Origin of the sequence: Microcystis protocystis FBCC-A270, assembly GCF_050500235.1 — a bacterium.
Classification (GTDB): domain Bacteria; phylum Cyanobacteriota; class Cyanobacteriia; order Cyanobacteriales; family Microcystaceae; genus Microcystis; species Microcystis ichthyoblabe_A.
On sequence record NZ_CP191407.1, the window covers coordinates 4,844,154 to 4,901,824 of the forward strand.

General features: G+C 42.7%; 49 protein-coding genes, 1 tRNA gene, 1 other RNA gene and 1 pseudogene (2 of these 52 cut by a window edge). 28 read left to right on the top strand and 24 right to left on the bottom strand.

Going from position 1 to position 57,671, the window contains the following annotated elements; translation table 11 throughout:
• Positions 1–500, bottom strand: partial view of an ACT domain-containing protein gene (locus ACQY1X_RS23645; protein ID WP_430015220.1) — the 5' portion only. Its footprint begins 340 nt before the window's first position; 500 of the gene's 840 nt are visible here — the first part of the coding sequence; the start codon lies at positions 498–500; its stop codon lies beyond the left edge, outside the window.
• Between the two features lie 221 nt (positions 501–721).
• On the opposite strand from ACQY1X_RS23645, the gene ACQY1X_RS23650 reads away from it, so the two are divergent.
• The 5 genes from ACQY1X_RS23650 to ACQY1X_RS23670 all read left to right on the top strand — a co-directional run bounded on the left by ACQY1X_RS23650 (position 722) and on the right by ACQY1X_RS23670 (position 4,048).
• Positions 722–886 carry an Asr1405/Asl0597 family protein gene (locus tag ACQY1X_RS23650; RefSeq protein ID WP_002738845.1) on the top strand — a complete coding sequence of 55 codons (165 nt, stop codon included), beginning with the start codon at positions 722–724 and terminating at the stop codon, positions 884–886.
• A 122-nt stretch (positions 887–1,008) separates the two neighbouring features.
• Positions 1,009–1,584, top strand: coding sequence for a (2Fe-2S) ferredoxin domain-containing protein (locus tag ACQY1X_RS23655; RefSeq protein WP_002738718.1), 576 nt, complete (start codon positions 1,009–1,011; stop codon positions 1,582–1,584).
• Positions 1,585–1,705: 121 nt separating this feature from the next.
• Positions 1,706–2,560, top strand: coding sequence for a formyltetrahydrofolate deformylase (gene purU, locus ACQY1X_RS23660; RefSeq protein ID WP_002739233.1), 855 nt, complete (start codon positions 1,706–1,708; stop codon positions 2,558–2,560).
• Positions 2,561–2,697: 137 nt separating this feature from the next.
• The gene (locus tag ACQY1X_RS23665; RefSeq protein WP_002739097.1) at positions 2,698–3,327 is read left to right on the top strand and encodes a DUF3782 domain-containing protein; all 630 of its coding nucleotides are present in this window, start codon (positions 2,698–2,700) and stop codon (positions 3,325–3,327) included.
• A gap of 112 nt (positions 3,328–3,439) precedes the next feature.
• Positions 3,440–4,048 (top strand): DUF3782 domain-containing protein, encoded by a 609-nt coding sequence (locus ACQY1X_RS23670; RefSeq protein WP_002738637.1) that lies wholly within the window; start codon positions 3,440–3,442, stop codon positions 4,046–4,048.
• Between the two features lie 36 nt (positions 4,049–4,084).
• Here the strand turns inward: ACQY1X_RS23670 and ACQY1X_RS23675 are convergent, their stop codons facing one another.
• The 6 genes from ACQY1X_RS23675 to zds all read right to left on the bottom strand — a co-directional run bounded on the left by ACQY1X_RS23675 (position 4,085) and on the right by zds (position 10,597).
• Positions 4,085–5,356 carry an MFS transporter gene (locus ACQY1X_RS23675; RefSeq protein ID WP_430013677.1) on the bottom strand — a complete coding sequence of 424 codons (1,272 nt, stop codon included), beginning with the start codon at positions 5,354–5,356 and terminating at the stop codon, positions 4,085–4,087.
• Positions 5,357–5,365: 9 nt separating this feature from the next.
• Positions 5,366–5,462, bottom strand: an RNA gene (gene ffs / locus ACQY1X_RS23680) — signal recognition particle sRNA small type.
• An 86-nt stretch (positions 5,463–5,548) separates the two neighbouring features.
• Positions 5,549–6,685, bottom strand: coding sequence for a DUF58 domain-containing protein (locus ACQY1X_RS23685; protein ID WP_430015221.1), 1,137 nt, complete (start codon positions 6,683–6,685; stop codon positions 5,549–5,551).
• Between the two features lie 359 nt (positions 6,686–7,044).
• A complete protein-coding gene (locus ACQY1X_RS23690; RefSeq protein WP_002739243.1) occupies positions 7,045–8,064 on the bottom strand; it encodes a long-chain acyl-[acyl-carrier-protein] reductase in 1,020 nt (339 codons plus the stop codon).
• A gap of 147 nt (positions 8,065–8,211) precedes the next feature.
• Positions 8,212–8,907, bottom strand: a complete 696-nt coding sequence (locus tag ACQY1X_RS23695; RefSeq protein ID WP_430013679.1) for an aldehyde oxygenase (deformylating) — start codon at positions 8,905–8,907, stop codon at positions 8,212–8,214.
• A 229-nt stretch (positions 8,908–9,136) separates the two neighbouring features.
• Complete coding sequence (gene zds, locus ACQY1X_RS23700) at positions 9,137–10,597, bottom strand: 9,9'-di-cis-zeta-carotene desaturase (protein WP_002755392.1); 1,461 nt, start codon at positions 10,595–10,597, stop codon at positions 9,137–9,139.
• A 137-nt stretch (positions 10,598–10,734) separates the two neighbouring features.
• On the opposite strand from zds, the gene ACQY1X_RS23705 reads away from it, so the two are divergent.
• Positions 10,735–13,173, top strand: coding sequence for a glycosyltransferase family 39 protein (locus tag ACQY1X_RS23705; RefSeq protein ID WP_430015222.1), 2,439 nt, complete (start codon positions 10,735–10,737; stop codon positions 13,171–13,173).
• Between the two features lie 704 nt (positions 13,174–13,877).
• On the opposite strand, the gene leuC is transcribed toward ACQY1X_RS23705, so the two are convergent.
• Together leuC and ACQY1X_RS23715 are read right to left on the bottom strand one after the other, a co-directional pair.
• Positions 13,878–15,278: a 3-isopropylmalate dehydratase large subunit gene (gene leuC, locus ACQY1X_RS23710; RefSeq protein ID WP_149107452.1), complete on the bottom strand. Its 1,401-nt coding sequence runs from the start codon at positions 15,276–15,278 to the stop codon at positions 13,878–13,880.
• A gap of 277 nt (positions 15,279–15,555) precedes the next feature.
• Positions 15,556–15,690, bottom strand: a pseudogene (locus tag ACQY1X_RS23715) (MraY family glycosyltransferase); the annotation flags it as partial.
• A 378-nt stretch (positions 15,691–16,068) separates the two neighbouring features.
• Here ACQY1X_RS23715 and ACQY1X_RS23720 point away from each other — a divergent pair.
• From ACQY1X_RS23720 to ACQY1X_RS23730, 3 genes are all read left to right on the top strand, one after another.
• Positions 16,069–16,776: a PIG-L deacetylase family protein gene (locus ACQY1X_RS23720; RefSeq protein ID WP_430015223.1), complete on the top strand. Its 708-nt coding sequence runs from the start codon at positions 16,069–16,071 to the stop codon at positions 16,774–16,776.
• A gap of 90 nt (positions 16,777–16,866) precedes the next feature.
• The gene (locus ACQY1X_RS23725; RefSeq protein WP_430015224.1) at positions 16,867–17,433 is read left to right on the top strand and encodes a sugar transferase; all 567 of its coding nucleotides are present in this window, start codon (positions 16,867–16,869) and stop codon (positions 17,431–17,433) included.
• 11 nt (positions 17,434–17,444) lie between these two features.
• On the top strand, positions 17,445–18,287 hold the full coding sequence (locus tag ACQY1X_RS23730) for a formyltransferase family protein (RefSeq protein WP_272015397.1): 843 nt from the start codon (positions 17,445–17,447) through the stop codon (positions 18,285–18,287).
• 61 nt (positions 18,288–18,348) lie between these two features.
• On the opposite strand, the gene ACQY1X_RS23735 is transcribed toward ACQY1X_RS23730, so the two are convergent.
• Positions 18,349–18,483 (bottom strand): hypothetical protein, encoded by a 135-nt coding sequence (locus ACQY1X_RS23735; RefSeq protein WP_255527470.1) that lies wholly within the window; start codon positions 18,481–18,483, stop codon positions 18,349–18,351.
• A 63-nt stretch (positions 18,484–18,546) separates the two neighbouring features.
• Positions 18,547–20,844 carry a RelA/SpoT family protein gene (locus ACQY1X_RS23740; protein ID WP_430013681.1) on the bottom strand — a complete coding sequence of 766 codons (2,298 nt, stop codon included), beginning with the start codon at positions 20,842–20,844 and terminating at the stop codon, positions 18,547–18,549.
• Between the two features lie 221 nt (positions 20,845–21,065).
• Here ACQY1X_RS23740 and patD point away from each other — a divergent pair, with 221 nt between their 5' ends.
• From patD to ACQY1X_RS23770, 6 genes are all read left to right on the top strand, one after another.
• The gene (gene patD / locus ACQY1X_RS23745; protein ID WP_002778268.1) at positions 21,066–21,425 is read left to right on the top strand and encodes a heterocyst frequency control protein PatD; all 360 of its coding nucleotides are present in this window, start codon (positions 21,066–21,068) and stop codon (positions 21,423–21,425) included.
• 354 nt (positions 21,426–21,779) lie between these two features.
• On the top strand, positions 21,780–23,405 hold the full coding sequence (locus ACQY1X_RS23750; protein WP_430015225.1) for a dipeptide ABC transporter ATP-binding protein: 1,626 nt from the start codon (positions 21,780–21,782) through the stop codon (positions 23,403–23,405).
• Positions 23,406–23,462: 57 nt separating this feature from the next.
• Positions 23,463–23,708 carry a hypothetical protein gene (locus ACQY1X_RS23755; RefSeq protein ID WP_002738900.1) on the top strand — a complete coding sequence of 82 codons (246 nt, stop codon included), beginning with the start codon at positions 23,463–23,465 and terminating at the stop codon, positions 23,706–23,708.
• A complete protein-coding gene (locus ACQY1X_RS23760; RefSeq protein WP_430015226.1) occupies positions 23,702–25,837 on the top strand; it encodes a glycosyltransferase in 2,136 nt (711 codons plus the stop codon). The genes ACQY1X_RS23755 and ACQY1X_RS23760 overlap by 7 nt, the downstream gene beginning before the upstream one ends.
• A 231-nt stretch (positions 25,838–26,068) precedes the next feature.
• Complete coding sequence (locus ACQY1X_RS23765; protein WP_272104627.1) at positions 26,069–27,034, top strand: M48 family metallopeptidase; 966 nt, start codon at positions 26,069–26,071, stop codon at positions 27,032–27,034.
• Between the two features lie 319 nt (positions 27,035–27,353).
• Positions 27,354–27,620 (top strand): DUF6761 family protein, encoded by a 267-nt coding sequence (locus ACQY1X_RS23770; RefSeq protein ID WP_002739044.1) that lies wholly within the window; start codon positions 27,354–27,356, stop codon positions 27,618–27,620.
• Between the two features lie 81 nt (positions 27,621–27,701).
• Here ACQY1X_RS23770 and dacB read toward each other — a convergent pair whose 3' ends face one another.
• Positions 27,702–28,592 carry a D-alanyl-D-alanine carboxypeptidase/D-alanyl-D-alanine endopeptidase gene (gene dacB, locus ACQY1X_RS23775; protein WP_430013684.1) on the bottom strand — a complete coding sequence of 297 codons (891 nt, stop codon included), beginning with the start codon at positions 28,590–28,592 and terminating at the stop codon, positions 27,702–27,704.
• Between the two features lie 263 nt (positions 28,593–28,855).
• Here dacB and ACQY1X_RS23780 point away from each other — a divergent pair, with 263 nt between their 5' ends.
• Positions 28,856–29,806, top strand: coding sequence for an ABC transporter ATP-binding protein (locus tag ACQY1X_RS23780; protein WP_430015227.1), 951 nt, complete (start codon positions 28,856–28,858; stop codon positions 29,804–29,806).
• Between the two features lie 48 nt (positions 29,807–29,854).
• On the opposite strand, the gene ACQY1X_RS23785 is transcribed toward ACQY1X_RS23780, so the two are convergent.
• Positions 29,855–30,487, bottom strand: a complete 633-nt coding sequence (locus ACQY1X_RS23785) for a Uma2 family endonuclease (RefSeq protein WP_430015228.1) — start codon at positions 30,485–30,487, stop codon at positions 29,855–29,857.
• A gap of 220 nt (positions 30,488–30,707) precedes the next feature.
• Here ACQY1X_RS23785 and ACQY1X_RS23790 point away from each other — a divergent pair, with 220 nt between their 5' ends.
• From ACQY1X_RS23790 to ACQY1X_RS23805, 4 genes are all read left to right on the top strand, one after another.
• Positions 30,708–31,901: a hypothetical protein gene (locus ACQY1X_RS23790; RefSeq protein ID WP_002738991.1), complete on the top strand. Its 1,194-nt coding sequence runs from the start codon at positions 30,708–30,710 to the stop codon at positions 31,899–31,901.
• A 73-nt stretch (positions 31,902–31,974) separates the two neighbouring features.
• On the top strand, positions 31,975–32,745 hold the full coding sequence (locus tag ACQY1X_RS23795) for an HAD family hydrolase (RefSeq protein ID WP_287637720.1): 771 nt from the start codon (positions 31,975–31,977) through the stop codon (positions 32,743–32,745).
• A 134-nt stretch (positions 32,746–32,879) separates the two neighbouring features.
• Positions 32,880–33,467 (top strand): Panacea domain-containing protein, encoded by a 588-nt coding sequence (locus tag ACQY1X_RS23800; protein WP_042791022.1) that lies wholly within the window; start codon positions 32,880–32,882, stop codon positions 33,465–33,467.
• Positions 33,439–33,777 carry a hypothetical protein gene (locus ACQY1X_RS23805; protein WP_004267992.1) on the top strand — a complete coding sequence of 113 codons (339 nt, stop codon included), beginning with the start codon at positions 33,439–33,441 and terminating at the stop codon, positions 33,775–33,777. The genes ACQY1X_RS23800 and ACQY1X_RS23805 overlap by 29 nt, the downstream gene beginning before the upstream one ends.
• Before the next feature lie 10 nt (positions 33,778–33,787).
• On the opposite strand, the gene ACQY1X_RS23810 is transcribed toward ACQY1X_RS23805, so the two are convergent.
• The gene (locus ACQY1X_RS23810) at positions 33,788–34,975 is read right to left on the bottom strand and encodes an RNA-guided endonuclease InsQ/TnpB family protein (protein WP_430015229.1); all 1,188 of its coding nucleotides are present in this window, start codon (positions 34,973–34,975) and stop codon (positions 33,788–33,790) included.
• Positions 34,976–35,006: 31 nt separating this feature from the next.
• On the opposite strand from ACQY1X_RS23810, the gene ACQY1X_RS23815 reads away from it, so the two are divergent.
• The 3 genes from ACQY1X_RS23815 to ACQY1X_RS23825 all read left to right on the top strand — a co-directional run bounded on the left by ACQY1X_RS23815 (position 35,007) and on the right by ACQY1X_RS23825 (position 37,563).
• On the top strand, positions 35,007–35,138 hold the full coding sequence (locus ACQY1X_RS23815) for a hypothetical protein (RefSeq protein ID WP_430013691.1): 132 nt from the start codon (positions 35,007–35,009) through the stop codon (positions 35,136–35,138).
• Between the two features lie 135 nt (positions 35,139–35,273).
• Positions 35,274–36,632 (top strand): thioredoxin-disulfide reductase, encoded by a 1,359-nt coding sequence (gene trxB, locus ACQY1X_RS23820; protein WP_316578446.1) that lies wholly within the window; start codon positions 35,274–35,276, stop codon positions 36,630–36,632.
• A gap of 100 nt (positions 36,633–36,732) precedes the next feature.
• Positions 36,733–37,563: a metal ABC transporter permease gene (locus ACQY1X_RS23825; protein WP_430013693.1), complete on the top strand. Its 831-nt coding sequence runs from the start codon at positions 36,733–36,735 to the stop codon at positions 37,561–37,563.
• Between the two features lie 246 nt (positions 37,564–37,809).
• Here ACQY1X_RS23825 and ACQY1X_RS23830 read toward each other — a convergent pair whose 3' ends face one another.
• On the bottom strand, positions 37,810–38,391 hold the full coding sequence (locus ACQY1X_RS23830; RefSeq protein ID WP_287637722.1) for a DUF3727 domain-containing protein: 582 nt from the start codon (positions 38,389–38,391) through the stop codon (positions 37,810–37,812).
• 47 nt (positions 38,392–38,438) lie between these two features.
• Entirely contained in the window at positions 38,439–39,251 is an 813-nt protein-coding gene (gene surE / locus ACQY1X_RS23835; protein ID WP_002755425.1) for a 5'/3'-nucleotidase SurE, read from the bottom strand.
• A 57-nt stretch (positions 39,252–39,308) separates the two neighbouring features.
• On the opposite strand from surE, the gene ACQY1X_RS23840 reads away from it, so the two are divergent.
• Positions 39,309–39,381: transfer RNA gene (locus ACQY1X_RS23840), tRNA-Arg, on the top strand.
• A 435-nt stretch (positions 39,382–39,816) separates the two neighbouring features.
• Here the strand turns inward: ACQY1X_RS23840 and ACQY1X_RS23845 are convergent.
• From ACQY1X_RS23845 to pdxA, 4 genes are all read right to left on the bottom strand, one after another.
• Positions 39,817–43,236: an Eco57I restriction-modification methylase domain-containing protein gene (locus tag ACQY1X_RS23845; RefSeq protein ID WP_430015230.1), complete on the bottom strand. Its 3,420-nt coding sequence runs from the start codon at positions 43,234–43,236 to the stop codon at positions 39,817–39,819.
• Between the two features lie 665 nt (positions 43,237–43,901).
• On the bottom strand, positions 43,902–47,231 hold the full coding sequence (locus ACQY1X_RS23850) for a helicase-related protein (RefSeq protein ID WP_430015231.1): 3,330 nt from the start codon (positions 47,229–47,231) through the stop codon (positions 43,902–43,904).
• 66 nt (positions 47,232–47,297) lie between these two features.
• The gene (locus tag ACQY1X_RS23855; protein WP_430013696.1) at positions 47,298–48,662 is read right to left on the bottom strand and encodes an NAD-dependent succinate-semialdehyde dehydrogenase; all 1,365 of its coding nucleotides are present in this window, start codon (positions 48,660–48,662) and stop codon (positions 47,298–47,300) included.
• Between the two features lie 23 nt (positions 48,663–48,685).
• Positions 48,686–49,714 carry a 4-hydroxythreonine-4-phosphate dehydrogenase PdxA gene (pdxA, locus tag ACQY1X_RS23860; protein WP_430013697.1) on the bottom strand — a complete coding sequence of 343 codons (1,029 nt, stop codon included), beginning with the start codon at positions 49,712–49,714 and terminating at the stop codon, positions 48,686–48,688.
• A gap of 257 nt (positions 49,715–49,971) precedes the next feature.
• On the opposite strand from pdxA, the gene ACQY1X_RS23865 reads away from it, so the two are divergent.
• Together ACQY1X_RS23865 and corA are read left to right on the top strand one after the other, a co-directional pair.
• Complete coding sequence (locus ACQY1X_RS23865) at positions 49,972–51,258, top strand: RNA-guided endonuclease InsQ/TnpB family protein (RefSeq protein ID WP_430013698.1); 1,287 nt, start codon at positions 49,972–49,974, stop codon at positions 51,256–51,258.
• Between the two features lie 114 nt (positions 51,259–51,372).
• Positions 51,373–52,530, top strand: a complete 1,158-nt coding sequence (corA, locus tag ACQY1X_RS23870; protein WP_002755447.1) for a magnesium/cobalt transporter CorA — start codon at positions 51,373–51,375, stop codon at positions 52,528–52,530.
• Between the two features lie 128 nt (positions 52,531–52,658).
• On the opposite strand, the gene ACQY1X_RS23875 is transcribed toward corA, so the two are convergent.
• The 3 genes from ACQY1X_RS23875 to ACQY1X_RS23885 all read right to left on the bottom strand — a co-directional run bounded on the left by ACQY1X_RS23875 (position 52,659) and on the right by ACQY1X_RS23885 (position 55,809).
• The gene (locus ACQY1X_RS23875) at positions 52,659–54,314 is read right to left on the bottom strand and encodes a CHAT domain-containing protein (protein ID WP_316578438.1); all 1,656 of its coding nucleotides are present in this window, start codon (positions 54,312–54,314) and stop codon (positions 52,659–52,661) included.
• A 181-nt stretch (positions 54,315–54,495) separates the two neighbouring features.
• A complete protein-coding gene (holA, locus tag ACQY1X_RS23880) occupies positions 54,496–55,479 on the bottom strand; it encodes a DNA polymerase III subunit delta (RefSeq protein ID WP_002792776.1) in 984 nt (327 codons plus the stop codon).
• A gap of 177 nt (positions 55,480–55,656) precedes the next feature.
• Positions 55,657–55,809: a WD40 repeat domain-containing protein gene (locus ACQY1X_RS23885; protein WP_002744891.1), complete on the bottom strand. Its 153-nt coding sequence runs from the start codon at positions 55,807–55,809 to the stop codon at positions 55,657–55,659.
• A 198-nt stretch (positions 55,810–56,007) separates the two neighbouring features.
• Between ACQY1X_RS23885 and ACQY1X_RS23890 the strand changes: the two genes are divergently transcribed.
• Positions 56,008–56,934, top strand: a complete 927-nt coding sequence (locus ACQY1X_RS23890) for a Ycf66 family protein (RefSeq protein WP_430013700.1) — start codon at positions 56,008–56,010, stop codon at positions 56,932–56,934.
• Positions 56,935–57,131: 197 nt separating this feature from the next.
• On the opposite strand, the gene ACQY1X_RS23895 is transcribed toward ACQY1X_RS23890, so the two are convergent.
• Complete coding sequence (locus ACQY1X_RS23895; RefSeq protein ID WP_103111750.1) at positions 57,132–57,323, bottom strand: transposase; 192 nt, start codon at positions 57,321–57,323, stop codon at positions 57,132–57,134.
• 318 nt (positions 57,324–57,641) lie between these two features.
• Between ACQY1X_RS23895 and ACQY1X_RS23900 the strand changes: the two genes are divergently transcribed.
• On the top strand, positions 57,642–57,671 hold the start of the coding sequence (locus ACQY1X_RS23900; protein WP_430015232.1) for an ATP-binding protein. It continues 1,191 nt past the right edge of the window; only the first 30 of its 1,221 coding nucleotides appear in the window; its start codon is at positions 57,642–57,644; its stop codon lies beyond the right edge, outside the window.

Below are 57,671 nucleotides of genomic sequence, written 5' to 3' on the forward strand. Positions count from 1 at the left end.
GTATTTAGGATTGGTTTCAGGGATTGGAGCAGAATATCAAGGTTAGTTTCGCCTTCCTCGGGTTTTTCTGGCGATTTTTTCGCCGCATCCATACACTGATTAGCGGCAGCGTCAGCCACACTATTTTTAGCTCGTTCAATCCAGCGCCAGCTAATGCGATCAAATTGGGTGACTAATTGACAAGCACGCTGATAAAAGGGACGTAAACTATCGCTTTTTACCTTCCAGTCTCCCTTAACTTGATTGATGACTAATTGACTGTCTCCCCGAATTTCTAGGCTTTTTAAGCCTAATTCTTGGGCTTTTTCCAATCCAATAATCAATCCTGTGTATTCAGCCTCGTTATTAGTGGCTATCTCCATATATCTACTCGTAGTCAAGGAATTACCCTCGGCTAAAACTATTACCGCTGCACCGGCTGCTCTCCCCGGATTGCCGCGAGAACCACCATCAAAATAGAGAACTGCTGAATTATCGGTTTTTTGAGCTTTTTTATCCATAATTTTCGTCAATAAATCTTGGTATCTCCATTTTTATCCCTTTGACAATTGTAGGCGGTAGCGATTCCGGGATCGGCAAAGCGGACAAGCAAAATTTTAGCCGATCGCCGCTACCGGATAACTTTTTTTCTGCAAGTTATTGATAATAATTTGCAGTTGTTGGTTATACTGAGAACATCAGCCTAGAGTTATATTGCTAATAGTTCTCAATTAAAAGCCCCATGAGTATAGACAAATGGCCATCGAAAGGTGAGAAAATCTTCAATCTTAGTGCTTGGGATCCCTGGCAGGTTTACCACCAGATGCAAGCCCTAAACATTGAATGTCAATGCTCGCTCCATCAGCTTTTGCCGGTTCGCATTGATGCCTCCGCTCAACTTTTATAGCTGTGGATTGTCCTGCGACAGGTGGAGGCCTCCCGAGGCTGTTTAATCCCTTGGCTGGAAACCTGTTGGCAAGCATAATCCTTGAGAAAAATTAGCAATCTAAGAGTAAAAAGTGAGAAAGTATGTCAAAATCTGCAACTACCATGATTCCCTTTCAAGTGGTCGGTCAATTCCTCGGTTTTGTCCTCAAGGACGGATATAAGGTAAAATACCTGAGAATCAGTGTTGATAAACGGGAATATTGGTTTAAGCCCGAAAAAACACTGCGAGACCACATACCTCTCAATATTGCTCTCCACTCATGGCTAAAAGTGACGGGAGAAAGTAGTCTTTGTTCAAAAAAGGGAAAATTAAAACTGAGGGTACTAGGGATTGAGCATTTATCCGGCGAAAAAACCCCAGAAGTCACCCCGGCAAAAGCGAAAAAAGCCACCGTTTTAATCTGTCAGAAGTCCGATTGTTGGAAAAATGGCGGTGCGAGAGTCTGCCAAAGGTTAGAGAGTAGTTTAGAGGAAAAAGGACTGGGAGAAGCGGTGAATATTAAATTAACCGGCTGTTTAAAACAGTGCAAAAAAGGCCCGAATCTGGTGGTTATGCCCGATAAAAAGCATTATAATCAGGTAGCTCCCCAAGATGTCCCCTCCCTAATCGAGCGGCATTTTGCCACTTCTGAGCAAGAGAATACTGTATCAGTTTAACTAGAAATTTAATCGGCGATCGCTGTTGACAAACGATCTTTTTTGTGTATCAAAGGGACGAAGTGCCTAAAATTGTAATAAATTAGGGGTAGAAAAAGTCAATTCTTGCCGCCGATAATTTATGACTGGTACCACTGCAACCTTGTTAATTTCTTGTCCCGACCAGATTGGTCTGGTGGCGAAAATCGCTAATTTTATCTACGCTAATGGCGGCAATATTATCCACGCCGACCAACACACGGATTTTTCGGCAGGATTGTTCCTGATGCGGATAGAATGGCAATTAGAGGGGTTTAATTTACCCCGTGGGATGATCGAACCAGCTTTCGCCGCTATTGCCAAACCTTTGCAGGCTAGTTGGTCTCTACATTTTTCCGATACTGTCCCGCGTCTAGCTATTTGGGTGACAAAACAGGATCATTGTCTCCTCGATTTATTATGGCGACAACAGGCGGGAGAAATTAGGGCAGAAATTCCTTTAATTATTAGCAATCATCGAGAATTACACTCAGTTGCCAATCAATTTGGTATTGATTTTTATCATCTTCCTATTACCGCCGAAACCAAGATTGAACAGGAAGCCAGACAATTAGAGTTACTGCGGGAATACCGGATAAATTTAGGGATTTTAGCTAAATATATGCAGGTTCTCACCCCAGATTTTATTAACTTTTTTCCCAATATTATCAACATTCATCATTCTTTTTTACCGGCTTTTGCGGGAGCTAATCCCTATCAACGGGCCTACGCTCGAGGGGTAAAAATTATTGGAGCCACGGCCCATTATATCACTGCCGATCTCGATCAGGGGCCAATTATCGAGCAGGATGTGGTCAGAGTTAGTCATCGCGATACCGTAGGAGATTTCATTCGTCAAGGTAAGGATTTAGAAAGGGTGGTGTTAGCGCGAGCGGTACGTTTACACTTGCAAAATCGCGTTTTAGTTTACGCTAATCGCACGGTAGTATTCGCTTAAGGTTGCTAGGGTAAGCTCATCTAAAATGGTATAAGATGTACTTGACAAAAAAGAGAGCATGGAAGGTTAAAAATTAGGAAGTATCGGCGCGATTGACTAAAATAACAATAGACTAGATCGGAAGGAAACAATTATTTATGGCAACCACATCCGAAGACGTATGGCGACTCTTAGCCGAATTAACTGCCGCTCAAAAAGAAACTGATAAACAACTCAAGGAAGTCAGTCAACAACAGAAGGAGACTGAACTACTATTGAAGGAAAACGCCCAACAACAGAAGGAAAACGCCCAACAACAGAAAGAAACTGACAAACAACTCAAAGAACTGGGCAAACAAATTGGGGGACTCGGTGCAAAATTCGGCAGCTTTACCGAAGGACTTGCCCTTCCTTCAATGGAAACGATTCTCGGACAACAATTTGGTATGGAGGTTATCAGTCCCAGTGTGCGAGTCAGTAAAGAAGGACAACACCTAGAAATTGATGTTCTTGCCTATACCAATGGTGAGCTAAATACTGCCTATATCGTTGAGGTTAAAAGTCATGTTAGACAGGAAGATATTACTCAATTAAAAAGTATTTTGCAACGGTTTCGCCGCTTTTTTCCTGAACACAAGGATAAAAAACTCTATGGCATATTAGCGGCGGTTGATTTATCCCCAGAATTACGCGAAAAAATTCTGCAAGAAGGGCTTTATGTGGCTCGGATTCATGACCAAGTATTTGAATTAGATATTCCCGATAATTTTCAGCCTCAAACCTATTAAAAATTTCGATGTGATCGCTATATCTTCCCCAAAGGCAGAAACACTCTCTTCTTCATGAATCGGCAAAATTTAGTAAAATAGTAATAGACCAAATCAGAGAGAAAAAATCATCATGGCAACTACATCCGAAGACGTATGGCGACTCTTAGCCGAATTAACTGCCGCTCAAAAAGAAACTGACCGACAACTCAAGGAAACTGACCGACAACTTAAGGAAGTTAGTCAACAACAGAAGGAAAACGCCCAACAACAGAAAGAAACTGACAAACAACTCAAAGAACTGGGCAAACAAATTGGGGGACTCGGTGCAAAATTCGGCAGCTTTACCGAAGGACTTGCCCTTCCTTCAATGGAAACGATTCTCGGACAACAATTTGGTATGGAGGTTATCAGTCCCAGTGTCCGAGTCAGTAAAGAAGGACAACACCTAGAAATTGATGTTCTTGCCTATAGCAATGGTGAGCTAAATATTGCCTATATCGTTGAGGTTAAAAGTCATGTTAGACAGGAAGATATTACTCAATTAAAAAGTATTTTGCAACGGTTTCGCAGCTTTTTTCCTGAACACAAGGATAAAAAACTCTATGGCATATTAGCAGCGGTTGATTTATCCCCGGAATTACGCGAAAAAATTTTGCAAGAAGGGCTTTATGTGGCTCGGATTCATGACCAAGTATTTGAATTAGATATTCCCGATAATTTTTCACCTCAAACCTATTAAATAACCCTGCTCTAGGAAAAACTTTTTCAGTAAGCTTTATTGTAATTGTCCGCGCAGAGCATAACGATCTTTTTCTAAACCGAAAGCGAAGAGAAAAGAATGGCTTATAGTGGGGTTAGAAAGAGTAAAAAAGAGAAAGAGAGCGATAACAGCCAATCCTGACGATAAACTAAACATAGTTTCGTAGGAAATTGCTAAAACCCCCAGAATTGGACCTGCTAAGGCCGTTCCCACATCAAAACCGCCGATACAGATAGAATAGGCCCGGCCGCGTTCTTGGGGCCTAGAGCGATCGGAGATTAAAGCCAGTAACATAGGGAATAAAATCCCCCCTCCCGTACCTTCGAGAATAGCGGCTAAAATTAAAGCGGAAGGAGATCGAGCAGAAGATAGAACCAACATGGATAAACCATAGCAAAAAACGCTAATAGTGATGAATAAACCCCGTCCATAGCGATCGCTGGCTCCTCCCGACAAAATCCGCCCGATTACGCCCGATACTGCCGCACAACTGTAGAATAGACCAGGACTAAAAGGTATCTGATTTTCGAGGAGAAACAGGGGTAAAAAAGCGACTAAACCACCGAATAAAGTACCAACCAGTAGAAAAACTAAGGTAGGGACTAAAAAAGCCCGCTCTTGACATAATGCCCAAAAACTGCGCTCAATTGTCCGATTTTCTGCCTTCATTTCCGCTAATTTTTTCTTGAAGTCCGGTTCTTGAATGGAGAAACCCAAGAGAAATGCGATCGCTCCTGAAGTGGCAGAAACTAGAAATAAACCGTCATAACCGATCGATTCGTAGAGATAACTGCCTAAAGCCGGACCTATTCCCATGCCTAGGAGTGCAGTTAGGCTCATATAACCAATTATCTCCCCCCGTTGACGAACGGGGGAAAAATCCACCACTAGGGTGCTGTAACCAGTGGTAAAAGCGGCAATACTGAGGCCATGGTAGGCGCGGACGGCGAATAAAGAGGAAAGATCGCGAAAAAATAGATAACCGAGGGGTGCGGTAGCGGCGACAATAGTTCCAAATAAAACCACTAATTTGCGACTGCGGCGATCGACTAGATTGCCTAACCAACTGCGCGATAAAATTAAACCGATGGCAAAGGCCCCCATGACAAAACCGATATCTTGTTTGCTACCGCCTAGGGAATCAATATAGATGGGGAGAGTGGGGACAAGAGTGGTGATACTTATCCAGAAAAACAGCGCCGTGACGAAGAGAATCAGTAGTTGACGACGAGTTTCGCCAGTAAGCGATCGAAAAGTTTTGAAAGCGTTCACAACAGCGACCGTCACGGGCAACAAAAAGACCCGGAGATCACGCCAGTCACAAGCATCCCGTATTGCTGCTACCTTCCGGTCCTGACAAGGTTAAGGCGTTGCGATCGCATGAGTCCGAGTCTTTTCTATCATAACATCTTTTTCCGGGATACTGGCATTTTTTTCCAGAGAATTTCCTCTCAATCTAGACTGGGAACAGAAATTTTCTCAACGAGGGGGTTTTTGCAATTGTTGTTGTAGAGAAATTTCTGGTTCGATCGCCAATCCGCTAAACTGTCGGATCAAGGGTGAAGGACTCTCCCTAGAATCGGCAGCGAGGAAAAATAACCAACGGCTGCCGGGGGTGAGTTGTTCAATGGAATTGAAGTTACTTGTCAACCAAATTAGCGGTAAATTAGGCAGATTAGCGTTTTTTTGACTAGCTTTTGCCTCTATACTGGCTAAAGTTTCTAAAATGATCCTCTCCCCCTGAATTAAACCCGTTTCACCGGTCCAGAGTTTCACATTTAATTGCCGACGATGGGCATAAAAATAGAGGGAAGCAGCGGCAATAATCGCCCGTTCAAAACTGTCTTCTTGCCAATCACAGAGGGTATCGAGACAGATAATCACTTCCTGTCCTCCCGTTAACACTTCTAATTCCCGAATTTGAAATTCTCCCAAACGGGCGCTAGTTTTCCAGTGAATTAAACGGGTAGAATCACCCTGGCGATATTGTCTCAGGTTACGCGTAAGTCCTTGACTAGCCCTTTGATAATAGCGATTATTTTCTAATTTTTGTGCCATCTCTTGACCGAGGGAATCGATTAGGGGACATTGTTGTAAGGGTAAAATTTGGGGATAAACTAAAGCTTTAGCCGCTGCTTGATGACAACGACGACACCAAAATAAACCGAGAGGGGCTGCTGTTCTTAATTGTACTTCTTGCCAGTGATAAATACCCCGTTTACTGGTGGGTAAATAATAGGTCCAACGATGGCAACTTTTGGGGGCAATCGTTTCTATTGGGGTTATTTTTGGCTGATCGAGAACTATAGGCAGGATATCTGTCACTTCTAACAGATTTATCGGCTGATTGCTAGTATTTTCTATCTCTAGGCTAATACTAAGATCGTCTCCCGCACTTACGGGTACAATGGCAAGACGACGCACTTTCAGGGGAAGAAGGGAACGACGGGGTAAAATTATCGATAAAATTAAAATGGCGATTGTCGTGCCAGAGATAGCATACAACCATCCCGCCATGGTATTGGTCGCCGCTCCGAAAAAACAGAGGGTAATGCCAATGATTACCCCACCACCGTAAGCGGGTAAAATACCGCGATCTTCTAACCAAGTTTTCATAGGGTTTAGTCGTTTTGTCGTCTTTGCTGGAAGGCTAAAAATCAGACCCACACTTCTAGAATTACCCCAAAAGCCCTCTGATCAGCGAAGGGAGTCCTATCCCTTGTCACTATTGTTATTTTTCTTAACAAAACTTAACAATTGATGGCAAAATTTTGCTTGCTTTTGTCGGCAGATTTTGGGATAATATTTTTAAAAGAGTTTATTCATAATTGGAATCTAAGCACTCAAGAGTAAACACAAACATACCATTATGAAACAAGCATAACCCAAGCCGCCGCTAAAGTCAAGCACTTACTCTAATTATTTTTCGCCTGAAACTTCTAATTCCGTGGTCGGTGGGGGGTTGGAGATATTAGTTAAAATAACAAAGGTTGAAACCCGTGTTTGCGGGAAGCTGCACCGATTTGTTCCATTTTAGGGACGGTAATTTGATTGCGTCCCCAGGAAAAATTAGTTTGCCAACCCTCCAACTCCAATAAAATCGCCTCAGCAAAACAGGCAAACATTTGACGAGAGGGAATATCCATATTAACGATTTTCATAATTTTCCAGTCAATATCGAGGGAATGCTCGACAATGCCGCCCTTAATCACAGAAACATCGGGGGCATTTAACACCGTGCCTAAATTTTTCGGATAACCACCATCAATAATAATGCAGGGGCGCTTGAGTTTATCTGGATCAATTTCCACCCCTTTAGGCATACTAGCCACCCAAACAATGATATCAGCCAGGGGTAAAGCCTCCTCTAGGGGAAGAATTTTACCGCGTCCTAACTCCTCTTGCAGAGATTGTAAACGCTCTTGATTGCGTGCCACACATATTAGTTCTTTTGTATCGGTTTTTTCATTTAACCAACGACAAACGGCGCTGCCGATATCTCCGGTGGCCCCACAAACCACGACGGTAGATTGAGCTAAATCGATGCCCATTTTGTCAGCGAGGGTTTGCACCTGAGTGCAGATGACGTAAGCGGTGTGGGTGTTACCGGTGGTAAAACGGCCAAAATCTAGCTCGATATTGCGCACCTGTCGATTATCTTTGAGATTAAACTCCTCGAAAATAATTGAAGAAAAACCGCCGAGTGCGGTGATATTGATATCACTTTTTTGAGCGAGTGCCATGGCATTTAGCACCTTACGAATAGCAGACTTTACCCAACGATTCGACAACATCTCCGGTAAAAAACAGGATTCGATGTATTTTCCTCTGATGGTTTGCCCCGTGATGCTGGTGACATGAAAATCATCGACAATTTGCGGGGGGGCAGCGCACCAAAAATCTAATCCCTGGTTAGCATATTCAGGATAACCTAGATCGTCGGCGACCGATTGGGCGTGTTCTAAACTGGTAAGATGACCTATAAGACCAAACATTGATTGTTCTTTCGTTAGACTAGATGGCACTAGATAAAAATTAGGATATTGCTAAGAAATCGTTAAGACTCTTAAATATAATACACAAAAGAGCCGCTCTGTGTTGAGCGGCAGCAGGGGAAAAAAAGAAATCTCGATGCTCAAGCTTTAGACGGCAGTTAATCCGTAGGCAGACATCCGCATGATATCACGGGTGCTGAAACCAATATTGCTTAACGCTTCCCCGTAGCTAATCATAAAGTCTTCCACGAGGGCCTCTTTTTCCATAGCGAGGACGCGAGCATCATTCTCGACTTGATTGAGCATTCTCCAGACAATGGGAAGATTAGCGCGATTTGCAGCTTCTAATTCCTCTTTAGCGGTTTCAAAGTTCGCTTTTAGCCATTCTTCGCCAAAATTGAGGTGTAAATATTCGTCTTTAACTACGCTTTCAGTAATTTTACGGGCAAAAGGATCAGCAACAGGAATATAAATATTATAGGCAGCGATCGCAAAAGCTTCGATAATCAAAGATTGGATCAATAAACAGGTAACAATTTTACCTTCTGCGTAGGCAATTTGGAAGTTATTGTGCAGAGAGGAAAAGAATTCTTTGGCATACTCCATATCAGGAGTGATTTTCAAATTTTGGCCGCAAGCTTGAAAACCTTTCATGTGACGGTTTTCCATTTTTGCCAGACGGTGTAACTCTTCTTTGTTATCGGTGAGGATGTCTGCTAATTGAATATAATTGCTATTGGCCTCGTATTCGCCTTCAATAACGATGGCATTAATGCGACTGTAGGCTGATTTATAGGTTTCGCTGGTGAAATCAAGCTCTAATGGTACAGCAAGCTCTGGCATAAACTCGATTGACTCCTATTTCTGACGAGATTTTTCCGATGTTCTTTCCAGTCTAGGGTAAGCCTTCTAGATGGAGTGATCTTTTTACGAGTCTAGCTCGATCGGTCTTTTTTGTATAGCTTGGCCTGAGGGGCTGACTTGCCAAGTTAACTATAGGGGTTATCTTTTGCCACTGAAAACAAATCTAGAGGCAATCCCTTCTCAAGGGAGGAGATTGCCGGCTGTTTGCTCAAACCGTGGCTAAAGATTTCCGGCGCTCGGCCTGTTGTAGGATCGCTTTGGCTGCCTGTTTACCCGATAAAGTGGCTCCTTCCATGCTATCAATGTAATCCTGTTGAGTATAACTACCAGCAAGGAAAAAGTTAGGGATAGGAGTCGCTTGCGAGGGACGATAGACATCCATCCCCGGTGCTTCCCGATAGAGACTCTGGGCCAATTTCACCACACTAAACCAAGTCATCTTTAACTCCCGCGAGGAGGGAAATAACTGATGGACCTGCGCTAAAACGTGCTGGGCAATATCTTCATTTTTAGCTTTAATAAAAGGGTCCCCAGGGGTTAAAACTAACTGTAATAAAGAACCTTCTCCGGGGCGATAATAATCCCTAGGACTGGTGAGAGCAAGATCTGCAAAACAGGAAAAATCCGCTTGGTGGGTGTACAAAAGATTGTCAATTCCCACCGCTTTTTGCAGTTGTCGGCGTTTTTCGGCATCATTTAACTCCGTCACCCAACCGTCAAAACGCAATTGTACCGTAGCGACGGGGACGGCTTCTAGTCGGAAAATATTGTCAAAAATCGGCATTTTTCGCCAATCTTGGGGAATGAGACGCTGAATACCGGGGACATCACCAGCGCAAACGTAGGCATCTGCGGTGATAGTTTCTGTGGTTTCTCCGTTAGCGACGATCATGCCATTAACTTGCAGATTTTCGCCCTCTCCAGAATAGAGAATTTCCCGCACCTGACGACGAGTAGAGATTTTGGCACCCCGGGCCTCCAGATAGTTAATAATCGGTTTATGCAGGTATTCGTGGGGGGAACCTTCTAACATCCGCAGGACGGAAGCTTCGGTTTTAGCGGCAAAAAATTGGAAAATCGTCAGCATACAACGGGCCGAGATATTTTCCGTATCGATAAATCCTAAGGCATAGGCGATCGGATTCCACATTTTTTTTAAACTGCCTTCATTACCGCCATGGCTACGAAACCAATCGGCAAAACTAATCGAGTCCAGATCCCGAATCGTTTTCATCGCTCCTTGAAAGTCTATCAGACCGCGGACAATGGGACTGGTACCTAAGGCCAGAGAATTAAAGATTTTATCGGCTGCCGAGAGTTGGGAGGAGGTAAAAAAGGCTTTTAAACCGTTAAAAGGCGCACCTGCAGCGAAACGGAAGTCTAATTCGCCGATTTTTCCCCCTTCGTTGATAAAAGTGTGGGTGTGTTCTTTGAGCAGTAGGGATTGAAAAGCGCCCACTTTTTTCATTAACTCAAAAAGATTATAGTAACAGCCAAAAAAGACGTGCAAGCCCATCTCGATGTGATTACCGTCCGCATCTACCCAACTACCGACTTTTCCACCGACAAAGGGACGAGATTCTAAGATTTCTACTGTACAGCCCGCATCGACCAGATCGATAGCTGTTGCCATTCCCGCTAACCCTGCACCAACGATCACCACTCGCATTTGTCAAGTTCCTGTTACAATTTTTCACTAAATCTTTATTTTACCCCGATCGGTCTGGTGTTTCTTGCTGGCGATTTTTTCAGGGGCGCTTGAGAGCGTGGCAGAATAATTGAGAGTTGCACTAGGGAGAAGTCATTTTGAAGCGATCGCTAGAGGGGAAACAGGGATTAATTATTGTCAGTATTATTTGGATATTGGGGATATTAGTCGATAGATTCTGGTTTAGTCTCGATCATACTATTCCTGCTTGGGATCAGGCCGATTATCTCAACGGTGGGATTATCTATACCCAAGCTTTCCAAAATTCGCGCTGGTTTGATGGGGATTGGTGGCGCGATTTATGGCTAATGTCGCCGAAAATTCCCCCTTTAACCTATCTTTTAACGATTCCCTTCTTTAATCTCTTTGGTATTAGTCTTGACGCGGGTATGTGGGTAATGGCCATCTATAGCGCCCTACTGCTCTTTTCTGTGTATGGATTGGGAATTATCCTCTTTAATGGGACTGTGGCTTTATGGGCGGTCTTAATCTGTCAATTTCTACCCGGTTTATACTATTATCGCCTCGAATATCTCTTAGATTTTCCCTTAGCGGCAATTGTAACGTTTTCTTACTTCTGCTTGACACGGTGGCGATTTAGTGGTCAAGGCTGGCTAAAAGCGATCGCTTTCGGGATTTCTTTCGGTTTAGGGATGTTAGTCAAACAAACCGCCCTATTTTTCCTCTTTTTGCCGATTTTGTGGGTATTGGGCGAAAATCTTTGGCGAAAACGTTGGGGTAATCTAGCGCAATTAATGCTGAGTTTTTTGACGGCAGCATTGCTAATGTTTCCCTGGTATCGGACGAATTGGTTATTAATGTTAACTGCGAGCAAACGTGCCACGGTAGATTCGGCGATTTTGGAGGGAGATCCGCCTCTTACCAGTCCTGATGCCTGGACATTTTACGCCCAAGTTTTACCCTATTTTCTTTCTTGGGTATTGTTATTAGTTCCCCTGGTGGGATTATTAATCTCATTACGTCATAGAAAAACCGAAGATAAGGTTAATCGTCCTGTGTGGATTTGGTTAGGATTTTTTCTGCTGGGGGGATACCTATTATCATCCCTAAATATCAATAAAGATGCTCGTTATATTTTGCCGCTTTTACCGACTTTATCCTTAATTTTATCCGTTGGTTTATTATCTTGGCGTGGTCGTTTTGCCCCTGGTATCCGTTGGGGAACGATAACTATTGCCGCTATCCTCACCAGCTTAAATTTATTTCCCTTGGGGGGAGATATAATTACTAACGTTTTCAGTCCCAAATTACAACACCATCCCTATTTAAAAACTGGTTGGCAGCACGAAGAAGTAGTTAAAGAGATTCTAGCCGATTCTCCCTATCTTCGCAGCACCCTAGGGGTTTTACCTTCCACCCCCGAATTAAATCAACATACCTTCTCTTTCTACGGTGGTAAACATAATTCCCAGGTTGCCGGCAGACAGGTGGGAGTTCGGGAAGAAGATATAGAAAAGGATGTCAATTCTTTAGATTGGTTTTTAACTAAAACTGGTGAACAGGGTTCCGTCCCCGATGTCCAGAAAAAAATTGTTAATCGAGTCGCCACCGGACCAGATTTCCAAGTGGAAAAAACTTGGCAGCTACCGGATGATAGTACCCTTTCCCTACACCGTAAAATAGACCCCTCCGTCACGGTTAAACCCCTTGAAAATGCGCCAAAACAGGTGGAATTAAGAGAGATTGCCATTGCCAAAAAAGCCTCTCCTAATCAACCCATTCCCGTGGTTTACAAATGGGCCGGAGACTGGCAACAATTAAAGTCAGGAATAGTAATTTTAACTTGGCAAGAAGTGGACGGTAAGGATTATTGGATGCACGATCATGGTATTGCTATGGGGGGATTAATGGCAAAAAAATTAACTCCAGAAGAGCAACCAAAGGGTTTTGAAGTCACTGAAAAAACTGCCATGCAGTCGGCAGCAACCCCCGGAGTTTATCGCTTATCTGCTGTCTATCTCAATCGGGAAACTGGCGAAACCTATCCGATTAAAACTAATGCTCAAATTACTATCGATCCTCAAGTTGCCAAGTTAGCAACGCCCCAATTAGATTTAGTGACCCAATTGCGCTTAAAGTCTGCTAATATTGGCCAAGGATTAACGGGTATTGAACCAATTTTTGAGTTAACTAATCGTATCAATCAATACGATTCGATTCAGGATTATGTGCTGCAAGCAGACAAGGCTTTTTCCTATCGTTTACAGCAACAAAACCCCCCCGATAAATTATCTTTAGCCTACGGATTAGCAATTTCTAAGGTACTACAACAGGATGTGGCAGGGGCAATAAAAGCCACGGAGGAAATGATTAAAATTGACCCCCATAATCCCTATCATTATGCTTATCAAGGGTTTATTTATCTGTACGATTGGCAACCGCAAGCAGCCCAAAAAGTCTTAGATAAAGCTAGACAATTAAATCCCGATAGTGAGGAAATTAAGACTTTAAATGCAGTGGCTGCCTTGATGGGGGGAAATCTCGTTAAAGCTTGGCAATTATGGCAGTCAAATTAAAATAGAGTGGGAAGTGGGGTGTGGGGTGTGGGGAGTTTTCTCAGTGAACTGATAAGTACCTAAGCAAAATTAATTACACAAATCTAACCCCCCCCTTGCCTCTTGCCTCTTGCATAAGTGCCTTTCTTCACTAGGAAATTTATTTTGCACGACTACTTAACTGATAACTGATAACTGATAACTGATTCCTGACTTCTAACCCAATGTTGGACAAAAATAAGTAAAAATTATTGGTTTATTGCAAAAACTTAAGAATATTTAAATTAACATTCCGCAATATTTATAAATTCTTAAGAATTAATTGAGAAAGATTTTTATTTAACAACGACGTTATGATGGTAACAGCGATTTGATAGAATTTCATAATGGGCTATTCTGTGCTTTTTTGGGCAGCAATGGTTGAAACCCTTGCCACACCTAGAAGGTGATCCTAATTAAGACGGGTAAATCAGTCAATTTCACCCACAACGATGATCTTTTTTTTATGTAGTTTTATTGCAAAAAAAAAGTTTTTTTGACAAAAAGCACAAAGTATGATAGGAACCCAAGGTATTTCTGGTTGCGAGTAATTATTGTAGAGAAGGGAGAAGGGGAGAAGGGAGTGAGAAGTGGGGAAGCTGTCTCATCACCCTATCACCCCAAAACCCTATCACCCTATCTCCTGACTCCTGACCCCACTAACAAACTTTTTCAGCAAACCCTACTTAATTTAACAACTCCCTGGGATCGGTGACTTCCCCTTTAATCGCTGCCGCTACCACCATCGCCGGACTCATCAACAAAGTACGCCCGGAAGCGGAACCTTGACGACCTTTAAAATTACGATTGGAGGAGGAAGCGCTGATCTGATCTCCCTGCAATTTATCGGGATTCATGGCTAAACACATGGAACAGCCAGCCTCGCGCCATTCAAAGCCTGATGCTAGGAAAATTTGGTCTAATCCTTCCGCTTCCGCCTGTTTTTTGACTCTTTCGGAACCGGGGACGATAAAAGCTTTCACATGGGGGGCCACACGATGACCTTGGGCAAATTTGGCCGCTTCGCGCAGATCACTGATCCGGCCGTTAGTACAGCTACCGACGAAGCAGACATCGATTTTTGTGCCTTTAATCGGGGTGCCGGGGGTGAGTTTCATGTATTGATAGGCTTCCTCTGCGATCGCTCTTTCACTGGCCGGTAAACTTTCGGGAGTGGGAATGACTTCGTTAACCCCGATTCCTTGGCCCGGAGTGATCCCCCAAGTAACGGTGGGTTCGATTTCACCGGCATCGAAGACCACCACATCGTCATAAACCGCATCGGCATCGCTTTTAATGCTTTCCCACCAATTAACCGCACTTTCCCAGTCTTTAGGCGCAAAATCAAGACCTTTGAGGTAATCGTAGGTGATCTGATCGGGGTTGATATAACCACATCGGGCCCCACCTTCGATCGCCATGTTACAAATCGTCATCCTTTCTTCCATGGACATCTGTTCGATTGTACTACCAGCGTACTCGTAGGCGTAACCAACACCGCCTTTAACGCCTAATTGACGGATAATATGAAGAATTACATCTTTAGCATAGACCCCGGGATTTAAATCGCCGTTTACCTCCACTCGACGCACTTTTAATTTCGATAGGGATAGGGTTTGGGTAGCAAGAACATCGCGTACTTGGGAAGTGCCGATGCCAAAAGCGATCGCACCAAAAGCGCCGTGGGTGGAGGTGTGGGAATCACCACAGGCGATCGTCATCCCAGGTTGGGTTAGTCCCTGTTCGGGAGCGATCACATGAACTATGCCCTGATTGCCGGAACCGATGCCGTAGAAAGGAATATGATTGGTTTGAACATTAGTTTCGATCGCTCGGATCATTTCCTCGGCCAAATCGTCAAGGAAAGGACGTGCTTGATTTTCGGTGGGGACGATGTGATCGACGGTAGCAATAGTCCGTCTGGGAAATAATACTTTTAAACCTCTTTCTCTTAGCATCGAAAAAGCTTGCGGACTGGTGACTTCATGCACTAGATGCAGTCCGATAAATAATTGTGTCTGTCCACTGGGAAGAATCTTAACCGTGTGTGCGTCCCAGACTTTATCGAATAATGTTCTTGCGCTCATTGACTTGGGAATGATAGTCATCTCCCTAATCATATCAGCTAACCCTGGCCGATAAATATTAATTTTTTCTTTTCTCTTGGTTAGGAGGGATAAGAGATAAATAGCTTTGTTTTTGCTAGATTAAAACCATCAGTTCTTGAGTGAAAGAAACGACTTTCTTCAATAACTATTTGAGTAATTACTGATGCTCTTTACCCCCTGATCCCTATAATTTTTTAAATAGGATTTAGTATAACATTATCTTGATTTCGCTCCAGGAACCATAGCAATAAAAAATTTATTCTTTTCTTGTCACCGCTAAATTCTGCTCGCTAACTCTCTTGTTCAGATAAATTTCTCCGAGAACAATTAATCCTAGAATCAGAGGTAAACTCAGCCATGCTCCTAGGTTTCCTAAATAGTTAATACTAATATAGTAATACTCAAAGATTCTACCAAATTAACTAACAAGAGAGGTCATGGAAGTCTTACCGATATTCCTCATTGCCTTTTGCTATCAGACAACTAATACAACTAGCCATGATGATTAATCATACTCTTTTTTAGGCAACAGCAAGAAATCGTGGAGTTCAAAAGCGGGTTTCATCAATTTCCGTCTTAATACTAGGCAAATTCAAAAAAACCTTGATTGGCAAGCGCCCTTTACTTTATAGGAGCGATTAGCCCTAACAATGGAGCAATAAAATACTTAGTCGGCTTTCTTGTCATTTAGATTTCCCGCAAATTTTACCATCAATAGTAAGATAAGAGGGAGTTTCTTGTCTTGACCTATAAGTTTCCCCAGAGAAGCATGACAGTTTTAATTATTGTAGCTCATCCCGACGATGAAGTCTTGGGCTGTGGTGGCACTGCCGCCGCTCTTGCCGCTCAAGGCGTTGCCGTGTACCCTTGTATCTTATCTGGTCAGGTGGATGCCCGCCGTCAGCGTCCCGATTTGCCGGATTTATTGGAAGATATTAAGGCATCTAAAACTATAATTGGTTTTAAAAGCGCAATTTTAGGTAATTTTCCGAATATACAATTTAATACGATTCCCCATCTAGAGCTAGTGCAGTTTATCGAGCAGGCCATCCAGCAAACTCAGGCAGATATTATCTTTACTCATCATCCTCACGATCTGAACAACGACCACCATCATACCTCGATCGCTTGTCAGGCAGCTGCCAGATTATTTCAGCGTCGCTCGGACTTACCCCCCTTACGGGGACTATACTTTATGGAGATTTTATCGGCGACGGATTGGTCTTTTCCCGTGCAAGGCAATAGCTTTTCTCCCGATACCTTCTTTGAAATCGGCGAAACTTGCTTGAAACAAAAAATCGAAGCCCTGCGTTCTTATCGAGGAGTGATGAGAGATTTTCCTCACCCTCGTAGCCCTGAAATCCTGACGGGTTTAGCTGCCTACCGAGGTGGACAGGCGGGAATGAAGTACGCGGAAGCCTTTCAAACTGCTTTTCAGGCTTTGACAATTGGGGGGATTAGAGGTTATACCAAGTAAAAAGTTAAAAGTAACAAAGGGAAAACTTGATCGTGTCTGGGTTTTCGCTGTTCTTTCTCTAGCTTAAATTGTGAAAGTTGGTGTTGATCTATGTATAGTTCTTACGGAAAACGTCTTTTAGATATTGTCTTAGCGGCGATCGCATTATTAATTCTATCTCCGCTCATGTTATTAACCGCCCTAGCCATTTATCTAGAGGATGGTGCTTCGCCGCTGTTTCGACAACAGCGCGTCGGCCAAGAGGGAAAATTGTTTGAACTGCTGAAGTTTCGGAGTATGGGGGTTAATGCGGCCCAAGTTCCTTCGGCGCAGGCTAATTCTTTAACGATTACTCGTATTGGCCAATTTATTCGTCGGACTAATATAGATGAACTGCCCCAGTTAATTAATATTTTACGAGGGGATATGAGTATAGTTGGCCCCCGCCCCGCCCTACCTTCTCAAACAGACCTGTGCAGGCTACGAGAGCGAAACGGCTCCACTGGTTGTAAACCGGGGTTAACGGGATTAGCACAAGTCAATTCCTACGATAATATGCCTGATTTAGAAAAGGGAGAATGGGATGGTAAGTATGCTGGTAAGATCTCCTTTTGGGGAGATGTAACTATCATTTTTAGAACCTTTGGTTATCTAACTAAAAAACCTCCAGTTTATTAAGGTCAGTTTTTATGAAATTTGCTTTTGTTACCTGTGTACAATTGGGTCTTGCTTGTATGGAAACCATCTACGAACAAGGTGGCAAACTAGACTTAGTGATTACTCTCAAAGATAACCTCGCTCAAGATAAATCAGGGCGGATTTATGTGGATTCTTTCTGTCAGCAGCGAGGTATAGAAGTTGTAAAAATTCGTAGTGTCAACGCTCCAGAAGTTATTCAATCCCTGCAAGAGAGAGAAATCGATTGGCTGTTCATCATTGGTTGGTCTCAAATCGCTAAACCACCAGTTCTTCAGGCAGTAAAAAGGGGTGTACTAGGAATGCACCCGACACTGCTGCCCGTAGGCCGCGGTCGCGCTTCTATTCCTTGGGCGATTATCAAAGGATTACCTGAAACAGGAGTGAGTTTATTTCAATTAGATGAAGGGGTGGATACAGGCCCGATTTTAGCCCAGGAAAAATTAGCGATCGCTGCTGATGAAACAGCAACGACTCTTTATCAACGGGTGGCGATCGCTCACCAGCAGTTGATCGGTCGCATCTGGCCAGAACTAATTAGCGATCGCTTACAACCAAGACCACAAGATGACTCTCAAGCGACTGAATGGCCTGGAAGGACTCCCGAAGATGGGCAAATTTACCCGACGATGACCGTCACCGAGGTGGACCGTCTGGTGCGTGCCACCACCCATCCCTATCCGGGGGCATTCTGGAAAGAACAAGACCAAATGATCAGAATCTGGCGTGGTGCGATCGGGAAATCCGCACAACCGCAACCCCCTAACAGCCGGCGCTTGTATCTAAGCGATGGTGTTTTTGATGCTATAGACTATGAGAGCCTGAGTTCGACATAAATAACACCCCTAATTCTGCCCTGGGCTAAAACGTTGTTTAATCAGGGCAACCACCAGAAAACTAATCAGAAAACTGATGACTGAGAGTGGGGATAATAACATAGGGATTTTTGCGCTCAGATTCATTATCGATCCTACGCTGTTCGGTGACAAAAAGTGCAGATATTGCCCTCGTGGTTTTAGTCAGTGTCAGCATCGCACTTCAACAGCTAAGGCGCTCTGAAGTTTGGGGGATATTAGCAGAAATTTTAGGTTTAACTTACTCTCGATCGCTTTTTACCTGACTGATGCGACGAACGTTTAAAACATCGCTCATCAGCTTAATTTGAGTAACACAGCGTTCAAATTGTTGCAGGTCTTTTACTTCAATTTTCAGGGAAATTAAAGCGGGTTTACCGAAATTAGTCTTAACTCCGGCATTGCGAACGTTAATATTTTGGTCACTTAAACGAGAGAGAATATCTTTTAAAACCCCGACGCGATCAATCACTTCAATCTGAATATTTACCGGATAAGTTTGATAACGTCCCTGGTCATCTATGGGGTTCCAACTAACAGGAATTAAGCGTTCAGCTTCGGCTTTTTCCACATTCGAGCAGCCCTGACGGTGAATAACAATACCTTCCCCCGCATGGGCAACTATACCAGTAATATTTTCTCCGGGTAAAGGACAACAACAACCAGCCAAACGATAGACTAATCCCTCCACACCGGCGATCGGTGATTTACTGACGGGTAAAGCCCTTTGAACGGGAGAAGGTGGTAGAATCAATTGGGAATCAGTTAGGACATCGGGCGGATTTTTGACCGTTAAAATTTCCTGTTGATTTTTAACTGTTTCTTGCAGACGATTAACCACATTTTTTAGGGTAACTTCGCCGTAACCCAAAGCCGCCAATAAATCATCTACTGCCACATAATTGCACTGTTTAGCCACCGATTGCATTCGTTCTGATTTCAGCAGGGCATCGAAGCCAGTTTTCCCCAATTCTTTCTCTAATAAATCACGACCTCGGCTAATATTTTCTTCTCGTCGTGATTTTTTGTACCATTGCCGGATGCGATTTCTGGCGCTAGGAGTAACGACAAAATTTAACCAATCTAAACTAGGGTGACTATTTTTGCTGGTGAGAATTTCCACCAGATCACCATTTTGCAAGGGAGCATCAAGAACTGACCATTTACCATTAATTCTTGCCCCTTTCATCTGATTACCTACTTCGCTATGAATATGATAGGCAAAATCTACCGGTGTCGCACCTTGGGCCAGAGCCACCACATCACCTTTGGGGGTAAAAACATAGATATCTTCTTCAAAGAAATTATTTTTGAGGCCATCCATGTATTCTTGGCCATCTTTAAGGTCTTTTTGCCAGTCGAGCAGATTACGCAGCCAAGCGAATTTTTCATCCGCGGCGGTTAAAGTTGTTTGACTAGAACCAGTTTCTTTATACTTCCAATGGGCTGCAATCCCGTATTCAGCAACATGGTGCATTTCTAGGGTGCGAATCTGCACTTCTAGGGGACGGGCATTTAAACCAACAACGGTGGTATGGAGGGATTGATAACGGTTAGCTTTTGGTAAACCGATATAGTCTTTAAAACGGTTGGGAATCGGAGTAAATTGGTCGTGAACTACGGCTAAACAACGATAACATTCCTCTTTAGTTTCGACGATAATGCGGACGGCGGCGATATCATAAATCTGCTCGAATTCTTTACCCTGATTGTGCATTTTATGATAGATGCCGTAGAGATGTTTGGGGCGACCCTGTAAATCAAGAACTTTTATGCCAATTTCTTGCAATTTTTCCCGCAATGTGTTAACAACTGTTTCGATGCGGGACTCTCGATCGATACGCTTTTCCGATACCAATAACTGCACGGTGCGATAAGCATCGGGTTCGAGGTATTTAAAGCATAAATCCTCTAATTCCCATTTAAATCGCCCAATCCCTAAACGGTTAGCCAGAGGAGCAAAGATTTCTCTAGTTTCGAGGGCGATGCGTTGCTGCTGTTGCGGGTTGAGGTGTTCGAGGGTTTGCATATTGTGCAGGCGATCGGCTAATTTGACCACGATGACGCGGATATCTTGAGCCATCGCCAGGAACATTCGGCGAAAATTCTCGGCTTGCCGTTCAGTTTTGCTAGAAAAGTTGAATTTGGAGAGTTTTGTCACCGCTTCCACCAAATTACGCACCTCAACACCGAATCTAGCCTCGATTTCTTCGGGGGTGACTTCCGTATCTTCCACCACATCGTGAAGGAATCCCGCCGCGATCATTGCCCCATCACCCCCCAGATCCCGCAGTAATCCCGCTACAGCTATGGGATGGGCGATATAGGGTTCCCCGGATTTGCGATACTGGCCCTCGTGGAGTTTGTAGGCGAAATTAAAGGCCCGACAGATTAAATCGCTATCGGGATTCTGGGGGTCGTTTTCGTAGGTAATTAGGCATTCTTGCAGCCAATCGGGTAAAACTAACGCTTTTTTCGGTTCCGTGGCTCGGGGAAGGGCGCTGAGGGTTTCTGGTTGGGTGGCAGTGATGGCGTTCATGGTTGGATCGGGGGGATAATAGGGGTGGTGGAGACGGATAACTAGAAAATTATTAGGCCGAAGGGATGCCAGATTACTTAACTCTCTAACACTGGCATCGGATCGATCGGCGAAAAGGGCGGGATTCTTTTAAGTTTTTGTCTCTGGTCGGGAGGAGGACTTGCAACCGTGACGGCAAATCGTTAATCTTATGTAACAAATTCTAACGCGCTTTGTATTGGATGCTACCGACAAATTACCATCAAGCCTACAAATCTTTGTTAAGAAAACTGGAGGATTTCAGTCTTGCCCTTCTGGATGGGGATGCTTCCACGGGGTTACAATCTTTTCAAGCTTTACAAACCTGTCTAGAAGGGGAGATATTGTCACTAAATGATGACAATTTCAGCCCAGAGGTGGCTAATCGTTGGCGCACAGTCCAGACGGAACTATATCGATCGTGGCGATTGCTGGAGACGGATTGGTTATTTTTGGCCTCGGCCCGGCAAGGACGGGAGAAGCGTTTACAGATAATTAGCGAGCGAGTGGCGACTTTAAAGGGGTATTGTCAGGTTTTGTTAGGGTCAGTTGTCGATTACTGATTAAATGCTCGATCGCCGTTTGTGTGGCATACTTGACCCTAAGTAGGTAGGCGTTAAAAATTATCAGATGCCCCCCTTATCAAGGGGGATCCCCCCGCCTATCGGCACCCCCCTTATCAAGGGGGGCAGGGGGGATCGGCACCCCCCTTATCAAGGGGGATCCCCCCGCCTATCGGCACCCCCCTTATCAAGGGGGGCAGGGGGGATCGGCACCCCCCTTATCAAGGGGGGATCCCCCCGCCTATCGGCACCCCCCTTATCAAGGGGGGCAGGGGGGATCAGAGGCAAAATCTATCTTCGATTTAATTATAACTACTTACTTAAGTCCTAACTTTTATCGTTACCGATCGCCTCATGTTGGAAATTAAAAACCTAAAAATTGCCTACCCGACCGAATTAAGTTCTCCCTCCTGGGCGATCGATGGGGTATCTTTTAGTATAGGCCAAGGGGAAACCCTGGGATTAGTGGGTGAATCTGGTTGTGGAAAATCGACCATCGGTAAGGCTATTTTAAGGTTATTACCTAATCGCACTCACGTGGAAGGTGAGATTACCTTTGAAGGGCGATCGCTTTTATCTTTGTCTAGCAAACAGTTGGAAAAGTTTCGCGGGGAAGCGGTGGGATTAGTCTTTCAAGATCCGATGACGCGACTGGATCCGCTGATGACTATTGGCGATCATTGTGTGGAAACTTTGCAAGCTCATCGACGAAATTTAACCTATCGTCAAGCTAAAAGTCAAGCTTGTACTGTCCTAGAAAAAGTAAAAATTCCCGCTAATCGTTGGTCCCAATATCCTCACGAATTTAGCGGAGGAATGCGGCAAAGAGTGGCCATTGCTTTAGCTTTATTATTAAACCCTAAGTTAATTATTGCCGATGAACCCACCACCAGTTTAGATGTGACGGTTTCGGCGGAAATTCTGCGGGAATTAAAGCGTTTATGTAGCGAGGAACAGATGGGATTATTGTTAATTTCCCATGATTTAGCGCTGGTGGGAGAATATTGCGATCGATTAGCGGTGATGCAGGGGGGCAAAATTGTCGAATCGGGAGCGGTAAAAACAGTTTTTAATACACCTGAACACCCCTACACCCGTTCTCTTTTAGCCGCCGCTTTACACCTACAGCTGCGGGAGGAAAAATTAACGGCAATTCAAGGCAAAGAAACGGTGTTAAAGGTGGATAATTTAAAACAGTATTATACCCTAGAGGGTAACTTTTTAGATAGTTTTTTTAAGAAAGAAAAGAAATTTATTAAAGCGGTGGATGAAGTCAACTTTGAACTGTATCGAGGGGAAATATTCGGTTTAGTTGGGGAGTCGGGGTGTGGGAAAAGTACCCTATCGCGAACCCTATTACAGTTAATTAAACCCACCGGGGGAAAAGTGGAATTTTTAGGAGAAGATTTAACCCCTTTATCGGGGGAAAAAATGCGTCCCAAACGACGCTTAATGCAGATGATTTTTCAGGATCCCCTCGCTTGTCTCAATCCTCTAATGACGGTGGGAGAAAGTATCGCTGATCCGCTTTTGATCCACCAAAAAGTCAGTCTAGAAACCGCTAAAAAACAGGTTTTGGAAATGTTAGATCGAGTCGGTTTGACACCGGTAGAGGAATTTTATCGACGCTATCCTAGAGAGTTATCGGGGGGACAACAGCAAAGGGTAGCCATTGCTCGCGCTTTAATTACTCGTCCAGAATTAGTTATTTGTGATGAACCGGTTAGTATGCTCGATGCTAGTGTCCAGACACAGGTTTTAGAGTTAATGTTAGAGTTACAAAAGTTATTTAATCTCACTTATTTATTTATAACTCATGATCTTTGGTTAGCGAGATTCCTCTGCGATCGAATTGCGGTGATGACTGCGGGTAAAATAGTTGAAATGGGTGACACTGAACAAATTTTTAGCCATCCCCAACACCCCTACACTCAAAAATTAATCGCCGCAGCCCCGAGAATTTATCCCGACAGCAACTAAAATCGCTCTAGGGGTGTTTATAATTGTTATCATCTAGATATAGCTAGGAAAGACAAAATGGCCAGACAACTTCAGATAACTCTCCCTGAAGATACTATGCAACTTCTCGATCGATGGTTGGCGAGTAGTGATTATCCTGAAAAAGAATATAATAATTTAATTAATGAAGCGATTAAATTATATATTATGGAACCACAGAGAAACTACCTCAAGCAACAATTAAAGGAAGGAGCTATTGTTAGAGCAGAAAGAGATTTAAATTTAGCACAAGATTGGTTTTCTCCAGAGGAGTATTTATGGTAATAATGATTATTTTCAAAGTTAAAAAACTGCTGAAAAAATTTTTCTTTAGTCTCCAGGAGGAAGGATGGAAATCAGCACTGAAAAAGATGAAACGAAAAATTGTCAAAATTCTCACAGGAAAGAGTTCCTCTGAATTTGAAGAACAGGTGATCGAAAGTGCTAAACTAGCTGAACCCCGACCCCTAGAAATTGCCAGTAGTGATGATCCTTTAGTCTCGATTATTATTCCTGCTTATAACCAATTTGCCTACACCTTTAACTGTTTGGAATCCTTGAGTGTTAACTTAAGTTCTGATTTAGCTTATGAAATAGTCATTGTTAATGATGCTTCCACTGATGACACCTTAGAACAATTAGCCACTTTAGTTAAAGGAATTAAAGTATTAACTAATGCAGAGAACTCTGGTTTTATTCGTTCCTGTAATTATGGAGCTAGTCAAGCAAAAGGTCAATACCTATATTTTCTCAATAACGACACTCGTATTCTGGAAAATTGTCTAGAAAGTTTATTAAAATTAATTGTCAATAATCCCCAAGTTGGTGCGGTGGGTTCTAAGTTAATTTATGCTAATAGTAAACAACAAGAAGCGGGGGGAATTATCTGGAATTCTGCCGATGGTTGGAATTATGGACGCTTAGATAGTCCCGATGAACCAGAATATAATTATGTGCGTCCCGTGGACTATTGTTCGGGGGCCAGTTTATTAGTTCCTACGGAATTATTTAAGCAATTAGGTGGTTTTTCTCAAGACTTTATCCCCGCATATTACGAAGATACAGACTTATGTTTTGCCATCCGAGAATTGGGTTATCAAGTCCTCTATCAACCCCAATCTAACGTCATTCACTACGAAGGAATCACCTCGGGAACAGACCTTTCCAGTGGGATCAAACAATATCAAGTTATTAATCAAACTAAGTTTCGAGAAAAATGGTCAAAGGTATTAACTAAACACCTGGATAACGATGCTAATAATGTACCGAAAGCTGCCCGACGTTTACAAGGAAACCCGACAATTTTAGTCATTGACTCCTACGTTCCACTATACGATCGAGAATCCGGCTGTGTGCGTTTATTAAATATTCTTAAGCTACTGCTCAATTTAGGCTATTCAGTGATTTTCTTTCCCGATAATGGCTATCCTGAACAACCCTATACTTCCGTCCTGCAACAGCTGGGAATTGAAGTTATTTATGGCACAGCGCAAAGATATAATCTAGAAGAAAAATTAATCAAATATTTACCTCTGATCGATGGAGTTTGGTTGTGTCGTCCCGAATTGTGCGATAAGTATATGGACTTAATTCGCTTAAAAACAAAAGTGCCAATTATTTATGATACAATTGACCTGCATTTTCTGCGTTTAAAACGGCAAAAAGACTATCTCGATCCCAGTTATCAAAATACTAGCTGGAGTTGGGAAACCTATCAGAAATTAGAGTTAAACTATGCTAATCAAGCGGAAGCAACCGTGGTAGTAACGGAAGACGAAAAGCAGGTTTTATCCTCTTTAGGAGTGAAAAATGTTTGGGTAATCCCCAATATCCATGAAGAAATTTCCCTGTCAGAAAAAGTTGCTTTTGACCAGCGATCGGGTTTAGTATTTATTGGTAGCTACAATCACCCTCCTAACATTGATGCAGTTAAGTGGTTATGTTTAGAAATTATGCCCTTAGTTTGGGCATCCCGTCCTGATATTACCGTTAATTTATTGGGAAGTAACCTCAAGGATGAAGTGAAGGAATTAGCCAGTGATAAAGTAGTTGTCACCGGTTATGTTCCCGAAGTAGAACCCTATTTTCAAAAGAGTCGTGTTTTTGTCGCTCCCCTGCGATTTGGTGCGGGAATGAAGGGTAAAATAGGTCAAAGTCTTTCCCTAGGATTACCCACTATTACCACAAGAATTGGTGCCGAAGGTATGGGATTAATTGACCACCAGGATGTTTTAATTGCCGATACTGCCGAGGAATTTGCCCAAGCAGTGATCGAACTCTATGATAATAGGGAATTGTGGCAAAAACTCGCTGATAATTCCCTAGAAACTATTAAGAGATACCAACCCGCTACCGTGCAAACTAACCTACAAGCTTTGTTATCTAATCTAGGAATTATTGCTAAGGATAGTTAACAAGAAAAAAGCTCATTTCTCCCACAGGTCTATTCTATGTCACCAAAATCAACTCTAGAATCAGCAATTTTGCAGAGTTAAAAACCTATTGAGAAAGTCGGAGTTCTCTAGAAGTAGTTCCCGACTATAACCCCCTCACTTCTCTCGAAAAATTTGGCAAGAAAAACTCAAAAACTTGGCAATTAATACCCGTTTATTTCTGATTAACGACTCCTTTCTCCTTGAAAAAATATGCCAACTTATCCTGATATCTCCAGTCAAGCTTTTAAACATCCCCTAGATCAGCAAGCTGAACAGGCCTTAAGATCAGTTCCGGGGTTTGATTTATTAGCGAAAAGTTTTTCCGAATATCTCTATGAACGTCCCCAACAAATTTTATTAATGGGCAATGATCTAAAAGTCGGCCCGCGTCAATACGCCACTTTATACGGCATCTATCGCGAATGTCTGCGGGATTTAGATATGTTCCCAGAACCGAATCTTTATGTCAGTCAAAACCCTTTAGCCAATGCCTATTCTTTGGGGTCAGAACATCCCTATATAGTCTTTAATACTGCTCTTTTAGACCTCTTAGATGAAGAAGAAATTCGAGTAATTCTTGCCCACGAATTAGGTCATTTAAAATGCGATCATAGTATTTTGATTCAAATGTCTTTTTGGGTGATGGGGGCGGCTAATTTTCTTGGGGACATCACTTTAGGACTAGGAAAAGCCATTACTACTGGTCTAGTTTATGCCTTTTATGAATGGCGCAGAAAAGCCGAATTATCAGCAGACAGAGCGGCTTTATTAGTTACCGATGATTTAAATTTAGTCCTGAGAACTTTAATGAAATGTGCAGGAGGAAGTCAAAAATATCTGCATGAATGCAACTTAGAAGAATTTATTCGACAAGGAGAAGCCTATCGACAATTAGACCAAGATAACTTAAACCAGATTTATAAATTTATCATTTATAATGGTGGGAATGGTTCCTTTTTAACTCATCCTTTTTCCGTGGAAAGAATCCAGTATCTACAGCAATGGTTTAACTCGGAATCCTATCGTCAAATTCGCCAGGGAAACTATGCCCAAATAGGGGTAAAAAGCTCAATTAATGTTGATGCTAATGATAGCGAAAGCGAAAGATTGCAGCGACAAATAGCAGAACTACAAGCACAAATTGAACGGGCAAAAAGACAAAGAAACCACGAATAACCAATAACAGCCCATAACTCGGACAAATCAGCCAAATTAGCCAAAAAAGGTGAGCAACAAGTGATCGCTAAATATTAGTTTTCCTGATTGATCAGCTGTACTGCATTTAAACTGCGTATTGGGAATTTTAGTACAAATGCTCAAACTTCCTCTCCCTGCTCCGGCGCTCACTGATTACTGATTACTGATCACTGAAAATGCGCTCGCCTGTGTTTTGCCGATTTGGTGGGTACAATAGAGATATCGGGGACGGAAGCAATTCTCCCTACGATGATCCATAAACACTTACCCCCACTCTCTTTTTTTTGTTCTACTGCCCATGCTCCAAGATACCCAATCCATTCGTTACTATCAAAGACTAACCGATGACATGGTGGATCTTTGGCACCGTGGCTCGCGTTTTGATGAGATCCGGCTATACGTTGAAGGCTATTTAGCCTGTTTACGCGATTCTAGTTCCATAGAACCCTATCTGATTCATCGTCTCGAAGAAGAAATATTTCGTTTTCTGCGAGATCCTTCTAATTTTGAATATCTCTCCCCCCAAACCCAAACCCAAACTGAAGCAGATTATGGCTATTATTAACCATTAGTCTTGCCTCATCTCCACAAGCAATTTAAATGCGCGGACAGCTGGTCAGGACAATTGGGTATTTTTACAGGAGAGCTACTGAGGTTGACAGGAACGAGATTCGGTCATCTGTAGAACAATAGTATCGATCGCTTTCACCAGAGCCTGTCCGGAAACCCGTTGATTATTAACGATAATGCTAAATAGCATCGGTTCTTGGTTGGGGTTTTCTAGATAACCCGATAGGGCCCGCACACCGGTGAGAGTGCCAGTTTTAGCGTAAACTGTGCCAGTAGCGGCCGTCTGACGCATTCGGTTTCTCAGGGTGCCACTAATTCCCGCTACCGGTAAGGAAGCATAGAAAGTATCGCGATTAGGAGAATAATACATCACCCGCAAAATTTCCACGATCGAGCGGGGAGTAGCATTATTACGGCGGGATAATCCCGAACCATCGGCTAGACGAAAACCACTGGGATCGATGCCCAATTGTGCCAAGATGGCAGTAACACTTTTAGAACCGCCGATAAAGCGAAAAAGAGTGTCAGCGTAGAAATTATTACTTCTCTGATTAGTGATATTCACCCAATCGCGCAGGGATTTTTTTTGAATTGTCGTTTCCGGGTTCATCGCTTGTAAAGCGGCAGCCGTGGTAAATAACTTTGTATTAGAAGCAGGGATAAAATAGCGATCGGCGTTATGACTATAAATAACCGTTTGGCGATCGATAGATTCGATTAATATACCCCACTGATTGGGAGCTTGACTGATAATTTTATCGATATTTGCCCCAATCAATTGAGTACAGGTATTATTATTGGTGTTATTGTTTTCTGGCGGGGGAACGTATAATTCGATGGATTCGTTCGACGAGGAAGGAGCGGGATAAACAGACAGATTAACTTGAGCGATGCTGGGGTAAGCCAAGGCGATAGTGGCTACACTGGCCACTGTCAGGGAATTAAGGCAATTGAGGAGTTGTTTCATGCTGTGTTTGTGTAAGCGTTCGCACTATTGTACCAGTTGCCGCTCAAGTGTCAACGTTACCTGTCTAACAGATTTTAGCGGCTAATGCACACCAATGCCAGAGAAGAAAGCTGGCAATAGCCCAGAACTGCACTGATACCGCTTCTCAACACCAGTTGGAATTTTTCTGGGTTCCAAAACTGGGCTATTTTGATACTGTTGACATTGCTGCTGACAATTGGGGAATAATAAAAGCAAAGTCTAGGAGAGATGATTCCAAAACAATGACGAATACCAGCCGTCAAAGTGTGCTAGAGACGTTAAACTTACAAAAAACTTATCGGACGGGATTCTGGTTAAATAAGAAAATCGAATCCTTGAAAAACTGTACTTTAATTGTCCATGAGGGCGAAACCTTTGGATTATTAGGCCCGAACGGGGCCGGCAAAACCACACTCTTAAAAACCCTTTTGGGGATTGTCCGACCCACTTCTGGACGGGCCTTGATTCTCGGTCAACCAATTGGCGATCGCTCGGTCAGGCAACGCATCGGCTATCTTCCTGAAAATGCCTACTACTACGACTATCTCACCGGCTGGGAATTCCTGCAATTAATCGCCAGCATTTTTCAAATTCCCTCTTCTGTGCAGAAAAAACGCATTCCTGAATTATTGGATTTAGTGGGATTAGACCGCAAAACTGCCCAGAAAAAACAATTGCGTCAATATTCTAAGGGTATGATGCAACGGATCGGCATAGCTCAAGCATTAATCAATGATCCCGAATTAGTCTTTTTCGATGAACCGATGTCGGGACTGGACCCTATCGGTCGCTATCAGGTGCGAGAAATTATTCAATCCCTCAAACAACAGGGGAAAACCATCTTTTTTAACTCTCATATTCTCTCCGATGTGGAACAAATTTGCGATCGCATTGCCCTGTTGGCTCGGGGAGAATTACTCTGTGTCGGTTCCCTCGACCAAATTCTCGGTCGTGCTGATGTCTATCAGGTGATTGTTCAAGGTGGTAGGGAGGATCAACTAGAGCAATGGATACTCGGTTTACATTGGCGCGATAATTTTTGGCACGGACAATTACAGGGAGAACCCGATGCTTTTCTGGCTGCCCTGTCTAGTATGGATGCTCGCTTGATTAGTCTTAATTTAGCTCGTGCTTCCCTAGAAGAATTTTTTATCGACCAATTACGTCAGCGCGGTATGACCTCTAGTCAATAGGCACTCTCGGAGCAAATCCGTTTTTAATAGTAGCCAAGAAACATCCTCTCAGATTTGGTCGGGATTAATGCCCAATTCCCGCAGTTTATTGGCTAATCTTTCCGCTCGTTGTTTTTCCTCGTTATAGCTGGTGAAAGCTTGTCCATCGGGATAAAAAAGCAACATTTCTGGTTCCCCCAACTGAAAACGAATACCTAAACGGGGACTAACCCAATTATCGAGAGTTTCCAGAATTTCTAGCTGATTTTCCCCTCTTATCCAACCACTGCCATCGTTTTTATGGGGATCATAAAGATAATACTCCTCGACCCCATAACGCTGATAAAATAGCTGTTTTTTGGCCATTTCCGTGAGGGTGTTACCCGGAGAGAGGATTTCAAAAACCACCTGGGGACTAACGTTATTTTCTAGCCATTGTCGATAGGAACCTCTTTCCCCTTTTGGTCTTCCAAAAACCACCATGATATCCGGCGCTTGACGCAGTTTATTATCATTTTCCACGGGATACCAAAGTAAATCCCCCGCAACAAAGACATCAGACTGCTCGCGAAATAGCCAGTCTAAATTAGTTTTAATTGTTGTGATCCAACGAAATTGCTGGGTATTATCGGCCATAGGTTGACTATCGCTATCGGGGTAGATAATTTCAGTGACGTTAGTTTTATCTAGTTGTGAAACCATAAGACTAAGTTAAAAGGGAAAAATATAATTCTATAATAGCGGGCATTTGTATTATATGGCAATTCCTAGGCTGGGTTAGCAAGGCCTAAGCGACCATCTCTTGACAAATCGCATTAATTAATTATATATTACTATATCTCGCTCCATCCTGATATTTTTCTGAAGCTAGAAGGGTATATTAAGAGAGATTCCGATCACCGCTTATTGAGATAAATCTATTATGCTGATTTACTTTATTCATGGAGTGGCCACAAGAGACGCTAGTTATGCCAATAAATTAATTAAACTAATTGAAGAAGAATGTAAACGCAAAAATCAGATTATTCCCTACTGTTATGCAGGATTTTGGGGAAATGTTCTCAAAGGAACCGAAAAATTATGGCGAGATATAGACCAAGAATTACAGACACAAAAACAGAAAAATAGTAATTTTAACCCCGAGCAATCCTTTCGCTATCAAAATTTTAGAAAAGAGTATTTATCTTATTTTATCGGTGACGCATTTAGCTATTTAGGCAGCGATCGAGGAAAACAAATTCGCCGCATTATTGCCGACCAATTAATCGATCTTGTTCAAGCTTATCCCCAGGAAACCGAATTACATATAGTCGCCCATTCTTTGGGTACTGTAATCCTTTGGGATCTGTTATTTTCTGAGCGTTTTGATCCTAAAGATCCCGCTCATGAAATTCGTGATCTTATCGGTAAAGAACGGGGCAAAGTTTCCCTATCTAGTGTAACAACAATGGGTTCACCGATCCCATTTTTAAATTTAACTCTAGGCATTGATACCAATCAAATTGAAAAATTTATTAGCCAGCATCAAGGCCAGCGTTTGCGCTGGAATAATCTGATCAATTCCTCCGATATTATTGCTTATCCAATTCGTCCTCTTTTTGATTCTATAAACGATGTATCCAAGATTTTGATAAGCGATTATTATCTAGAAGCGACCAGCAATATTTTTGATTCTGTAGAAATTGCTGCCGTTGTCTTAAATTCCCTTAATGCTCATACCTATTACCTAGCATCAGATAAAGTGGCTAAAAATATCGTAGAGACAATTTATTTTAATCAGCAGGATTATAATCATGGTAATAGTTACAGTCATAACACTTGTGTTGCTCTTGCCATAGAAAGAATAGCCAAAATATCTGGGGTGACTAAAGATGTGGTAAAAATGAAACCTTTAAAAGAAAAAATATTACTAGAAGGTAAATTCAAAGATGCCAGTGGTTATATTTATTTAAGCTCAGATTTATATCGTGTGCATCATGTTTATATACAGGACAATCATCAAAATATTGTATATGCTGTATATGTGGGTTGGATTCATGTAGAGGGACTGAAAAATTCTGTCACCGAAATCATCAGACAGCTATGTTATGTCAACGATGAAGCAAAGAATAGCTAATAGCATGATGTACCAGACAATTTTTTAATTTTCCCTGCGCTATACTGCCATTATTGAGATTAAACCAGCATTTATGAATCAATCCCCCCGTATTCTAGCACTCGATTTTGATGGTGTTCTTTGTGATGGCATGATCGAGTATTTTCAGATTAGCAAACGCACCTATGAAACCCTTTGGCCGGAAATAATTCCCGAGGATTTTTTCCCGAGGTTTTCGCAACTTCGTCCCGTTATCGAAACCGGTTGGGAAATGCCTTTACTGTTGCGATCGCTCGTTCTCGATATTCCCGACGAGGAAGCTTTAAATAATTGGCCGTTAATTCGACAAAATCTGCTAGAAAGGGATAAAATAGCGAAAAAAGTTCTCTCAAATGCTCTCGATGGTCTTAGGGATCAATGGATTGAGTCGGATCTAGAGTCTTGGTTAACTTTACACCGATTTTATCAACCCGCGATCGATCGCCTGGACTCTCTTTTAGACTCGGATTTTTTGGTTTATATTATCACTACAAAAGAAAGTCGTTTTGTCAAGCAATTGTTACAAAAAGTAGCAATTAATTTTCCAGAAGCGAGATTAATTGGCAAGGAAATCAAACAGCCGAAATACCTGACTATTCAGCAAATACTGGCTGATTTACCGGAATCTCCCGCTAATTTGTGGTTTGTCGAGGATCGTCTCGATGCGTTGGAGTTAGTGGAGCAACAAGCAGATTTAAACGACGTGGGCTTATATTTAGCCGATTGGGGATATAATACGGCTCAAATGCGCCAAAAAGTTGCTCAAGATACCCGTATTAAGCTTTTATCCCTATCTCAATTTGCGGCAGACTTCACCCACTGGTAAAGTCAGTAACGACAAATATTAAAACTTCGTCCATTACCCGATGAGCATTGTTAAGCTTTCTTTATACATTTGTACTAATTGTCAATTTCTTCTACAATGGTCATAGGTCGATATTCCAAAAATTTTGTGGAGCTATGATTGACTGCCTGACTGTGGCTCGCTACTTTATTATCAGAGCTTACGAGGATGGTATAGACGCTGAAATGACTAATATGAAAGTCCAAAAGCTTTTATATTATGCACAGAGCTTGCATTTGGCCCTATACGATGAACCATTGTTTAAGGAGGAAATTCAAGCATGGCGTTACGGTCCGGTTTGTCCTGCTGCTTATAAGTTCTACAGTGATTTTGAGGCTAAACAATTACCAATTCCTCGCCAAGAATCCTTGTCTGGGCTGCCATCGGAGAAAAAAGAACTTTTAGCAGAAATTTGGCAATATTTCGGTAACTACCACGCCTATAGGTTGAGTGATATGACTCACGCAGAATTTCCCTGGAAAAAGGCTCGTAAAGGTCTGCCACCAGAAGAAAGTTCCACAGAGCCAATTCTCCTTGATGATATGAAAGCATTAGGTTATCAAAAGCTTGATTTGATAGAACAGGAACATCCGGCCTACAAAGCAGCCATGTCTGAAGTTTTGAAGGAAGCATTGGCGACGGAATCTTCTCATCCTATTGGGAAAGGAGAAGTGCATGACTGGCTCAATTCCCTTCTCGATTGAATCTTCTGACAACTTCGAGCGCTCTTTCAAAAAACTGGCAAAAGTTCACAAAAATAGCTTTGTTGAACTTATTGCCAAAACTTTAGAGGATTTAATCGATGACCAATATCCCCATAACTCCCGCCAGGAACCTCTACCGGGGAAAATTCAGTTGCCGGAAGGCTGGACTTTTCACAAGCTCGATATCCGGGTTTCAAAAGGTGCTGCGGGGCAAATTAGATTAATGTATTTGGTGAGCGCGACTACCTACACAATTAAACTGGTTTGGATTTACAGCCTTGACATCCTCACCGCCGTAAACGGACGGTGATTCCCAAACCTCACGATTTAGGTTTCTGCTTCTTTCCCTTGCGGGGTTCCGCACCTGCCTTAACAGATTTACTCTGTTCTGGTCTTATGGTCGCTCTACAGACTGACACCGCAAGTCCTGCGGCCAAAATGTTTTTACTAGCGTTAATGTCTCGGTCATGGTGAATCCCACAGTCTGGACAATCCCATTCTCGAACATTTAACGGCATTTTCTCAGCAATATACCCGCAATTACTACATCTTTTAGAGCTAGGAAACCATCTATCTATTTCGATGTAATTTCTGCCGTACCAACGGCATTTATAGGCTAATTGTCGAGTGATTTCTCCCCAGCTTACATCAGATATTGCCTGAGATAACTTGGGGTTTTTGACCATATTCTTGACGGCTAAATTCTCAACCACAATCGTTTGGTTTTCACGAACTAATTGAGTGGTTAGCTTGTGTAAATGGTCTTTTCTACTATCGTTAATTTGAGCATGAATTCTGGCTACTTTGATTCTTGCTTTTTCCCGATTTTTTGAGCCTTTCTGTTTTCTAGAAAGATTTTTTTGTGCCTTTCGCAGTCTCCGATAATGCTTTTTAAAATGCTTGAGATTAGATACTTTATCGCCGTCGCTGGTAATGACAAGACTACTAATTCCTAAGTCAATTCCGATGGCTTTATCTGTTACTGGTAAAGGCTTAATCGTTGGGTCATCAAATCTAATTGAAATATGCCAACGTCCAGAAGGATGTAATCTGACTGTTACTGTGCTTGGTTCACAGCTTTCTGGTATTTGTCTTGACCATCGAATAGGTAAAGGTTCTGTGCATTTGGCTAAATAGATTTGTCTGTCTTTGAACTTAAAAGCAGATTTGGTAAATTCGGCACTTCCTCCTTGATGTTTTTTCTTAAAGTTAGGATACTTATTACGACCAGCAAAGAAATTAGTAAAAGCTGTTTGTAGGTGTCTTAACCCTTGTTGTAAAGGTACACAGCTTACTTCATTGAGAAAGTCTAATTCTTCTTGTTTTTTCCAATCGGTTAGCATTGAAGAAGTTTGAGCGTAGCCTACTCTTTCTTGCTTTTCGTACCATGCTTGTGTTCGTTCGTGGAGAGCTTTGTTGTAAACTAATCTTACACAGCCCAATGTGCGCCGCAATAGCGACTCTTGTGTTGGTGTGGGGTAAAATCGAAACGAATAGGCTTTTTCCATACCTCACATTTTAGCATATATTTCGTAAACGATGCTCATATTTAACAGTAAAGCCGTCGTAGAACGACGGGGTTTCAGACCCAAAATTTTCGATGAGCAGTTTGTCAAACGTCCTGCTGATGCCGATTTAAAAGCTATTATCCGAGGTATTCTGGATTTTTAGGCAGAAATCTACTTCTTGGTGGGTTAGGACGCATATTAAACTGATGGGTAAACTATCTAACTTATCGTCGTCTAACCCACCCGACATTATCTGTTATACTAAAAAGCGTAGTCGTTATGAGTTGCATTTACGGTTATGACTGTCGAGAATTTAGTCGTTATTGGTTCGGGACCGGCGGGATATACGGCGGCGATTTATGCGGCGCGTGCGAACTTAAAACCCTTGATGTTTGAGGGTTTCCAAGCGGGAGGCATTCCGGGGGGACAACTGATGACCACCACAGAAGTAGAAAATTTCCCCGGTTTTCCCGAAGGAATCACCGGTCCGAAGCTGATGGAAAGAATGAAGGAACAGGCCGAAAGATGGGGGACCCAATGCTATACCGAAGATGTTATCTCGGTGGATTTAAGTCAGCGTCCTTTTACCATTCGTTCCACGGACCGGGAAGTTAAGGCCAATAGTATTATTATCGCCACAGGAGCCACTGCCAAACGCTTAGGATTACCCAGCGAGGCCCAATTCTGGAGTAACGGGATTTCCGCTTGTGCTATCTGTGACGGTGCTACACCGATATTTAGAGAGGAAAACCTGGCGGTCATTGGTGGCGGTGACTCGGCGGCAGAAGAAGCCGTATATTTAACTAAATACGGCTCTCACGTCCATTTATTAATTCGCGGGGAAGCGATGCGTGCCTCGAAAGCAATGCAGGACCGGGTGTTAAATAATCCGAAAGTTACCGTTCATTTTCACACCCAAGCACTGGATGTATTCGGTACAGACAGTAAAATGGCAGGATTACGCATTAAAAACTCGCAAACGGGAGAAATCAGTGAATTAGCCGTTAGAGGGTTATTTTATGCCGTCGGTCACACTCCCAATACTTCCCTATTCCAAGGACAACTAGAATTAGACGAGGTGGGTTATGTGAAAGTCAAACCGGGGACTGTTGCTACCAGCGTCGAGGGGGTTTTTGCCGCCGGAGATGTGCAGGACCACGAATACCGTCAGGCCATCACCGCCGCAGGTACGGGGTGTATGGCGGCGTTATTGGCAGAAAGATGGTTATCGGAGCATAATTTAATCCAAGAATACCGTCAATCAGCCACTTCTGAACATTACGAGACGAAAACCGTTAGCGAAACCCCGGCCGATACGGAGGAAACTTTTGATATTAACAAAACCCGTCACGTTGGGGGTTATGCTTTGCGGAAATTATTCCACGACGGCGATCGCTTGTTAATGGTAAAATATGTTTCTCCCACCTGTGGCCCCTGTAAAACCCTGAAACCGATTTTAGATAAAGTGGTCGATGAGTACGATGGCAAAATTTATTTTGTGGAAATTGACATCGAAGCTGACCTGGAAATTGCCAAAATGGGTCAAGTAACTGGGACTCCCACGGTACAATTCTTTAAGGACCGGGAATTAGTGAAAGAAATGCGCGGAGTCAAACAAAAAAGCGATTTTCGTCAAGTAATTGAAAGTTATCAATAATCAGTTATCAGTTATCAGTTATCAGTTATCAGATGTGAGTTTTGAGTTTACTGTTTACTGAAAAAGCTCCCCACACCCCACACCCCACACCCCACACCCCATGCTAGAGGCTTTACAATTTGATTTTATGCGCCATGCGATTGCCGCAGGAATATTAGTTAGTATTGCCTGTGGGATTGTGGGTACTTTGGTAGTAGTTAATCGCGTGGTTTTTATTAGTGGGGGAATCGCTCACGCTGCCTATGGAGGGATAGGAATCGGTTATTTTTTTGGGATTAATCCCCTGGTGGGGGCGATATTTTTTACCTTTTTTTCGGCTTTAGGCATGGGGGTTTTACAGCGTCGCATCCGCGAGAGAGCCGATACTTTAATCGGGGTGATGTGGGCGATTGGTATGGCGATTGGGGTAATTTTTATTGATTTAACCCCCGGTTATAAAGCTGATTTGATGAGTTATCTTTTTGGTAGTATTTTAACTGTACCGAGGGATGATTTATGGATAATGGCGGGCATAGATATATTAATTATAGCCTTAGTTAGTATCTTTTATAAGGAGTTGTTAGCCATATCTTTTGATGAAACCTTTGCGATTATTCGTAATATTCCCGTGGAGGTAATTTATTTAGGTTTAATGGGAATAACCGCTTTAACTATTGTGGCAGTAATGCAGGTGGTGGGATTAATTATGGTAATTGCTTTGTTAACTATTCCCGCCGCTATCAGCGGACAATTTGTTAAAAATATGAAGGGAATGATGGTCCTAGCGATTATCTTAGGAATTGTCTTTACTTTGGTTGGTTTATGGTTATCCTATAGTTTAAATCTCACCTCGGGGGCGACAATTATTTTAGTGGCAGGATTGGGTTATTTAATCAGTCTTGCTTGGAAACCTTTCATCCTCACTATCACCAGAAAAATAGCTAATCTTTAAAGCTCTCCCCTAGTTGTGGTGATATAGCATTTATCTTAATAGTGAGGTATGAGGTTTTTATTTTGGGGAGACAGGAGCCGGTCGTTAATACCAAGTTAGGTTATACTTCATCTTTATGATAAACGCCGTAATTTAAAGAAAAAATACCAAATCCGTGTTAATCACGATGATGATGAAATCCCGAAAGATATACTGTGACTAGATTTATCAATAAATTTGGTCGGCGGATTTGGTAAAATCAAGTAATTAATCGAGTTCATCAAACAAAAGTTCCTCTAGAATCGGTCCCATACCGTCATCATCGGGGGAAACTAATTCAACTTTCCCTTCCGCATCACCGACAGCTAAGAATAACAAAGGAGCAAGGGGACTGTAAATCGAGTATTTTTGGTCTTCGGAAAAGAAACTGGCGAGAAATTGCAATTCTTCCGGCTCTGATGACGAGGAAGGTTCATCGCTATCGATTTCTAAACTGAGAACATTATCTTCTTCTAGGGGAGGTAATTCACCACTAACGGTTAAGGTGTGAGCAGTGGATTTGAGCAATAGGTCTAATTCTGCTAAAACTGCCTTAGCATCGGCGAAAATCCGCTCAATTTCCTCACTATCTTCGATTAAGAAGGCATCAGATTCTTCTTCCTCCGATTCCTCATCCCAAGCTAGAATCATCACCGGGGTATCCACGGGGACAAGAAGCATATAGGTAAGGTCATCGGTTTCATAGGCATTCTCAATATAACAGTCTAGCGATCGACCTTGCTCATCCCAGAGGGTTATGACATCCGCTTCTTCGAGTTCGTTTTCTTGAAAATTAAATTGAGGGGACATAGGCTCTCAAACGCTAATGATTGAATCAGAATATCATGAGATGCTCCTCAATCAAGCCAAGAATTCCGGTGCAAATGTTGAAAACCCTGTACATCAGTTAAATTGTATTGTAGGGGCGTGATGGTGATAAAATTCTCGCCAATAGCGCGCACATCCGTAGGCACTTGCGGGGGTAAATGGCTGTAGTCCGGTTGTTCGATATCTTCCACCACTTCCCCAATTAACCAGTAATAACTTTTACCCCTGGGGTCCAGTCTTTTCTCGAAGGTTTCCTCGTAGCGTCGCAATCCCTGCCTAGTGATTTTCACTCCCTTGATTTCGGCACTACTAACCGGAGGGACGTTGACATTGAGTAAAGTGGGAACAGGAAAAGGGTTAAGGGTAACTTTTCTGACTAAAGTGAGGGCAAAATCCGCAGCCGGTTGGAAATCACAGGCTTTAAAACTGGCCAGACTAACAGCAATACTGGGAATACCTTCGATTAATCCCTCCATGGCCGCGGAAACCGTGCCAGAATAGAGGATATCAGTACCGAGATTAGACCCGTGGTTAATGCCGGCTAAAACTAAATCGGGAGGCTCTTTGAGGACGGCACTAAGGGCAAATTTTACCGAATCGGCGGGGGTTCCCGAGCAGGACCAGGCAATCACCTCGGGATGAAAAATTCCTTCCACCTGTTCGGCCCGGATGGGATGGTGTAAGGTTAGGCCATGACCGGTGGCAGAGCGCTCGCCGTCGGGACAAACTACGGTGACTTGATGACCGGCGGCAGCGAGGGTGTTGGCAAGGGTGCGGACTCCTAGCGCGGAAATACCGTCATCGTTACTGATAAGTAATTTTAAAGAGCGATCGCTAGTCATGGGAAATTTCTTCTCTACTGCGCCGGCTAGTGGTATAATGTAATGGTATTTTATCGTGGGTACGTAGCTCAGAGGATAGAGCACCAGGTTCCGGTCCTGGGTGTCGGGGGTTCGACTCCCTCCGTACTCGTTCAGTAATGTAGGGTTGATTCATGAATCAACCCTACCCTTTGGGGGTAGTAGTGCTTTTCTTGATATGTAAACTATACTCAAGGGATTGAGTATTACTTGCGATTTTATTGCTCAATCCAAGTTTTTGGGGGGTTCTACCCCCCAAACCCCCCGTTGGGGGGTAGAACCCCCCAAACCCCCCGCGCATTAGTTTTTCGGTGGGATGCTTACACGCGGCTGCTGATACATCTGTAATAATTTAAGAGGCACTGTTGCAAGTGGAGTGACTCTCCTGATATGTAGCCTCTACTCAAGGGATTTATTCTGATTGAAGAATTGGCGTTATTTTAGCTTCTATTTTCCAGTCAAGGGACAGGTTTTGGGGTTTATGGGGTTTTAGTTCAATTTCCCCACTTCCCAATTCATAATTCATAATTCATCATTCATAATTCCCTTACAGGGTTTGGTAAGCTTTGAGGGTGGCAGTTTTGACGCTTTCGGGGACGAGGGGAAAGGTAGTTAATATATGTTGAAATTCTGTTGGGGTTAATTCATACAAGTGGGCAACTATTGCATCTAATTTCGCTCTAATTGCCATTCTTTCTCCTTCTTCTGTTACTCCATTTTTATGGGAACCTATCCCCACTTCTTTCGCTAATTGATCAAATTCTTCTGTGGTACAAATCAATTTTGCCGCATTTTCTACTATCTCCTGAAAGTATTTATCTCCCTCTTTTAATCGGGGGATAGGTAGCTGATAGATGTAGAAAAAATTTATATTAGCAGATACCCGATGACGAAGGGAATAATCTAGCACAAAACTATTCCAGATAGCAACCAAGAATAAACATTCTTTATTGTTGGTTGCACGATTAACTTCTTCTTGAAAATGTACAATAGATTGAAAGTTTTCTCCATGAAAAGCAGGAGGTATAATGGTAGCTATTAAAGTTCTACTATCAGTATTCCTAGCAATTTTACGAAATCCAGTTCGATAGGTTTGATAGTCTAGTATCTGCTGATTATCTGGCAATTTTCCTAATATTGCTTTTCTTCCTTCTGATTCATTTATCCAATAGCGCGGTTGAGATAAACCATGGCTGAACTGTTCAATCATTTTTCCTTCGTAGAGGGGTAGTCTTCCTTCTGCGGGTTCAGTTTTAAATAAATAACTATCAGTAGTCATGTTAAATTCTGATGTTAACTTGAGATTCCATGTATCGGGAAGGGTTTCTCCTAGCAGGGGAAAACGAGACATTTTTTCAGCGATATGAATATCTATATCTTGTTTAAATTCCATTACCGAGAGGGAATCGGGGGATAGTTTGCGGATTAAATCGACGCTAATTACTAAACTATCTTTATGGGGAAACCGTTGTAATTCCTCAACATCGTGACGCATAAACTCTACAGGAAAGGAAAGAGTTTGTTTATTTTTCTCAAAAGTTAAGATAGCAAACTTAAAACTTCTATGGACATTTTCAAAAATTTCTTTACGATTTTCAAAACAAAATAATCCTGTCACATTTGTCTGAGAAAATAACATTTCTCGCAGTTGTTTGGTTCCTAAATCGGTATAAATTCCACTGGGAACAACTATTCCACATTCTCCCTGGGGATGGAGTAGATTAAAACATTGTTCTGTAAATAAACAATAAAGATTAATTTTCCTTGAAGCACTTTTGCCGTTAATTACAGAATTTTGATTTCGATATTGTTCGGACTTTTTAAAATAAGCACTAACATGGGGATAACCACTACAATATTCTAACCAAGCTTTTTGGATTTCTGGATTCTCTAAAAGTTTATCTCGCTGTTTGTTCCATGATTTTATATCAAGTTTGTTTTTCTGAATTAAACTATCATACTGCTGAAAAAATTCCTTTTCATCGGTTTGAAAGACTTCCCAAGGGGGATTGGTGATAATCACATCAAAACCACCTTTTTCTGTAATCAGTTTATCGAAGTGATAACCCCAGTGGAAGGGTTTCAGGGATTGCATATCAGAAAGAGTTAATAAACGTTTCTTTGCTTTTCCCGTTAATTGTGCGGATTCGTACTTAATTGACAACTTACCGCTAAACTCATCTAAGAGAATTTGGTTTAATTTCTGCACCGATTCGCGGTTGACATCCTCGATGTGATTGCGTAACATCTGGAGACGGTTTTCTTGGGGGGTTCCCTCTACTTCTCCCAACCGAAAAGCGTGTTCTTTGTATAATTCAATACTGCGATTTTTTTCCGCGAGAATTGCCTGATAATTTTGCGCGGTGAGGGTTTGCAGAATGTTTTCCTCTCCCATGAGATTAAAACTTTTTTCGTCCACGCGAATTAAACCGATGAGGGAATTTCCCGACATGATGTTAAAATCAATATTCGGTAAGGGTTCCAATTCTGTCACCGATTGTGCGGCAGCAACTAAAGCGAGAAATAAACGCAGTTTTGCGATTTCCGTCGCTTCCTCCATGATATCGACACCGTAGAGATTATCGGAAATAATTCTTTTTTTGATGTAATATCCGAGAGAGGGATGGGATTTTCTTACCTCTGTTAACCACTGTTTTAATTTACTGTCTCCCCGTAGTTCAATTGTCCCAATCACCGCGCTATAAATTCCGATTAATGTCTTCATCGCAGCCACTAAAAAAGCACCGGAACCACAGGCAGGGTCTAAAATAGAAAGCTGGGGAAGAATATCTTCAATCAGAAGCTGACAGAGGGGAGAATCGAGATTAATTAGTAGTTCAGAAATACTGGCAAATTGTTTGCGGGGATAATGTTGATTACTTCTCTCGACAATCCATTTATTAATCGTCCTATCACAGAGATATTCAGTAATCTCCGGACGGGTATAGTAAGCACCGAAAGCTTTTTGGTTGATGTACTTTTCAAAGATATATCCCAAGACATCGGGGTTAATTTCGTCATCGCTTCCCCCCGGAGTGTCGTCAAGGTTCCAAGAGTAACGGGAGAATAAATCGAGGATATTCTCAAATGCTTGGTCATCAATACAAATGTTTTGATAAAGATTTTCGAGGGGATGTTGGAGAAATAATCCTCCGTTAAGATATTTGACTTTTCCCACCAATGCAGTTACTGTCTCATCTCGTTGGGATTCCGGTTGAGCGAATGCTTGGAAAAAGAGGGTTTGCAGAAACTGACGATAAAATAAATTTTTCCCGCGTCGTTGACTTGCTTGTAATTGGTTTTGCAGATAGTTGAAGTCGTTATCGATAAATCCCTTGCGCTGCAGGAAATAGACGAACATTAAACGATTGAGAATAACCGAAGTGTACCATTTTCGATCGCTTTCTCGATCGATTCCTTGGATAAAGGGGAGGAACTGTAAATGCTCTCGCTGAAATTCCTGATAAAATTTCTTGGTAATCTTTTCGATATCGAAACCTTTTTGTAAGCGATGGGCCACCTCCACCACGGAGGGTTCCCCATCTTCAAAGTCGGTGATATCGAGGACTAATTCCGCTAGTTTACCGAGAAATAAATCTCCCGGTTGTCCTTTTATATAAAGATGGTCACGGATATAACTTTTACTTCCCTCTCTTTTTACCCAGTACCATAAACTGCGTGTCCGTCCCCCATCGACGAAAATTAGCAGATTTTCGGCAATTCTTTCGATAACTTGCTGGTGAATGTCCCGACGAAGTTTCGCATCGGGTATATCGGTAGTTGTCACCTCTAATACTGCTACTCCGGACACCTCCGCAATCCGTTGACAGGGATATTCTTGGTTGTCAACGGTGATACTAATAGTTTTTTTTGCGCGAGGATGAGACCATCCCAATTCCTCGATAAACAGTTCCCCAAATTGGAAGTTAGATAATAAGTCACGAGTCCGGGAGAAGTTGAGGGGCATAATGGATAAATATCGATAAATTATGAACCAATCCAATTCGCTTCGCTGAGATTGGAGATACATTTAATATAGCAAAAGGTTTGATCCCCCTAAATCCCCCTTGATAAGGGGGACTTGAATTGGTTTGATCCCCCTAAATCCCCCTTGATAAGGGGGACTTGAATTGGTTTGATCCCCCTAAATCCCCCTTGATAAGGGGGACTTGAATTGGTTTGATCCCCCTAAATCCCCCTTGATAAGGGGGACTTGAATTGGTTTAGATACCCCTAAATCCCCCTTGATAAGGGGGACTTGAATTGGTTAGATCCCCCTAAATCCCCCTTGAATTGGGTTAGATCCCCCTAAATCCCCCTTGATAAGGGGGACTTGAATTGGTTAGATCCCCCTAAATCCCCCTTGATAAGGGGGACTTGAATTGGTTTAGATACCCCTAAATCCCCCTTGAATTGGGTTAGATCCCCCTAAATCCCCCTTGATAAGGGGGACTTGAATTGGGTTAGATCCCCCTAAATCCCCCTTGATAAGGGGGACTTGAATTGGGTTAGATACCCCTAAATCCCCCTTGATAAGGGGGACTTGAATTGGTTAGATACCCCTAAATCCCCCTTGATAAGGGGGACTTGAATTGGGTTAGATCCCCCTAAATCCCCCTTGATAAGGGGGACTTAAGAAGGTTGAAATAGACCCAAGGAACAAATAATCTGAGGTTCTTGGGTGGATTCTTGTGGGTGAACAATACAGAGATCGTTATCTTTATATAAAGATACCAGTAAGTCTGCCAATTGTCGGTCACTGATGCCGGTTCTTAAACCACGATTTAAGCGATCGAGAGCCGACTGTCTAAGGGGATAATGATACAATTGGTCGAGAGCCTTGCATAAATCCTCATGAGCAAATAGATCATCCTTACTATCTTGAGAATACCTTTTTAAGCGCTCATAGGTCTTAAATTTTGCTCCCGTCAATCGTCCCAATTTAGATCCGGAGTTGTTTTCCTCCTCCGCAATTAATTCTGTACCTTTTTGTACTAACTGATGGTGTTGGGGATGGGGGGGAATGGCCGGGGTTTGGGGATGACAGGCAGCGGACCGTAAAATAGTTAATTGGGATTGAGTCACACTATTTCCCTGCTTATCAATCCATGCTAAAGCATCATTCCCCCCGGCAGTTTTTAGATAAACCATGACTCCCTCCGGATGGGTTGCTGTCCCACTATGGCAACGGGTAGAATAAACCACCGGCGGCAGAGTCTCTATGGTATGTTTTAAACTAGGGTCAACTTCGATCGCATTTTTCCAAATTTGATACGCTTCCGAGGTTAAATCCACTTCTTGATCCTCCTCTTCATCGATAACCTCAGATTTTTCATGATACAGATCTAATAAAGTCTGGTTATCCATCTCCTCCTCAAAAAATACCTCATCGGTCCCCACCACGTCCGCATTCTCTCGCAGTCTTTGAGATAGTCTCGTCCGCAGTTTAATAATTCTCTCCACTCCCTCCGCAGGTAAAAAGGAATAACAGAGAATCTGACTTGCTTTTTGACCGATTCTATCTACCCTTCCGGCCCGTTGAATCAGGCGAATAATTGCCCAGGGTAGGTCATAATTAACGATAATGGCACAATCCTGTAAATTTAACCCTTCACTCAAGATATCCGTCGCAACCAAGACTCGTATTTCTTCCCCCACTTGCTGAGAATTACTGCGGGGACTAAAACGATGGACAATTTCCGCAGGATTAGCAGAGTTTCCCGTCACTCCCGCAATCTTATCCACTCCCCGATTTTGCAACTGAGTGACTAAATAACTGACTGTATCGGCAAATTGGCTAAAAATTAACACCTTTTCTCTGGGATGATTCTCCTCTAACAGCTGCCATAACTTCTCTAGCTTTTCGTCGGTCTCCGGCTGCCAGGTCCCACAGGTTTGCAATAATGCTATTAAAGCCAAGGCATCAGATTTTAGGTCTTTTTTCAATGCGGGTTTAAACACCTCGGGGTTAATCCACTGAAAGCGCTTGCGATAATCACCGCTATACTTTTGATACACTTGTTCGGCTCTTTTTTGATACTCTTTTTCTAATCCGGTTATCCCCCCAGTCTCCTCGGTTTCTATACTTTCATCTTCTCCCTGAGTGACTAAATCCTCATCCAGATAACGAGTGTCTAACAAAGCTGGATCCTGACTCCCGATGGGAAGGGGTAAATTATTGGCCATGGCATGAAGGAAAATATAGTTACGGAGAATATGACGGTCAAGGGATTGCAGGAAAGCATACCCTCCACTCTCCAAACGTTTAAATAAATTCGTCCGACAAAAACCCATTAATCTTTTACCCGCACGGGATAGACTTTTTAAGATGGTTTCTTCCTCTTCTGTCCCTTGGCATCCTTTAATTAGATAATTTCCCAATCCGTAACGGGGTAACTTCAATCCGTTGAGAGTTATCACCACTGCTTCCGAATATAAACGCGCATAAACCGAGTCTTGTAGGTCAAACTTGATTGTCTTTAGTTGTCGTTGGGGAAGATAAACCCTCGACCCATCAGCAAATTTTAGATACCGACGACCCTGTTCGTCTTCTGTAGCATAATTATTTTCGATAAAACCGCGAGTCCGTCTAATCATATAGAGACGCATTAAGTCTCTCCAGTCGTCGGGAGAGTCACTTTTTTCAAAGGCTGCTAGGGACCTAACCGAAGATTGGTATCTGCGATTAAATTCGATTTCTCCTCCCAGAGATTCTAGTAGTCTTTCGGGACGAATTCCGAGATTAGTATCCTCTTGAATGAATAAACGCAGTTGATTGGACAGGTCAAGATAGTTTTTATTGTAGGGAGTCGCAGTCAAGAGAATACAGCGACTTTCATTGGTGTTAATGTACTCCTGTATCACCCGATAACGTTTACCCTCCCGATTGCGTAGGTTATGACTTTCATCGATAATTACTACCCGATAGCGCCGCAGATTGGGTAATTCCTGTATAACCTGACTTAAGGGGATAATTTTCGCTCTTAATTTGTATTTATAGCTGTAATCCTCCCACATGGTTAGGAGATTTTTCGGACAAATAATTAAGATTTCTAAATCGTAGTCTTCCTGCAAAATATATGCTAGAATGGAAGCGATGCGCGTTTTTCCTAACCCCACCACGTCGCCAATTAGTACCCCACCGCGTCTTTGCACATAACGAGCGGCAATTTTAATGGCCGATTTCTGAAAATCTAGTAAGTCTTGGTCAAACTGTCGGGGAATTTTGTATTCCGCTAAACCGGCTCTCGCTTCAAAGGAAAGATGGTAGGCTATTTTTAAATAGATATGATAGGGGGGAATAAGACTTTCTCTGGCCCAACTTTCGTTAATCACCTTGACAATATCCGAGGATATATCCCAACACCAAGCATCGAACCAACGATCATTAAACCACTTTTGTAATTTGGCACAAGCATCGTGGTCAAGGACATCAATATTTAATTCTCCCTGCTGTTGTAATCCCGCAAAAGTTAGATTACTACTACCCAAAAATCCCACCGTTGGGTTATTGACATCCTGTCGATGAATAAGGTATAATTTAGCATGGAGATTATAGCCCAAAAATAAGCGAATTACTAACTTACCCGCTTGAATTTGTTTTCCCAAACGTTGCAAAGCTGCCTGATCTCGATTACTAGGATTCCCCCAAGTTAATTGTTGGCAAAAATCCTGAACAATTTGTTTTCTTAAACGAGCGCAAGTAGCCTTATCTATATCATTTGAGCGCTTCAATAAAGACAGGGATTGCTGTAGTAATTCCTGGGGTGCTTGCTGCATACCAATCAGCAGACGACAACAGGACAAATCACCCCCGAGAAAGTGATCAATATAGGTATCAATGGACTGCCAACCGCGCAAATTAAAATAACCCACGCAAAAATCAGCGCGTTGGGATGCTAATAAACTTTCGCGTAAAATTGGCAATAAATGGGACTCAATATTATCAATAATACGCGGCATATTTTTATAAAAAGATTAAGTTAATATAAGGCTTTTCTAACTGATAACTGATAACTGATAACTGAATTACTTAATCCAAACAGTTTTAACGTTGACAAATTCGCGAATACCTTCCACACTTAATTCCCGACCAAAACCGGAACGTTTAATCCCCCCAAAGGGTAAACGAGGATCGGATTTAACCATACCGTTAATAAACACACAACCGGCCTCAATTTCGGTAATTAAACGCTCAATTTCTGCGGGGTTATTCGTCCAAGCACTAGAACCCAAACCAAAGGGACTATCATTAGCTAAAGCGATCGCTTCCTCGATATTTTTGACTCGAAATAGTAAAGCCACCGGTCCAAAAAATTCCTCTTTTTCCCCAGGAGAACCGACAGGAATATCGGTTAAAATCGTCGGTAGATAGAAGTTACCTTTCCCCTCTAAACGTTGACCCCCCACAAGGACTTTACCACCCATAGCGACGGTTTTTTCCACTTGAGCGGCAATTTCCGAGACGATCGATACCGTGGCCAAAGGACCGATATCAACAGTTTCATCGAGGGGATCACCAACTTTTAAAGCTTGGAATTTAGCCACTAATAACTGTTCAAATTGATCGGCGACAGTTTCCATAACAATAAACCGTTTGGCAGCGATACAAGTCTGACCATTATTTAACAATCTTGCCGTCACTGCCGTAGCCGCCGCTGCCTCGATATCGGCACTATCTAAAACGATAAAAGGATCACTACCTCCCAACTCCAAAACCACCTTTTTGATCTGTTTTCCTGCGGCGGCTGCTAAACTGATCCCCGCCGGTTCACTACCGGTTAAAGTGGCGGCTTTTACCCGTTCATCGTTAATTAAATCACTAACGCGATCGGCCCCGATCAAAAGAGTTTGAAAAGTGCCTTCGGGAAAACCAGCTTCTAATAAAATTCTTTCCACCGCTAAAGCTGATTGGGGGACATTAGAAGCGTGTTTGAGTAGGCCGACATTTCCGGCCATCAAAGCGGGGGCAGCAAAGCGAAATACTTGCCATAAAGGGAAATTCCAGGGCATAACCGCTAAAATTACCCCTAAAGGTTGATAACGGACGAAACTGCGACTAGCATCGGTGGCAATCAACACATCTTCCAGATAACCGGCGGCATTATCGGCATAAAAACGACAAACCAAGGCACATTTGAGGACTTCTGCGATCGCTGATTTGATCGGTTTCCCCATTTCTAGAGTCATGGTTTTAGCCAATAGCACTTGATCCCGTTCCAAAATATCCGCTGCTTGCCGTAACCACTGTCCTCGTTGACTGATGGGGATCTGGCGATACTGCTGAAAAGTTGTCTCAGCTAGGGCCAATTTCGCCGCCAATTCCTCCGAGGTTAGAGGGGTAAAAGTCTTGAGAATTTCGCCAGTGGCAGGGTTAACTGAAGCGATACCCATATCCAATTGTCTCCTATCGAGGACTATATCTCTAGTTTAGTTCTCTGGTTGTACCGCTGCTGACATAATTCGATCGCTAATTGGATCGCCGCTTGCATACTCTGGGGTCTAGCGATGCCAAGACCGGCGATATCAAAAGCCGTCCCGTGGTCTGGAGAGGTGCGAACAAAAGGTAAACCGATGGTAGTGTTAACAGCACAGTCAAAAGCCATTAATTTCACGGGAATTAAGCCCTGATCGTGGTATAATGCCAGATATGCGTCGGCGGGTTGTCCTTGACCCCTAAACCAAGCGCGTCCCGGTTCCACCCAAAGCGTATCGGGGGGGACAGGGCCGATTAATTGGGTTTGCGGGTATTGCTGACCCATTGACTCTAGCCAAGGCTGTAACCAGTCCTTTTCTTCCCTTCCCAGTTTTCCCGCTTCGCCACTGTGGGGATTAAGACCGGATATGGCGATTTTTGGGCGATCGATGCCGAAATCTAGCTTTAAAGACTCGATCAATAGGTCTAGTTTTCGGGTCATCAGATCGGGGTTAAGAGTATCGGGAACTTCTCGCAGGGGGATATGGGTAGTGGCGAGGAGAGTGCGTAAGTTATAGCCAGTGTGAGGGGATTTAGCGACGAATAGCATCCCATAACGGTTAATTCCTGCCATGGTAGCTAAAACCTCCGTTTGACCAGGGAAATCATAACCGGCCAACTGCCAACAGGATTTAGCAATCGGACCGGTGACAATACCGTCAAATTCGCCCTTGAGGGTGCGTTTTATGGCTTCTTGCAGGTAAAGAAAGCTAATTTCACCACTATGGGCATCCCCACGCCCGAAAACGATTTTTTCTTGATTGTAGGGCAAATCGATCAGAGAAAAGCGATCAAGAAGATGGGGATCGTGATAGGCTTTTTCGAGAAGCGTTCTTGTCCCGATTAGAGTAATCTGACAACCGGACGAGATTGGGGAATCGGCGATCGCTTTTAACACCACTTCAGGACCGATCCCGGCGGGATCACCGACGGGGATAACTAGACGGGGAATAAAAGAGGCGGATTCCATAAATTTTGGCCGTCAATATTGCTAATTCTCCCGATTAATCTCATCGTTGACAATTATCAGGAGGGAATAAATCAGTAAACAATCTTCAGTTTACCTAAAATGTCGGATGAATGCCCCCGCTAAATTTTTTGACAAGACATCAACCTTTGCGGGGGATGAAATCCGACCAGGATATTGACTGCGAAGCACGATTTTAATTCTACCATTTGTAGGTAAACTGTGTTATACTTAATTGATCCAGGGTCGAGGATTAATCAATGCTAGTCGTAGAAGCCAAGTTAAAAAACGGGACACCAGAACAATACCAAAGACTTGATGAAGCAATTAGAACATCTCAGTTTGTGCGTAACTCTTGTGTTCGTTATTGGATGGACAATAAGGGAACAACCCGGAATGATCTTCAAAAGCTTTGTGCGGTACTAGCTAACAATAAAGAGACACCATGGGTTAATAAATTAAACTCTCAAGCTCGTCAATCGGCTGCTGATAGAGCCTGGCAATCAATTAATAGGTTTTACCAGAATTGTCATGCTAAGATACCGGGGAAAAAGGGTTTTCCTAGGTTTAAAAAGCATAGCCGTTCGGTTGAGTATAAACTAACGGGTTACAAACTATCTGATGATAGACGTAAAATCAAGTTCACTGATGGTTTTAAAGCAGGAGAATTTGATTTATGGTGTAGTCAGAAAACCTTAGTTTATTATTCAGAGCAACAGATTAGACGGGTAAGAGTTGTGAGACGTGCCGATGGTTATTATTGCCAGTTTTTGATTGACGTAGAACGGCAAGAATACCATAAACCAACGGGACAAATAACAGGAATTGACTTAGGGTTAAAGGAATTTTATACCGACGCTCAAGGCAATATAGTAGAGAATCCATGTTATTTAAGAAAGTCAGAAAAACGACTTAAAAAAGCACAACGACGATTATCCAAAAAGTTTCGTCAAGGAAAGAAACAGTCTAAAAACTATCACAAGCAACGGGTAAAGGTTGCCAAGCTTCACCTTAAAGTATCAAGACAACGTAAAGACAAAGCAATTAAAGACGCTTTGGCGTTAGTCCAGTCTAATGATTTGGTAGTCTATGAAGCTTTAAAGGTAAGAAACTTAGTCAAAAACCGTAAACTTGCCAAGTCGATTAGTGATGCTTCTTGGTATCAATTCACTGAATGGTTGAATTATTTTGCCAAGATTTATCGGATTGTTTGTGTTGCTGTACCACCGCATTTTACTAGCCAAGATTGTTCAGTTTGTGGGACGAGAGTTCAAAAAACCTTAAGCACTAGAACTCATCAATGTCCCAATTGTAAAACAGTCTTAGATAGGGATCATAATGCAGCAATCAACATTCTTAAAAAAGGGTTGCAATATTTGGGAAATCATCTCAACGGTACTGTTGGGCAAACAGAAACCGACCCAAACGCCTTGGGAGAGTCCGACCTCTGGGTTTTCAGTGGAGACATTGAGAATCTAAGTTGTCTCGTTGAACAAGGAATTTCTAACAGCGATGTGGAAAGAATCCCCCGTCACAGCGTAGCTTGACGGTGGGAGTATGTCAATGTAATCTCATGGCGATAGATAGTAACTTTAGGCAAATTAAATTTTTTAACTTTTCTGTTTTCTTATTGCCCAAACTAGCCAGATTGTTGTAAGCTTATGACCCAACTACAACCGGATATATTCGTTAACCACCGTCCTGATACCGATGGAGACGAGGAAGAAGACTACTTCGATTATTTTTATGATGAACCGGGTAGTGAACCAGGGACATTAATTATCGAGCCGGATGCCAAACCCTCGCGGATTATTTTAATTGACTACGATGAAGATAACGCCGTTCGCAAGGTGGATATTACTCCCAATGCTTGCGCCCCCTATATTGGCACAAATACCGTGTCTTGGATGGATATTCAAGGGTTAGGGAGTGAGACGGTTTTAAAACAGGTGGGAGAAATTTTTAATCTGCATCCTTTGTTATTAGAAGATGTGGTTAATGTGCCGCAGCGTCCCAAGTTAGAGGACTATAACAATCAATTGTTAGTGATTTCTCAGATGGTGCGACTGAAAGAAGATGAAAGCGGTTTTGATACAGAACAGGTGAGTTTTGTACTAGGAAAACGCTATCTTTTAAGTTTTCAAGAGGAGGAATTACAGGACTGTTTTGAGATAGTCAGAGATCGAATTCGCACTTCCCAGGGACGAGTACGGAAATCGGGGGCGGATTATTTAACCTATTTATTATTAGACACGATTATCGATGGTTATTTTCCCGTGGTAGAACACTACGAAGATCGGATTGAGGCGTTGGAAGATATGATCATTAGTAATCCCGATCGAGATACAATGCAGGAAATCTATGATGTCCGTCGGGAATTATTGGCACTGCGTCGCTTAATTTGGCCGATGCGAAATGTCCTACATCTACTCATGCGTGACCATCATGGTATAGTCAGCGATGAAGTACAAATTTATTTTCGGGATTCCTACGACCACGTCATTCAAATTCTGGAAATTATCGAAGCTTATCGAGAATTAGCGGCGAGTTTGATGGATGTTTATATGTCCACTATGGGCAATAAATTAAACGAAATTATGAAGTTTTTAACCGTAATTTCGACGATTTTTATTCCCTTAACTTTTATCGTTGGTGTCTATGGCATGAACTTCGAGAATATGCCAGAATTAAAAGGAGAATGGAGTTATTTCCTTGTCTGGTTAGTCATGTTAGCCGTAGCGGGGGGCTTAATTTTCTACTTCTGGCGCAAAGGTTGGTTTAAACCAATTTATTCCCTGAAAGAGGAAGCAAAAACTTAGTTAACGAAGGCAGGAGTCAGGAGACTCCGAGACAGGAGACAGGAGATTATTTCTATTTATTCTTCCCACACCCCACACCCCACACCCCACACCCCACCCCGACGACAAACTTTTTCAGCCAACCCTAATTATTCCACCACAAATGCGAGGATTTGGCCTTGGCAACTGCCGAAGCGAATCTGTAAACCGGACTCTAGGGGAACTTCTTGGTTATGTACCTGCTTCCAGTGGCCATCTTGGTAGATAAAAGTACCAAAACGGGAGAAATCTTCGAGAAAGTATTGATAGTCTGGATAATCGGCATTTTTACGGCAAATTATCCGACAATGGTTTTTACTAACCCATTTTTCAGTAATCTGTAGATCATTTTCCATGTCCCGTCCTATATTCATGGCACCACCACGGATTGACCATTTTCTTTCGGGACGATCAAGATAGTATAAGAAAGCGGCGGGCATGGTTCCGGAGATATTGGGCATAACCGTCGGTGATTGAGTCTCATCAAGGGTTTGCAGCAATTGCCCGTCGAATTCTGGGTGCATATAGAGAATCGGCAAAGTCCAAGCGGGTTGATTGTACTTGTAGAGGGTTAATAACTGCTGCCTGGCGATACGAACGGCCTGATCGATAGGGACTCTCGGACCGGGAAACAACTTGGACATCTGCGCTTCTTTGTCTTTGAACCCGAGGAGGCTGCGGGTAAAAATTTCGATAAAACTCAAGGCCTCGCGATCTGCGATCGCATCTCGCATGGCCAAAACTGCGGGAACGCCATGGTGAATCAAGACTTCCGCCAGACTGCTGCGGGGAATCATCTCCTGACCCGATTTAGCGGGATAAGCCCCCCAACAGGCATTAAAAACCGCTAAAATAACTTGATTTCTCACCAAAGCTTGGGCTAACTCCGTCCCGTTTAGCTGTTCCCCCGGCCGCAGAAATAGGGAACCGCCATTGGGGGCGGCGATTCCGTGACCAGCGTAGAAAAAAGCTTTATATTTACCCGTATCCAAGGCCTTGGTCAGTTCTTCGGCCCCCGGTCGAATTAGGGTATCGACTTTGACTTTCACTCCCCAATTCTGGAGGGAACCACTGCCCCCAGGGGAGATAGACCGGATGAGATTGGCGGCCTCGGATTCCAGTGCCTGGTCGGGATTAGTTTCTCCATCGGTATTAATGGCGGTGAGGTTGAGGGAACTAGCGGCGGTTTTAATCTGTTTTTCGCCGATAACTAAGAGAATATTGAGACTATTACTCGGTTTTATCGGTGGTAGTGGTTCCACATCGCTGGTGGTCCGGCTAAAGAGTATATTCGGATGCAGAGATATAGCCTGTTTACCCGCTTGCTGCATAATTTCCCAGGGCAGCAGAATTAAATAGGGATTGCGACATTCCAAGCGAATTCGCAGGGGCTGATTTTTGCCGAGAGCGATTCCTTGACTTTGGGCGAAACTTTGACCAATTGATGCTTGAAATAACCATTGCCAGAGACTAATACCTAGTTTCTGCATTAATCGACCTCCATAACTGCTGCCTTCTCCCGAAAGAGTCAGTTTAGGTCGGGAATTTCCCTCTAATTGCTCTAACATCGGCAAGGGCGGCATTTTTTCCAGACAGAACATTTCCTGCCATGCCATCCATTCCGTGGCTAGACTCTCGGTCCATTCACAGTCATGATGCACATATCCCCCCGGTAGGGGTGCTTTCGTCACCCAACGGGCGAAATTATTACTCGTGGCTAAACTAGAGATGGCTAAATTTAGACTAGGGATGGCATCATCGGTCATTGTGGTTCTTGAGAAGTCTCTAGAATCTTATTCTAGAGGATTTCTGAACAGCAAGGAAGAGTATTAAGTAGCTGGTTATAATTAAATCAAAAATAGATTTTAGGTTCGATCCCCCCTGCCCCCCTTGATAAGGGGGGTGCCGATAGGCGGGGGGATCTGAAAGTTTTTAATACCTACCTACTTAAGTCACCAATAAACAACAAAGTTCAATAATTTTTGTTTGCAAAGTTGCCAAAGGTTCTGCACCCCGCTTGAGACGATATTCTAATTCCAGAAGTATGGGCAAGGTGGCGAGAAGTTGCTTAGAAGAAAAGGATTGTATCTCTTTGCGAATGAAATATAGTCGCTTGGGATTGGCAATTTCGGCGGCGGCGGCGATATTTTTCTCGTCTTTTTCTCCTTCTTCAATTTTTAATTTTACTATTGCCCAAGTGCGAAATTGACCCCCTAGGGTGGCGGTGATAGCCAAGGGGTTCTCGTTACGATTTAATAATTCATTGACTAATTCGAGGGCCTTGCCTGTCTCCCGTTTTAAAATCGCACTAGCTAACTGTAGGCTGCTTTGATTGCTGGCATTGACTAAGCTTAAAATGTCCTTTTTGTCAATAGTTCCCGCCGAATTATTTTTAAATAAACGCAGTTTTTCTAACTCCATCCACAACAAGCGGCTGTTATTTCCCACTGATTCTGCTAAGAGTTCGATCGCATCGGGGGTTAATTTTACCCCCACTTCTTTGGCAATTTCCCTAACTCTTTGGGCAATTTCCTCGACTTTCCAAGGCGGAATTAGTTCAAATTCTTTAACCTCTGCCTGATTTTGGATAAACTTGCTCGATTTTAAGCGGGAGTCGGGTTTTTTGGCACTGGTTAATAACAGATAGGAATTTTCGGGTAAATTGGGCAAAGTGCGCTGTAATTCCTTAAAAATATCCTCAGAACATTGTTGACAAATAACCGTATCGGCTAACCAAACTAAACGATTTCCCATGCCGAAAACTGGAGTCATCGCTTGATTGAGGGCCTCGATAATTGCCTCATTGCGATCACCATTAATTTTATCATAATTAAACTGTATCCAATTGGGATCGAGAAGTTTTACTTGCAGATTTTTCACCGCTTGGTTGATAGCAAATTCATCTTCTCCCCAATAAAATATTGTCGGCATGAGTTTCTAATTATAGCAGTTAAGTAGGTAGGTGTTAAAAGTTGTCAGACACCCCTCTGATCAAGGGGGGACTAAGGGGGAATCGGCACCCCCCTTATTAAGGGGGGCAGGGGGGATCAGAAGCGAAATTTATCTTCAATTTAATTATAACTACTTACTTATCTTGAGGTGTCACTATTACCCATGTTGCCAGATTTTTACAGTTTTGTCAGCACTACCAATAATTAAATATTTACCATCGGCACTAATTACTAAAGATAACAGTTTGTCTGTGGGTTGATCAAGGGTTGCTAATTTTCCTTTGCTTGTTAAAGACCAAAACTTAATCATTTGATCCGAAAGCTTGTTTAATCTGATCAGCACAAGCATAAGAGGATAAACCAAGAATTTCCTAATATTAACTATGGCTATTCATCAACACAGGTAAAGACTATCTGACTCGATAATTTTGAAAATTAATCAAAAAATAGACTCGATCGACCCCAAATAACGCACAATAAAAAAGGAAATGTCAAAGGAGAATCGCAAATGTTGCCCTATATCCTAGCGGTCGTGGTGGGATTAAGTAGTCTCTACCTCCTCACCACCGCTTTTATCGCCCCCGATCGCCACCGTCAAGATGATTTTCTCTGGAGTGCGGTAGGATTATTCTATGCCCTTGTCCTCTGGTTGTGCGCGGGAAGGATTACAGGCGCTATCCTCCTCGGACAAGCTGCCGCGGCCATATTATTTATTGCTTTTGCTTGGCAAACTCTCAAACTCAGACAAGCACTTTTTTATCCCGACAAACCGGTTAAATTATTTACTATTGTCGGTTGGTTAGGCAATCGTCTGGGGAAAGTTACTCCCTCCCAATCCCCTAAAACTAAAGCTAAACCTGAGAAAGCAGCAGCAAAAGTTAAAGAAACGGTTAAAGAAACGGTGGACCCCGTTATAGAAAAAGCCGTGGCTATCGGGGAACCTATTACAGAATCAGTGACAGAAATTGAGGAAAAAGCTCAAGAAACGGTTGCCCCCGTTGCCGAAAAAGCCGCAGCTATCGGGGAACCTATTACAGAATCAGTGACAGAAATTGGGGAAAAAGCCGAAGAAATTATTGATGATGATGAAACTTTCGATGATTTCGATGATTTCGATGATTTTGATTTGGCAATAGAAGAGATCAACCCTTCCGAAAATGCCCAAGAAATTCCCCCAGAAATTCCCCCGACTGAACCTGTCGCAACTGTTGAAGTCGAAACTATTGCCGTTAGCGAAACGGTGATTATTGAAGTTACCGAGGAAGATTTGTCTCCAGAAGAAAATATCGAAAAAGATACTCCCCCAGAAACTCGCTCAAAAAGTGAAGAAAATTCCCCCCCAGAGGAAGATTTGCCCCCAGAAAAAAGTATCGGAGAAGATACTCCCCCAGAAACTCGATCGCCAAGCGCAGAAAATCCCCCCTCATCGGATTAAAAGTTAAGACTATTGAGCGGGTAGGTTAGGCAATAATTACCCAAGAAATGGTTCTTCGTTACTTGGTATGGTTCGATAGGGGGGGCATAAATCGACTAAATCCTTATCTGGCAAGAGACTTAATTGATTAGTTCGTTCTAGATCGAAAACAATTGAGAAAAATTGCCAAATGCCTTTCTATATAAGGGTTACATTTATTATAAACCCCGTCCATTGCATAACACAAACCGAAGAACCATGATTCCCTGACTTTTCCACTGTTTATAATGCCAGAACATGGTGGAGTAGGGAGAGAAATCTTTCGGGAATTCCCGCCAATTACAGCCATTTTTGAGTTGATAGAAAATCCCATCTAAAATCTGTCGTTTTGTCCCTTTCGGGGGGGCCAGTCAATTTCTTCTTTGGCAATAGCGGTTCTGCGATAGACTACTCTTCATTCGTCATACTACTTGAGTAGATTTTAGCTTACTCCTCTATTGATTTTCGGGGACGACTAGACGGTGGCGCATTCACTGACGGGGTTCAGACCAAAGTATTGCCGTTAAACAGGCTACAGACTCTCTTCCCTGAAACCTATAATGGACAAGGTTTTCGCTTCACCTTTTCAGCCTAGCATCTACATTATAAAAGATACCAAATGGGTTCTATAATAGATTTGGTGGTTGGGAGATTAAAGCCTCAATATCAAACTGGGTAAGCATTCTTCCTTGATTTTTCCAATCGGGTCTAAAAAAATG

Bases quoted from the DNA above. Each gene is read 5' to 3' on its own strand.
- ACQY1X_RS23650 (WP_002738845.1), top strand. From the start codon at position 722: ATGAGTATAGACAAATGGCCATCGAAAGGTGAGAAAATCTTCAATCTT.
- ACQY1X_RS23655 (WP_002738718.1), top strand. From the start codon at position 1,009: ATGTCAAAATCTGCAACTACCATGATTCCCTTTCAAGTGGTCGGTCAA.
- purU (WP_002739233.1), top strand. From the start codon at position 1,706: ATGACTGGTACCACTGCAACCTTGTTAATTTCTTGTCCCGACCAGATT.
- ACQY1X_RS23665 (WP_002739097.1), top strand. From the start codon at position 2,698: ATGGCAACCACATCCGAAGACGTATGGCGACTCTTAGCCGAATTAACT.
- ACQY1X_RS23670 (WP_002738637.1), top strand. From the start codon at position 3,440: ATGGCAACTACATCCGAAGACGTATGGCGACTCTTAGCCGAATTAACT.
- ACQY1X_RS23685 (WP_430015221.1), bottom strand. From the start codon at position 6,685: ATGAAAACTTGGTTAGAAGATCGCGGTATTTTACCCGCTTACGGTGGT.
- ACQY1X_RS23690 (WP_002739243.1), bottom strand. From the start codon at position 8,064: ATGTTTGGTCTTATAGGTCATCTTACCAGTTTAGAACACGCCCAATCG.
- ACQY1X_RS23695 (WP_430013679.1), bottom strand. From the start codon at position 8,907: ATGCCAGAGCTTGCTGTACCATTAGAGCTTGATTTCACCAGCGAAACC.
- zds (WP_002755392.1), bottom strand. From the start codon at position 10,597: ATGCGAGTGGTGATCGTTGGTGCAGGGTTAGCGGGAATGGCAACAGCT.
- leuC (WP_149107452.1), bottom strand. From the start codon at position 15,278: ATGAGCGCAAGAACATTATTCGATAAAGTCTGGGACGCACACACGGTT.
- ACQY1X_RS23720 (WP_430015223.1), top strand. From the start codon at position 16,069: ATGACAGTTTTAATTATTGTAGCTCATCCCGACGATGAAGTCTTGGGC.
- ACQY1X_RS23725 (WP_430015224.1), top strand. From the start codon at position 16,867: ATGTATAGTTCTTACGGAAAACGTCTTTTAGATATTGTCTTAGCGGCG.
- ACQY1X_RS23730 (WP_272015397.1), top strand. From the start codon at position 17,445: ATGAAATTTGCTTTTGTTACCTGTGTACAATTGGGTCTTGCTTGTATG.
- ACQY1X_RS23735 (WP_255527470.1), bottom strand. From the start codon at position 18,483: ATGCTGACACTGACTAAAACCACGAGGGCAATATCTGCACTTTTTGTC.
- ACQY1X_RS23740 (WP_430013681.1), bottom strand. From the start codon at position 20,844: ATGAACGCCATCACTGCCACCCAACCAGAAACCCTCAGCGCCCTTCCC.
- patD (WP_002778268.1), top strand. From the start codon at position 21,066: ATGCTACCGACAAATTACCATCAAGCCTACAAATCTTTGTTAAGAAAA.
- ACQY1X_RS23750 (WP_430015225.1), top strand. From the start codon at position 21,780: ATGTTGGAAATTAAAAACCTAAAAATTGCCTACCCGACCGAATTAAGT.
- ACQY1X_RS23755 (WP_002738900.1), top strand. From the start codon at position 23,463: ATGGCCAGACAACTTCAGATAACTCTCCCTGAAGATACTATGCAACTT.
- ACQY1X_RS23760 (WP_430015226.1), top strand. From the start codon at position 23,702: ATGGTAATAATGATTATTTTCAAAGTTAAAAAACTGCTGAAAAAATTT.
- ACQY1X_RS23765 (WP_272104627.1), top strand. From the start codon at position 26,069: ATGCCAACTTATCCTGATATCTCCAGTCAAGCTTTTAAACATCCCCTA.
- ACQY1X_RS23770 (WP_002739044.1), top strand. From the start codon at position 27,354: ATGCTCCAAGATACCCAATCCATTCGTTACTATCAAAGACTAACCGAT.
- dacB (WP_430013684.1), bottom strand. From the start codon at position 28,592: ATGAAACAACTCCTCAATTGCCTTAATTCCCTGACAGTGGCCAGTGTA.
- ACQY1X_RS23780 (WP_430015227.1), top strand. From the start codon at position 28,856: ATGACGAATACCAGCCGTCAAAGTGTGCTAGAGACGTTAAACTTACAA.
- ACQY1X_RS23785 (WP_430015228.1), bottom strand. From the start codon at position 30,487: ATGGTTTCACAACTAGATAAAACTAACGTCACTGAAATTATCTACCCC.
- ACQY1X_RS23790 (WP_002738991.1), top strand. From the start codon at position 30,708: ATGCTGATTTACTTTATTCATGGAGTGGCCACAAGAGACGCTAGTTAT.
- ACQY1X_RS23795 (WP_287637720.1), top strand. From the start codon at position 31,975: ATGAATCAATCCCCCCGTATTCTAGCACTCGATTTTGATGGTGTTCTT.
- ACQY1X_RS23800 (WP_042791022.1), top strand. From the start codon at position 32,880: ATGATTGACTGCCTGACTGTGGCTCGCTACTTTATTATCAGAGCTTAC.
- ACQY1X_RS23805 (WP_004267992.1), top strand. From the start codon at position 33,439: ATGACTGGCTCAATTCCCTTCTCGATTGAATCTTCTGACAACTTCGAG.
- ACQY1X_RS23810 (WP_430015229.1), bottom strand. From the start codon at position 34,975: ATGGAAAAAGCCTATTCGTTTCGATTTTACCCCACACCAACACAAGAG.
- ACQY1X_RS23815 (WP_430013691.1), top strand. From the start codon at position 35,007: ATGCTCATATTTAACAGTAAAGCCGTCGTAGAACGACGGGGTTTCAGA.
- trxB (WP_316578446.1), top strand. From the start codon at position 35,274: ATGACTGTCGAGAATTTAGTCGTTATTGGTTCGGGACCGGCGGGATAT.
- ACQY1X_RS23825 (WP_430013693.1), top strand. From the start codon at position 36,733: ATGCTAGAGGCTTTACAATTTGATTTTATGCGCCATGCGATTGCCGCA.
- ACQY1X_RS23830 (WP_287637722.1), bottom strand. From the start codon at position 38,391: ATGTCCCCTCAATTTAATTTTCAAGAAAACGAACTCGAAGAAGCGGAT.
- surE (WP_002755425.1), bottom strand. From the start codon at position 39,251: ATGACTAGCGATCGCTCTTTAAAATTACTTATCAGTAACGATGACGGT.
- ACQY1X_RS23845 (WP_430015230.1), bottom strand. From the start codon at position 43,236: ATGCCCCTCAACTTCTCCCGGACTCGTGACTTATTATCTAACTTCCAA.
- ACQY1X_RS23850 (WP_430015231.1), bottom strand. From the start codon at position 47,231: ATGCCGCGTATTATTGATAATATTGAGTCCCATTTATTGCCAATTTTA.
- ACQY1X_RS23855 (WP_430013696.1), bottom strand. From the start codon at position 48,662: ATGGGTATCGCTTCAGTTAACCCTGCCACTGGCGAAATTCTCAAGACT.
- pdxA (WP_430013697.1), bottom strand. From the start codon at position 49,714: ATGGAATCCGCCTCTTTTATTCCCCGTCTAGTTATCCCCGTCGGTGAT.
- ACQY1X_RS23865 (WP_430013698.1), top strand. From the start codon at position 49,972: ATGCTAGTCGTAGAAGCCAAGTTAAAAAACGGGACACCAGAACAATAC.
- corA (WP_002755447.1), top strand. From the start codon at position 51,373: ATGACCCAACTACAACCGGATATATTCGTTAACCACCGTCCTGATACC.
- ACQY1X_RS23875 (WP_316578438.1), bottom strand. From the start codon at position 54,314: ATGACCGATGATGCCATCCCTAGTCTAAATTTAGCCATCTCTAGTTTA.
- holA (WP_002792776.1), bottom strand. From the start codon at position 55,479: ATGCCGACAATATTTTATTGGGGAGAAGATGAATTTGCTATCAACCAA.
- ACQY1X_RS23885 (WP_002744891.1), bottom strand. From the start codon at position 55,809: ATGATTAAGTTTTGGTCTTTAACAAGCAAAGGAAAATTAGCAACCCTT.
- ACQY1X_RS23890 (WP_430013700.1), top strand. From the start codon at position 56,008: ATGTTGCCCTATATCCTAGCGGTCGTGGTGGGATTAAGTAGTCTCTAC.